The organism is Marinilactibacillus sp. GCM10026970 (genome assembly GCF_042660675.1).
Lineage (GTDB): Bacteria > Bacillota > Bacilli > Lactobacillales > Carnobacteriaceae_A > Marinilactibacillus.
In genome coordinates, this window is the sequence record NZ_JBHSUL010000026.1 from 1 (window position 1) to 43,787 (window position 43,787).

35 protein-coding genes, 20 tRNA genes, 1 rRNA gene and 1 riboswitch are annotated in these 43,787 nt (G+C 37.3%); of the genes, 3 read left to right on the plus strand and 53 right to left on the minus strand.

Translation table 11 applies throughout. The annotated features are described in order from the left end of the window. Positions 1-129: 129 nt before the first annotated feature. From trmB to ACFP65_RS07085, 5 genes are all read right to left on the minus strand, one after another. Positions 130-777 carry a tRNA (guanosine(46)-N7)-methyltransferase TrmB gene (gene trmB, locus ACFP65_RS07065; protein ID WP_379917185.1) on the minus strand — a complete coding sequence of 216 codons (648 nt, stop codon included), beginning with the start codon at positions 775-777 and terminating at the stop codon, positions 130-132. A 118-nt stretch (positions 778-895) separates the two neighbouring features. Then, complete coding sequence (locus ACFP65_RS07070; RefSeq protein ID WP_379917187.1) at positions 896-1,672, minus strand: phosphotransferase; 777 nt, start codon at positions 1,670-1,672, stop codon at positions 896-898. Between the two features lie 210 nt (positions 1,673-1,882). Beyond that, positions 1,883-2,740 (minus strand): D-amino-acid transaminase, encoded by an 858-nt coding sequence (gene dat, locus ACFP65_RS07075; protein ID WP_379917189.1) that lies wholly within the window; start codon positions 2,738-2,740, stop codon positions 1,883-1,885. 22 nt (positions 2,741-2,762) lie between these two features. Continuing rightward, entirely contained in the window at positions 2,763-3,986 is a 1,224-nt protein-coding gene (locus ACFP65_RS07080; RefSeq protein ID WP_379917191.1) for an ABC transporter permease, read from the minus strand. Further along, positions 3,983-4,723 carry an ABC transporter ATP-binding protein gene (locus ACFP65_RS07085; protein ID WP_379917193.1) on the minus strand — a complete coding sequence of 247 codons (741 nt, stop codon included), beginning with the start codon at positions 4,721-4,723 and terminating at the stop codon, positions 3,983-3,985. The genes ACFP65_RS07080 and ACFP65_RS07085 overlap by 4 nt, the downstream gene beginning before the upstream one ends. 163 nt (positions 4,724-4,886) lie before the next feature. Between ACFP65_RS07085 and ACFP65_RS07090 the strand changes: the two genes are divergently transcribed. Both ACFP65_RS07090 and ACFP65_RS07095 read left to right on the plus strand, forming a co-directional pair. Beyond that, positions 4,887-5,324, plus strand: coding sequence for an HIT family protein (locus ACFP65_RS07090; RefSeq protein ID WP_379917195.1), 438 nt, complete (start codon positions 4,887-4,889; stop codon positions 5,322-5,324). Next, complete coding sequence (locus tag ACFP65_RS07095) at positions 5,321-5,680, plus strand: YtxH domain-containing protein (protein WP_379917197.1); 360 nt, start codon at positions 5,321-5,323, stop codon at positions 5,678-5,680. The genes ACFP65_RS07090 and ACFP65_RS07095 overlap by 4 nt, the downstream gene beginning before the upstream one ends. Positions 5,681-5,744: 64 nt before the next feature. Here the strand turns inward: ACFP65_RS07095 and ACFP65_RS07100 are convergent, their stop codons facing one another. From ACFP65_RS07100 to metK, 27 genes are all read right to left on the minus strand, one after another. After that, positions 5,745-6,770 (minus strand): peptidylprolyl isomerase, encoded by a 1,026-nt coding sequence (locus ACFP65_RS07100; protein ID WP_379917199.1) that lies wholly within the window; start codon positions 6,768-6,770, stop codon positions 5,745-5,747. Positions 6,771-7,016: 246 nt separating this feature from the next. Further along, positions 7,017-7,982: a 3'-5' exoribonuclease YhaM family protein gene (locus ACFP65_RS07105; protein WP_379917201.1), complete on the minus strand. Its 966-nt coding sequence runs from the start codon at positions 7,980-7,982 to the stop codon at positions 7,017-7,019. A 29-nt stretch (positions 7,983-8,011) separates the two neighbouring features. After that, the gene (locus ACFP65_RS07110) at positions 8,012-10,813 is read right to left on the minus strand and encodes an ATP-binding protein (protein ID WP_379917203.1); all 2,802 of its coding nucleotides are present in this window, start codon (positions 10,811-10,813) and stop codon (positions 8,012-8,014) included. A 15-nt stretch (positions 10,814-10,828) separates the two neighbouring features. Beyond that, on the minus strand, positions 10,829-12,049 hold the full coding sequence (locus ACFP65_RS07115) for a metallophosphoesterase family protein (protein WP_379917205.1): 1,221 nt from the start codon (positions 12,047-12,049) through the stop codon (positions 10,829-10,831). 108 nt (positions 12,050-12,157) lie between these two features. Further along, positions 12,158-12,499: a YlbF family regulator gene (locus ACFP65_RS07120; protein ID WP_379917207.1), complete on the minus strand. Its 342-nt coding sequence runs from the start codon at positions 12,497-12,499 to the stop codon at positions 12,158-12,160. A 117-nt stretch (positions 12,500-12,616) separates the two neighbouring features. Beyond that, positions 12,617-14,731, minus strand: coding sequence for a PBP1A family penicillin-binding protein (locus ACFP65_RS07125; RefSeq protein ID WP_379917209.1), 2,115 nt, complete (start codon positions 14,729-14,731; stop codon positions 12,617-12,619). A gap of 170 nt (positions 14,732-14,901) precedes the next feature. Next, on the minus strand, positions 14,902-15,891 hold the full coding sequence (locus ACFP65_RS07130; RefSeq protein ID WP_379917211.1) for a DHH family phosphoesterase: 990 nt from the start codon (positions 15,889-15,891) through the stop codon (positions 14,902-14,904). A gap of 23 nt (positions 15,892-15,914) precedes the next feature. After that, positions 15,915-17,222, minus strand: coding sequence for a DRTGG domain-containing protein (locus tag ACFP65_RS07135; protein WP_379917213.1), 1,308 nt, complete (start codon positions 17,220-17,222; stop codon positions 15,915-15,917). Next, positions 17,206-18,372 (minus strand): DNA polymerase IV, encoded by a 1,167-nt coding sequence (dinB, locus tag ACFP65_RS07140; RefSeq protein WP_379917215.1) that lies wholly within the window; start codon positions 18,370-18,372, stop codon positions 17,206-17,208. The genes ACFP65_RS07135 and dinB overlap by 17 nt, the downstream gene beginning before the upstream one ends. Before the next feature lie 215 nt (positions 18,373-18,587). Then, entirely contained in the window at positions 18,588-18,872 is a 285-nt protein-coding gene (locus tag ACFP65_RS07145; RefSeq protein ID WP_379917217.1) for a post-transcriptional regulator, read from the minus strand. Between the two features lie 31 nt (positions 18,873-18,903). Next, entirely contained in the window at positions 18,904-19,245 is a 342-nt protein-coding gene (gene yajC, locus ACFP65_RS07150; protein ID WP_379917219.1) for a preprotein translocase subunit YajC, read from the minus strand. Positions 19,246-19,437: 192 nt separating this feature from the next. Further along, a complete protein-coding gene (gene tgt, locus ACFP65_RS07155) occupies positions 19,438-20,583 on the minus strand; it encodes a tRNA guanosine(34) transglycosylase Tgt (RefSeq protein WP_379917221.1) in 1,146 nt (381 codons plus the stop codon). A gap of 32 nt (positions 20,584-20,615) precedes the next feature. After that, positions 20,616-21,650: a tRNA preQ1(34) S-adenosylmethionine ribosyltransferase-isomerase QueA gene (gene queA, locus ACFP65_RS07160; protein WP_379917249.1), complete on the minus strand. Its 1,035-nt coding sequence runs from the start codon at positions 21,648-21,650 to the stop codon at positions 20,616-20,618. 33 nt (positions 21,651-21,683) lie between these two features. Further along, on the minus strand, positions 21,684-22,676 hold the full coding sequence (gene ruvB, locus ACFP65_RS07165; RefSeq protein ID WP_379917251.1) for a Holliday junction branch migration DNA helicase RuvB: 993 nt from the start codon (positions 22,674-22,676) through the stop codon (positions 21,684-21,686). Between the two features lie 41 nt (positions 22,677-22,717). After that, positions 22,718-23,329: a Holliday junction branch migration protein RuvA gene (gene ruvA, locus ACFP65_RS07170; protein ID WP_379917223.1), complete on the minus strand. Its 612-nt coding sequence runs from the start codon at positions 23,327-23,329 to the stop codon at positions 22,718-22,720. A 90-nt stretch (positions 23,330-23,419) separates the two neighbouring features. After that, positions 23,420-23,863 (minus strand): peptide-methionine (R)-S-oxide reductase MsrB, encoded by a 444-nt coding sequence (gene msrB, locus ACFP65_RS07175; protein WP_379917224.1) that lies wholly within the window; start codon positions 23,861-23,863, stop codon positions 23,420-23,422. Between the two features lie 75 nt (positions 23,864-23,938). Further along, a complete protein-coding gene (gene mutL, locus ACFP65_RS07180) occupies positions 23,939-25,894 on the minus strand; it encodes a DNA mismatch repair endonuclease MutL (protein WP_379917226.1) in 1,956 nt (651 codons plus the stop codon). A gap of 33 nt (positions 25,895-25,927) precedes the next feature. Then, positions 25,928-28,552: a DNA mismatch repair protein MutS gene (mutS, locus tag ACFP65_RS07185; protein ID WP_379917228.1), complete on the minus strand. Its 2,625-nt coding sequence runs from the start codon at positions 28,550-28,552 to the stop codon at positions 25,928-25,930. Between the two features lie 52 nt (positions 28,553-28,604). Then, positions 28,605-29,408 (minus strand): TIGR00282 family metallophosphoesterase, encoded by an 804-nt coding sequence (locus ACFP65_RS07190; protein ID WP_379917230.1) that lies wholly within the window; start codon positions 29,406-29,408, stop codon positions 28,605-28,607. A gap of 211 nt (positions 29,409-29,619) precedes the next feature. Beyond that, complete coding sequence (gene rny / locus ACFP65_RS07195; RefSeq protein WP_379917232.1) at positions 29,620-31,185, minus strand: ribonuclease Y; 1,566 nt, start codon at positions 31,183-31,185, stop codon at positions 29,620-29,622. 371 nt (positions 31,186-31,556) lie between these two features. Further along, entirely contained in the window at positions 31,557-32,687 is a 1,131-nt protein-coding gene (gene recA / locus ACFP65_RS07200) for a recombinase RecA (RefSeq protein ID WP_379917234.1), read from the minus strand. Between the two features lie 226 nt (positions 32,688-32,913). Beyond that, positions 32,914-34,203 carry a competence/damage-inducible protein A gene (locus tag ACFP65_RS07205; protein WP_379917236.1) on the minus strand — a complete coding sequence of 430 codons (1,290 nt, stop codon included), beginning with the start codon at positions 34,201-34,203 and terminating at the stop codon, positions 32,914-32,916. A 165-nt stretch (positions 34,204-34,368) separates the two neighbouring features. Next, positions 34,369-34,956: a CDP-diacylglycerol--glycerol-3-phosphate 3-phosphatidyltransferase gene (pgsA, locus tag ACFP65_RS07210; RefSeq protein WP_379917238.1), complete on the minus strand. Its 588-nt coding sequence runs from the start codon at positions 34,954-34,956 to the stop codon at positions 34,369-34,371. An 80-nt stretch (positions 34,957-35,036) separates the two neighbouring features. Further along, a complete protein-coding gene (locus ACFP65_RS07215) occupies positions 35,037-35,933 on the minus strand; it encodes a helix-turn-helix domain-containing protein (RefSeq protein WP_379917240.1) in 897 nt (298 codons plus the stop codon). 311 nt (positions 35,934-36,244) lie between these two features. Then, positions 36,245-37,534, minus strand: a complete 1,290-nt coding sequence (gene yfmH / locus ACFP65_RS07220) for an EF-P 5-aminopentanol modification-associated protein YfmH (protein WP_379917242.1) — start codon at positions 37,532-37,534, stop codon at positions 36,245-36,247. A gap of 7 nt (positions 37,535-37,541) precedes the next feature. Continuing rightward, positions 37,542-38,795 carry an EF-P 5-aminopentanol modification-associated protein YfmF gene (gene yfmF, locus ACFP65_RS07225; protein WP_379917243.1) on the minus strand — a complete coding sequence of 418 codons (1,254 nt, stop codon included), beginning with the start codon at positions 38,793-38,795 and terminating at the stop codon, positions 37,542-37,544. Positions 38,796-38,907: 112 nt separating this feature from the next. Then, positions 38,908-40,098 carry a methionine adenosyltransferase gene (gene metK, locus ACFP65_RS07230; protein WP_379917245.1) on the minus strand — a complete coding sequence of 397 codons (1,191 nt, stop codon included), beginning with the start codon at positions 40,096-40,098 and terminating at the stop codon, positions 38,908-38,910. Further along, a riboswitch (SMK box riboswitch) is annotated at positions 40,096-40,183 on the minus strand. Its footprint overlaps the gene before it by 3 nt. Positions 40,184-41,070: 887 nt before the next feature. On the opposite strand from metK, the gene aac(6') reads away from it, so the two are divergent. Then, positions 41,071-41,511: an aminoglycoside 6'-N-acetyltransferase gene (gene aac(6') / locus ACFP65_RS07235; protein ID WP_379917247.1), complete on the plus strand. Its 441-nt coding sequence runs from the start codon at positions 41,071-41,073 to the stop codon at positions 41,509-41,511. Between the two features lie 80 nt (positions 41,512-41,591). Here aac(6') and ACFP65_RS07240 read toward each other — a convergent pair. The 21 genes from ACFP65_RS07240 to rrf all read right to left on the minus strand — a co-directional run bounded on the left by ACFP65_RS07240 (position 41,592) and on the right by rrf (position 43,650). Continuing rightward, positions 41,592-41,662, minus strand: a tRNA-Gly gene (locus ACFP65_RS07240). Positions 41,663-41,677: 15 nt separating this feature from the next. Further along, positions 41,678-41,750: transfer RNA gene (locus ACFP65_RS07245), tRNA-Phe, on the minus strand. Between the two features lie 11 nt (positions 41,751-41,761). Beyond that, positions 41,762-41,834: transfer RNA gene (locus ACFP65_RS07250), tRNA-Asp, on the minus strand. 20 nt (positions 41,835-41,854) lie between these two features. Beyond that, positions 41,855-41,944 (minus strand) — tRNA-Ser (locus ACFP65_RS07255). 30 nt (positions 41,945-41,974) lie between these two features. Further along, a tRNA-Glu gene (locus tag ACFP65_RS07260) sits at positions 41,975-42,046 on the minus strand. Positions 42,047-42,067: 21 nt separating this feature from the next. Further along, positions 42,068-42,155: transfer RNA gene (locus ACFP65_RS07265), tRNA-Ser, on the minus strand. 21 nt (positions 42,156-42,176) lie between these two features. Beyond that, positions 42,177-42,250, minus strand: a tRNA-Ile gene (locus tag ACFP65_RS07270). Between the two features lie 9 nt (positions 42,251-42,259). Then, positions 42,260-42,330 (minus strand) — tRNA-Gly (locus ACFP65_RS07275). An 11-nt stretch (positions 42,331-42,341) separates the two neighbouring features. Then, a tRNA-Asp gene (locus ACFP65_RS07280) sits at positions 42,342-42,414 on the minus strand. 16 nt (positions 42,415-42,430) lie between these two features. Continuing rightward, positions 42,431-42,503 (minus strand) — tRNA-Met (locus tag ACFP65_RS07285). An 18-nt stretch (positions 42,504-42,521) separates the two neighbouring features. Continuing rightward, positions 42,522-42,595: transfer RNA gene (locus ACFP65_RS07290), tRNA-Ile, on the minus strand. Positions 42,596-42,613: 18 nt separating this feature from the next. After that, a tRNA-Met gene (locus ACFP65_RS07295) sits at positions 42,614-42,687 on the minus strand. A gap of 45 nt (positions 42,688-42,732) precedes the next feature. Next, positions 42,733-42,806 (minus strand) — tRNA-Pro (locus ACFP65_RS07300). Positions 42,807-42,819: 13 nt separating this feature from the next. Then, positions 42,820-42,893, minus strand: a tRNA-Arg gene (locus ACFP65_RS07305). Between the two features lie 12 nt (positions 42,894-42,905). Further along, positions 42,906-42,991: transfer RNA gene (locus tag ACFP65_RS07310), tRNA-Leu, on the minus strand. A gap of 77 nt (positions 42,992-43,068) precedes the next feature. After that, a tRNA-Gly gene (locus tag ACFP65_RS07315) sits at positions 43,069-43,140 on the minus strand. Positions 43,141-43,147: 7 nt separating this feature from the next. Then, positions 43,148-43,220 (minus strand) — tRNA-Thr (locus ACFP65_RS07320). A 21-nt stretch (positions 43,221-43,241) separates the two neighbouring features. After that, positions 43,242-43,323, minus strand: a tRNA-Leu gene (locus ACFP65_RS07325). 36 nt (positions 43,324-43,359) lie between these two features. Beyond that, positions 43,360-43,432 (minus strand) — tRNA-Lys (locus tag ACFP65_RS07330). Between the two features lie 7 nt (positions 43,433-43,439). Next, a tRNA-Val gene (locus ACFP65_RS07335) sits at positions 43,440-43,512 on the minus strand. Between the two features lie 22 nt (positions 43,513-43,534). Beyond that, a 5S ribosomal RNA gene (rrf, locus tag ACFP65_RS07340) occupies positions 43,535-43,650 on the minus strand. Positions 43,651-43,787 lie beyond the last annotated feature (137 nt).

Sequence of the window (43,787 nt, forward strand, 5' to 3'; positions counted from 1 at the left end):
AATCGAGTATCGACGAACTCATACAAACGAGTGTAAAATAGCATAAAAAAACAGAGCAGAATATCTGCTCTGAAAAAAGTCTAACTTTTTGGGGTCACTATATCGCATTCGTTACGCTTTTTTCTTTAATTAGCCTTGTTCTGGAAAGTAAGCCACTGTCTTATAAATGCGATTGCCTTTTTTCGAAAATTTCTCTTCATATTCTGTCATAATATTACCTTCGACATCACTATTATGAAGATCCAGATATAACTCTTTTAAAATCATCCCTTTTTCTGAAAAACTAATCAGTGAATACTCAAACAATCCTTGATTATCTGTTTTAAAATGTAGTTCTCCCTGGTCATCTAGTACCGTTTCATAGCTGTTCAAAAAGTCTTTGTAAGTCAGACGTCTTTTTTCATGTCTATTTTTTGGCCATGGATCAGAAAACGTTAGGTAAATTCTTTGAACTTCACCTTTTTCAAAATAGGTTTTAAGGTCTTGTGCATTCACCTGAAGTAATTGAACATTTGGCAAGTCTTCTTCTATTTGTTTTTCAAGCGCAGATACGATTACACTAGTCTGTAATTCGATACCTAAATAGTTGATGTGAGGATTTTGTTTAGCCATTTCAATTAAAAATCGACCTTTGCCCATCCCTATTTCCATGTGAAGTGGCTGTTTCTTTTCAAATCGATCTTGCCACTTCCCTTTCCATTCATCAGGTTTAGCTACAACATATTGGTCATACTCCAATAATTTCTCTTCAGCTCCTGGTTTATTTCTTAAACGCATAACTCTATTCTCTCCTTAACGTAAAAATAGGGACAGATTCAATCAAGATTGTCTGATCCCCATTTTCCTATAAATTTAATTTCACTAGTTTCGAATAATACCTAAATCAGTTCTTCAATCAAAGTAATTGATCAATCTTAATAATAGAATTGTTCATTTTAATAAATTGACCTTTTCGGTGAGCATTCTTGACATCAATCAACAATGTCATGATGACATACCATTGAATCCGCATCATAAAAGATTCTGTTAATTCGTGTTCATATTCAACCAACCAGCTATTCCATTGCTCTTTATCGATATAGCGACTAAATAGTTGTCCTATATCATATGCAAGGTCCGCTAGTACAGCTGAATCCCAGTCAACGAGATACAATTCATCTTCTTCAGACAGCAACCAGTTTTTTCTGGATACATCTCCGTGACAAACGGTCACTTCAGAATCTTTGATGATATCTAGTTTAGTATCTTGCACCCATTCCAACGCTTTTTTCAATTGCGGGTGTTCTGCCAGTTCTTCTGGAATGTTTTCTTGATACTCTGCTAGAAGATCCTGCGGTGTGATGGATTGACCTCCCATACGCTGGAGCATTCTTTTCAAACTCTGAGAACGATGGACTTTCTTAAGTATTTTGGCAACTCTAGAAGATAACATTTCGTCTTTAAAAAGATTTCGACCGTTGCACCACTCTTGTGCCGTTAAAACGTCTCCGTTTCCAATTCTCTTGGTCCATATCAATCTAGGAGAAATTCCTTCTAGTGAAAGTGCTGCTAAAAAAGGTGATGAATTTCGCTTTAGAAAAAGCTTTTCTTCATTTTTTGTCCCCATATAAGCCTGACCGGTGTCTCCACCTATAGGATGTAATTTCCACCCCGTTTCTCTCTCTAACTCCATATCCACTCAATCCTTTTATTATCCATATTCGCCCGTTCACTTTCCTGATAGCATTGTCTCCTCTATTGTAGAAAGAAATGACCTACTCGTCAAGCGGATAGACGTTCTTTTTCTAGATTACTGACTACTTGAGTCTAAGAACAGTTCTATAAGCTGTTTGAGCAGGTTCATTTTAATTGTTCGTTTTGTCTTCATCATTCATTTTCGATCTTACAGTAGTTCTCCGCAAGCTTCTTCTATCTTCAGTTTAAATGCTTCTGCTAATTGTTCTGTGATTTTTCCACGTTGACCGCCATTCACTTTTTTTCCATCGATCGTATGGATGGGCATTACTTCAATAGTCGTACTTGAACAAAAGACTTCATCGGCTTCTTTAAGTTGCTCTAACGTAAAAGGTTCTTCTTTAACTTCTATTCCTAATTCTTCTGCACATTTGAGCCAAACGATTTTTGTCACACCCGGTAAAATCAAGTTTCCATCGGGATGCGTATAAATAGTACCATCTTTAACAATTGCAACATTTGAGGCAGAACACTCTGTAACAATACCATCACGATGCAAGATCGCTTCATCAGCATTTTTTTTATGTGCTTCGTGTTTGACCATGATATTTCCCAGAAGGCTAATCGACTTGATATCACATTTTAACCATCTAATGTCCGGTTCTGTAATTGTAGTAATACCATTTTCGATCTTTTGGGCATTTCTGGGTACTGCTGTTACATTTCCAGTTATCGTTGGTAAAACGCTCATGTCAGGATATACATGATTTCTTGGAGAAGCTACGCCTCTGGTTGCTTGTAGATAAAGATTTCCAGTTTGTACGTCGCTCTCATTCAATAATTTAACCATCAAATTTTTCATTTCTTCCTTTGATTGAGGAATGACCATTTCAATCTTATCCGCACTAGAATACAGGCGGTCGACATGCTCATCTAAGCCAAAAAAATGACCGTTATAAGCTCTTACTACTTCATATATACCATCACCGAACTGGTATCCTCTGTCTTCTGGGTCTATCTTAACTTCTTCTCGATCAACAATTTGGCTATTCCAGATTACTTTCATGTCTTTTTCCTCGTTTCTCTAATTAAAATTGCTCCATCCGTTTTAAACGCTTAGGCAAATACAGTCTTGTAAACATCAAGATAAAGATCGCACCACCTAAAAATAAGCTTGCACCGCTATAAATATCTTTGGTTAATCCGGTAAGTGTAAAAATAACCAAAACGACTGCAAGAACTTCCGTTATTAAACGCTGGATGGATTTTATTTTACCAGTCTCTTGAATCGGGTACAATTGAAAATAAAAATTTTGTTTGAACTGTTGGTAAATCGGCATCAATTGGAAACCAATGAGGTACAGAAAAAGTACCGCTAACATGAGATTCAAGACAATCAGTGTACTGAATGAAATCATCAAAACACTAATTAAAACCAATCTACTGACAAGTCCACTGTAGGAAGGATTTCTGTAGAAAGATCTTAAAATATAAAAGTAATGTGGTTGCGAAAATTTTCCGGACTGAAAGTTTATGACTTTGTCTAACCATTTCAACCGTCTTGGATGAGATTCAATAAAAGAAACCTCAGTGAATAAGTTAATGAATCGATAAAGTTTCTGCTGTCTATTTTCTTCTTTTGCGATAACATCATTCCATTGTAATCTATTAGATGCTCGGTCCATTTTTTTATTATATATAAACTGTATTAAGACGATGATTATGGAAAAAAACAGCCCCAGAGATACCCCTACAAATATGCTCAATGTAAATCCAAATAAACTAATCATCTTTCCTGCATGAGTATATAGACTTCTCTTTAAAACTTCACTTTGAAAAAAACTCATAAATTGAAAATTCAAATCAATGTATTTAAAAAGAACTGACGTAGCTAAAAAAAGTGGCCAGACATTGAATTTTATACCTTGTGTTGCGACTAGCAAGGGCATAGCTGCCGCAGACACGAAGGCCACTGGAAAAGCTAATACTAGCAAACTCTTCAATACACTCTTTTTCAAGACAGGGATAACCTCTGATTCTAATGGCAATAAAAAGACGACATCTGCTTGTTGCATCAATGTAGTGATTGTTCCGCCAGTTACAACACCTACCATAAGAATCAACAAAATGAAACGAGGTAGTATAGCGCCTTGTTCAATTGTCTGGACGTAATTCGAGTATCCAAATCCAGCAGCTCCAAGTACCAGCAACAACGCCAGCACAAAATGATCATTCAAGACATATTTCATATACCTTGAAAGTTGCTTGAAATGAATAGAGGATCGTTGTTTGAACAATGATTGAATCGTCATACTGCAAAACCCTCTTCGTCAGCCAGACGTCCATATATTTCATCCAAACTCGCTCCAGGCATCTGAAATTCTAATTGAAGTTCCTCTAAATTACCTTTCGCAAAAACTTTTCCATCATGAAGAATAACAAAAGAATCGCAGATTTTTTCTGCGTTCGTTAAAACGTGAGTAGACATCAATATAGATGCGCCCGCTTGTTTTCTTTGTTCCATCAATTTAAGTAAATCTCTTATCGCTAGAGGGTCTAATCCTAAGAATGGTTCATCTATCACATAAAGGCTAGGTTCTATCAGAAATGCACAAACAATCATGACCTTTTGTTTCATTCCTTTAGAAAAATCAGATGGAAACCATTCCAGTCGGTCTTTTAATCTAAACAGAGAAAGTAATGGCTCCGCTCTTTTAAAAGCCACTTCTTTTTCAATACCGTAAGCCATAGCCGTTATTTCTATATGTTCTTTTAACGTCATTTCGTCGTATAAAACAGGTGTTTCTGGGACAAATCCAATATTTTTTTTATACTCTATATTATCTTCATTAATGGTTTTCCCATTTAACGTAATTTTGCCTTCGAAAGGTTCCAATAGACCCATAATATGCTTAATCGTTGTACTCTTCCCCGCACCATTAAGCCCTATTAATCCTACCAATTCCCCATCTGAGACATCAAAGGAGACTTTTTTTAGAATAGGTCTTCTTGTATAGCCTCCTGTGACATTTTGTATCTGTAAGCTCATATATAAACTTCCTCCTATTCGAGTTCTCTATATTTTACCATAAGTTCAAATAAAGCTGAGGAAGAAAATAGGCTTCTTTTTATTAAAATGCTAGATTCTATGCTAAACTAGAATAAATCATGAGATCATGTGGATGATCGTTAAAACGAAATGAGGAATGAAAATGACAGACAGTATCTTTACAAAAATAATAAAAGAAGAAATTCCTGCTCGTAAAATTTTTGAGAATGAACATGTGATGGCTATAATGGATTTGTCACAAGTTACTAGAGGCCACACATTGATTATTACAAAAAAACCAGTTCGAAATATTTTTGAATACGATGAGGATTTAGCAGCAAATGTATTTTCAAGTCTTCCTATAGTGGCAAAAGCTGTCAAAGAACACAATCCTGACGTTAAAGGGTTAAATATTTTAATGAACAATGAAGCAGTCGCTTCCCAGACTGTTTTCCATAGTCATATTCATTTATTACCAAGATATAGTGAAGATGATGATTTTGGTCTGAAGTGGTCAGATAATTCTGATCAATATACTGACGCAGAATTAGATAACATACAATCAGAACTCATAAAGGCATTGGAGGGAATGACAAAATGAAACATTTTATTTTAGGTAGTTTAAGCGGAATCATTCTAGGAGGTACGTACGGATTATTGACGACACCGAGATCCGGTAAAGAAAATCAGGAAAAACTGAAAAAATATATTGATGATACTACCGATCACGTAAAGGATGTAAATGATAAAGTCAGCGACTTGAAAGCAGCGATGCAAAATTTAACTGACGAAGGAATGAAATTACAAACTGAATTCATCACTGATATTCAAGCTCTTTCAAATGAGTATATGTATGAAGCACAACCAAGAATAGAGAGAATTCAAAGAAAAACGGACAAGATTAATAAAGATATTGAAGTAGCCACTGTGAACATTAAAAGTACAACTGCAAAATAATGACACATAAAAAGAAGGCATTGCCACTTGGCAAGCCTTCTTTTTATTACAAACTGAGAGAAATTTACTCTGAGTCTTCTGTATTTTCTTCTGTATCTGTCTCTGTGTTCTCATCTGTATTTTCATCAGAATTTTCTTCTGTGTTTTCTTCCGTATCCGTTGCATCATCAGCAGGTGTTTCTTCTTCAACTGGCTGTTCTTCCGTCGCCGGTTGCATGTAGGCACTCATTGCATTGCTTAAATCATCATCAGCAATTTGGACATTAGCGTCTGCTACTAAAGAAGAGATCACTTCTTGGACGTAAGCTTGATCTGCTAATTTCTCAGCGATCATATTTTCTTCAATCGTTTCTCTTTCTTCATCAAGCGTGCCTTTTTCTCCGACTTTCACTAGTTTGATCACATGGTAACCAAACTGTGATTGAACAGGTTCTTGAGTAACATCTCCTTCATTCTCTAAAGCATTTGCAGCTTCTTCAAACTCAGGTACAAATTGACCTTCAACCAGTTCCATTTCACCGTTATTAGCTACTGAAGCGGTATCTGTAGAGTATTCTTGAACAAGTTCACTGAAATCTGCTCCATCGTTCAATTGTTCAATAATATCATTCGCAGTATCTTCATCTTCAACTAAGATATGAGAAATTGTGTTGTTCACTGAGTAGTTATCATACGCTTCTTGAATATCTTCATCAGAGAAATCTGCATATTCAGAAATCGCTTTTTCAACTAATAAAGATGTACGCATTGTTTGTTTTAAGTCATCAACGTCTAAACCTTGGTTCGCAATCAGTTCCTCGAACTGGTCAACACCACCATATTGTTCAGCTTCTGATTCAAATTCTGCATCAACATCTTCTTCTGACACTTGATCGCCATGGGCATTTTCTAAAATATCTTCAAGTAACATTTGTTGAAGCATTTGTTCACCGTATTTTTGACCAGATTGTGTTACTTCATTTTTCATACGTTCATATAGAGCATCTTCTCTAATTCTTCCGTTTTCAGTAGAAGCCACTTCTGGGCTATTAGAACAACTTGCAAGTAATATTCCTGAACAAGCCATTGTAGCGATTAACCATTTTTTCATATTTTACTTTACACATCCTACTTCTATAAGTTTTAAAATCAAAACATTTAGCAAATCTATACAAGCTAATTTATGACAGCTTTTCATTGATTTACTTTGTTTTACTCTTCTATACTTTGATTAATATACCACAGCATTGATTACTTTTAAACCTATGTCGCGATAAAAACCTGCTTTTTACTAAAATGCTAAGAATGTTTACACATTATTCATGAGTTTGAATAATATTTGAAGCTATACTGATTTTTACAGTTTATCTGAAAGGTTTGAACGATAAAAAGATCGATTTTCCATAGCCCATAGTCGTTCTGAAAATGCCCCTTTTTCTGTTTTGTTGATTGCTGACTGAAGCATATTCATCCTAGCATCAATCTGATCAATATAGTGAAGGGCTTCTGCTTCAGGAACTTGCGGTCTGACAGGAGATCCATATTCCAGCTGACCGTGATGAGACAATACCATATGTTTTAATAAAACAACATCTTCGTTTGATTCATTAATTTTCAGTTGCTGGCAAGCTTTAGAAATTTCTTCATGTACAATCACAATATGTCCAATCAACTTTCCTTCAAGCGTATACTCTGTGGCAGTTGGTCCGGATAATTCCACCACTTTCCCAACATCATGAAGGATTAGACCAGAAAATAGTAAGGACTGATCCAAAAAGTCATATTGCTCCACAATCGAACGAGCAATTCCTAGCATGGAAATTGTGTGATAGGCCAAACCACCTAAAAAAGCATGATGATTAGTCTTAGCAGCTGGACTCTGGAAAAAGTCTTTCTGGTACTTATTCATGATATGTCGAACAATTCGATTCATGTTCGCATTCGTAATGTCAAAAATCGCCTTATTGAATTGTTCAATCATTTTTTCTTTCTTGATAGGTGCTCTTTCAACGTAAAGTTCAGGATTCGCTGGTTCACCTTCTGTAGCTACTCGAATCGCATTGATTTTTAATTGCGGGCTCCCTTTATACTCTTCTCTTTTTCCATTTACTTTAACAACAGCCCCAGAACGAAAAGTTTCAACATCTTCTTCAGAAGCATCCCAGTAATTAGCCGACATCTCACCACTTGTATCCTGAAAAGTAAAGGCTAGATAAGGCTTTCCGTTTCTAGTCGTCTTTTCTTCTGATGACTTAATTAACAAGAACAAGTTCACTTGCTCATCCATGCGATATTCATATAATTTTTTCTCCACTATACTCATTCCCTTTCAGGTTTTTATCCATAGTTCGTTTATACTTTAGTTAAAATCGTTTTCTGACCATCTTCTAGAGATTCAAGAGATTGTTCATCAAATGAGAAGTAGATGATTTGTGTTGTCTGACTGATTTCTTTCAACAATTCGTACATTCGTGTTCTTCGAGTCCAATCCAAGTTTACAAAGCCGTCATCTACCAGTAAAGGCATACGAATAGTATCTTTGATATTATTGATAAAGGCTAATCTTAATGCAACATATAAAGGTTCGGCGGTTCCTCTTGAAAGTTCATCTGCTCTAAAATACTGACCTTCATTATCTAATATAAAGACCGTTTCATCATCAATAACGATTTTAGTATACTTTCCTTGCGTTAAATAACTGAAATAATTTTCAGCATCTAGTATTGTTTGCGGGAACCGATCTTTTCTAGCGTATTTGAGGGTTTTTTCGATTATATTAGAAGCCAATTTACTGGTTACCCAGCTATTCACTAATTCTTGTAAATGGCTCTTTTCATTTTCAAATTCCTGTAGTAGTGTTGTATATTCTCCACCCTCTTCCAGTCTTTTGATATGAACTTCGATTTCTATTTTTTCTTGAGTATCGTTTTTTATACCCGTAGTTATATTCAATACATCTTGTTGTAATTGTTTTTCTTGAGATCGAATGTCTTCTATCGAATCGGCTTTTATCTCAGAATGGTTTTCAGGCAGTTGTTCTTTAAGCACCTTTAATCTTTCTTCTTTTTCGTTCTTTTGTTTTAATATACCATATAAATGCCTAAATACCTCTTCGGAATCTGCCCCCGCCTCTTGCAACAGTTGCTGTTTTTTTCTAAGAATCGCTTTCTCAGATTCAATCGAGCGATTCAGTGACCTTCTCGCTTTTTGACTCTCGATCATATATTGCTGTAAATGATTTCTTTCTTCTTTAACTTGTTGATAAAACACTTTGAATTTTGTTACTTTCTCAGTAGGTGTGTCTTCTTCGGAAAATAATTCAGAGACTTGATCAAACTGTTCTGTTTTGAGAAATAATACTGTTTTCAATTCTTCCAAGTGATCACGCACTGTATCCCGAGCGCGTTCACTAGTACGAAGTTCACTAAGCATTTCTTCAAATTGCAATACAGTTGATAGTACAGTGTGATATCCTGACAATCTATCTTCCTTGAACTTAGCCCAGCTACTTTGAATGTTTCCAATTTCTGTTTCTAGAATTGCGATTTCTGAATGTAAGGATTGTTTTTCACTTTCAAGTTTGTCGCTATTAAATAAATAGTCTCGCCACTGTCTGCGGATCTCTTTTTGATGAATATAATCTTCATAGGATATCTGTCCGGAATCTTGATCTTTTTTGTGCATTTTTTTCCATATGCTGATAATACTACCCATTATGAGACTACCAGCTAGTAAAATCCACAAGAGCATAAAAGGTAAATCCAATAAAAGTGTACTTATAATCAATACTATCGAAACGAATAGAATACTCATTTCTTTTGTTAACTGAATAGCCTGCGAATGGGTCACTGGTTTTGCTTCAAAGTGATCTTCTTCTTTTCTAAATTGTTCATTAGACCAGAGATTTTGTTCTAACTCATCAATGGACTCTTCAAGAGAACTGATCTTGAATCCGATAGTCGCCAATTTCTCTTTAAGTAGATTCATTCCACTCTCTTTATGATTTATTTTGCGCTGCCATTCTTCTAGAGTTTCTTTTTCAGCTTTCGTTAGGGCAGTTGAAATCTGTTCATCATTAGATAAACCTAGCTGTATCCGTTTTTTAGTGATTTCTTGTTCCGCTTTTTCTAACTCTTTGTAAACATACTGTTGCTCTCTGATCAAGTCATCGATCGAACCAATTTGAACAGCTAAGGCATCTATGCTTTGCTCATGTTCTTGATATAAGATTAATTGACTAGACGGTTCATATTCCTCTTCGAATCCTTTAAGTAATGCTTGCTGAGTTCTGATTTCTTTTTGAATATCTTCTATTTGTTTATTTATCGTATTCATTTCATAAAGACTATTTTCATTAAGTTTAGAAGTATTTAACTGCTCAATTTCTTTTTCGAGTTGTTTGATTGTTTCAACTACTTCGAAGTTCTGTTCAAGTTGCTTAAGTTTTTGGATTCTTATATTTATATCTTTTTGTGTGCGTTCCTGTTCTTCGATCTTTTGTTTTAACCCTTCTACTTTTTGCAGTAGATCCAGGTATTCTATGTTTTTACTTTTTGCTAACTCCATAGCAGCTTGCTTTTCTTCTAGCCCTTTTAGTGCTTGATTGATTTTTGGTACACGTCCGGTGGGCTTATATAATCCATTTGCTTTTTGCTTGAACTGGTCAGCTTTTTGTAGAAATTGTTCTGTTCCTAAAGCTCCGGCACTTAGAAAATAACGGTTCATCTGATCTTTTGTCATATCTTCAACACGTTCGATTCCTTTTAGATGAAAAGAAAATACTGACTGATATAAGGTACGATCTATACCATATAAAATTTTGTGCAGTAAGGCCTCACTTCCCGTTGCCCCGTCTTCCATGAGGACTGTCACATCTCCAGTTGACTTTCCTTGCACACGTTCAATGCTGACAACTCCAAATCGTTCATCCTCTATTATGATTTTCCCACCGTACCGACTACTATCTTTAGGTTCATACCTGAGCAGTGCACTATGTCTAGTTGGAAAGCCAAATAAAATACTATGAATAAATGACATAATAGTAGATTTTCCGGCTTCGTTTTGTCCATAGACGACATGAAAATCTCTAGAGAAATCAAAGGTCTGATCAATCCATTTCCCGTATCCATAAATTATTAGACTTTTAATCTTCAACTTTTCTTACTCCTTTTAAATCGACTGATTGCGCAACTCTGATAAAGCGTCTCTGATCATTTCTTCTCTATAAGTTATCGATCTTTCCTCTAATATCCTAGAAAACTTAGACTGATCAAAGAAATCTGTCGTTAACTCGTTGAATGCTTCTTCTTTTGAAAGCTCTGATAGAACTTCTTGAAAGGCCTCTGGAAACAGTGATTGCAGATCAGAATTATTGTGATTTGATTTGATTTGAGAAACTTTATAATTTGCGATCCAGATAAATTGAGCATCATCGAAAAAATGATGTGCTTCAATAAATTGATCTTGGCTAATTTTTTTCAGTAATGTGTCTTTAATGTCTTCAGAGACTTGTAACTCTAGTGAGATAAGATAATGAACTGGTTCAGATTCAACTGTCGGCAAAGATTCTTGGATCAACTTATAAATCGCATCCATATCATTTAGACCTGTGGCATCTACCATCACTTTTTTCCATATAATAGACGCACTAGCATGAAATTCAATTTGAGCAGAAGCATTCTTTTTAAGCTCAACCATCAAGTAACCTTTTTCCCCAGTTTCTTTTTTATTGCGTCCTTGAATGTTTCCGGGATAGTAAGCTAGTGGAAAATCCGACACTTTACTTCGGACATGAATATGTCCTAAAGCCCAGTAATCATAATCTTTTTCCTTTAACTCATTCAGCGTGAAAGGAGCATAGTGTGCATGTTCACTACTGATCCCTTCTTGAAATCCATGCAATAAGCCAATATGATAATCTACTTGTGTGTGTCTTTTAGGGTAGTCTGTAATCATGCGTTCCGTGATCCATCTTTCACCATAACTGAATCCTGAGACCGCAACGCTTTCTCCACTTTTAGTTGTCATACGGACGGTTTCTACACTGGTATCAAAAACTTTAACATTCTCAGGTAAAGATAAATGGAGCTTTTCATCTCCAATAAAATCATGATTACCATGAATGATATAAACCGGTATGTTGGCTTTGTTTAAGCGTTCCATCTCTTTTTTAAATTGCACTTGAGCTTTTACACTACGATCTTCTAAATCATAAATATCTCCGGAAAAGACAACAAAGTCTACCTGCTTATGTATTGCGGAATACACGATCTTCGCTAAAGACTGAAAGGTGGATTGCTGAATCATCTCCACAATTTTTTTAGGCAGACTTTTCAGTCCAGAGAACGGACTATCCAGATGCAGGTCTGCTGCATGAATAAATTTGATCATACTTTCTTCAATCCTCTCAAATCTTCTGGGTACGTATGTTCTTTTTAAATCTAAATGAAAAGAGCTCACCTTTCAGCAAGCTCTTTTCACTTAAAGTTCTTTTAATTTTTACTGATATAGTTCGCGAACAGGTTTCAAAACAACTTGGTTAATATCGTCTATCATTTGTCCAACTTGTTTTTCCGCTTCAAGTAGACCAGAGATGATTTCGTTCTCTCCGATTTTACCTGAAATTTCTTGAGCTTGTTGTGCTTCTTCTTCAGTAATTTCTTGCCCAGTCATTTGTTTTTGTTGTAGTACTTGTTGTACATTTCTGAATTCATTGAAAATTGCACTAGCTTCTTCATCGTTTTGTACTGCTTTGAAAGATTCCTGCAATGTTACAAATTGTTCTGTTTCTCTTATTTCTCTTTCTAACTGGTTAGCTGTGTCATAAATATTGACCGCCATACTCTCATCCCTTCGTTTATAACCAGATAATTAACTGATTATTTTCTAATTTTAGTTTATCATGAATCCGAATACCATTCTAGTATTAATCACTTTTCTCTTAGAATAAGAACTAGATTATCTTACAGAATTTTTGAAAAACTCAATTACTTTTCCAGCACCTTCTTTGATATAAGAAGATCCTTTGCGAATGATATCTTTTGTATCTTCTATTCCTTTGTTCACTTGCTCCATGAGTTCTTGATTATTATCGGCTTTTGCTTCTTCTATGTTTGCATCTTCTACAGCATATGCCGTTTGGCTTGTATAGGGTAAAATTCGCTCTAATTCAGACTTCATGACCATTCCGATCCCTTGTGAGCTACTATCTGTCAAATAGTGATCTTCTGTCGTCTGATCGAATCCCATCCAACTTGTTACCACGATATCCGGTGTCATCCCGACAATCCATTGATCAGTCGAGCCTGTTCCACTAGATGTTTGAGTTGTACCGGTCTTCCCTGCAACTTTATATCCGTTTGGTTGGTTATTACGTGCTGTACCAGAAGAATATACATTCAGCAGCATTCTATTCATCTCTTCCGCTACACTTTCCGACATGACGCGCTTCTCTTTTGGTCTCGTATGGTCTACGACAATCGCTCCTGTAGCATCCACAATTTTTGTAATAAAGTAAGGGTCAATACGCCTTCCTCCATTAGCGAAAGCTGCATAGGCACTCCCAATCTGCATCGGAGAAACGCCTTGATCCATTCCACCAAGTGCAATAGCCCCTAGGTGCATATCTTTATCACTGACAGGTAAACCAAATTCTTTTAATTTATTTACACCTTTGTTCAAGCCAATCTCGTTTAGTAACCAGACTGCTGGAGCATTCAAACTATTTGACAGTGCATTGTACATGGTCACTTCGCCAGCATATGTTCCTGATAGATTAGTAGGTTGATAATTGGTTTCTCCATATGATGTCAATTCATCTTGTAACATTGAATCAATTTCATAGCCATTCTCAAGGGCTGGAACGTAAACACCTAACGGCTTGATCACTGACCCGGGTTGGCGTTTCATTTGAGTTGCTCTGTTAAGTCCCCGGAAAGTATATTCTCCTCTTCCACCGACAACTGCATTGACGCCTCCTGTTAAAGGATCAATCGCTATTGAAGCACTTTGGACGACTGTTCCGTCTGTTGCATCCGTAAATAATGCACTATTCTGGTAAGTTGTATCCATCTGTTGCTGATAGGTCTGGTTCAACGAAGTATAAATCGTATATCCATTATTTAGTAGATCTTCTTCTGCTATACCGTAGCGATAAACAGCTTCATTTGTCACAGCATCAAAGTAGTAAGGATAACGGTATCCATCTTCGTCTGCAAAGCCATCAGAGAGTGTTAATCCTGACTGACTAATCGTCTGAGCTTCTTGTTCTGTGAGCTTTTCCGTATCAACCATTAAGCTTAAAACAACATTTCTTCTATCAATCGCTCGATCATAATGATCAATCGGATTATAATTTGATGGAGCTTTTAACATTCCTGCAATAGTAGCCGCTTCTGCTACATCTAGTTGAGCAGCTGATTTATTGAAATACTTGTAAGAAGCATCTTCAACACCCCAGACCCCATTACCAAAATAAGCATTGTTCAAATACATTTCCAATATATTTTCTTTACTATAGTGTTTCTCAATCTCTATAGCTAAAAATAATTCTCTCAGTTTTCTGATAAGCGTTTGATCTGCAGATAAATACGCATTTTTAGCCAACTGCTGTGTAATGGTGCTTCCGCCGCCAGAAATTCTACCACTTGTTAAAAATTTAATACCGGCTCTTCCGATCCCTCTAATATCATATCCACGGTGCTCATAAAATCTTTGGTCTTCAGTAGATGTAACGGCATTTTGTATATTTGGTGAAATCTGTTCCAATTCTACGAATGTTCCTTTTTGATCATACAACGTACCTGCTGCTTCTCCTTGAACATCAACGATTGTCGTCGTCTGTTCTAGTCCTGCACGAAGTGCGTTTACATTAGCTGTTTTAGCCAAATAAGCTAGATAGATACTGAAAACCAATGAAACCGTCAGTCCAAATAGAATCAGACTTTTGGTTAAATGGTATTTTTTCCAAGTCCGACGCAGTCGAATCATTAAACGAGATAGAATTGGCTTCAACCAGATCCAAAAAGAACGTGACTTGTTTTTGAGTTGCTGCTTGAACTTCTGATTTTTCATGATTTTTCCCTCAATATCTTTTGTTACCACATTGATACCCATTTATTCGTTGAATATTCACTGTGGTTATATCAGACGATTTCCTTTTATCTTTTGATCATCTTAGGTAAAGAATGTTTCATCTTATCGTACCTGCATACTGATTTAGAATCATCCGTCTAAAGACTGATTTATAAAGCTTCTGGTGTCCACTGTTCAGCTGCTTCCGTCATTTGTCCTAAAATCTGTTCAATTTCACTTTTATCTTTTGCATTAGCTCCACTTGCAAGCGGGTGTCCTCCGCCGTCATGTTGTTTTGCAATCTCATTGATAACAGGCCCTTTTGAACGCAATCTACAACGGTAGTGACCTTCCACTTGCTGAACAAATATCCCCCAAGCCTTCACGCCCTCAATGGATCCTGGAAGAGAAACGATACCATTTGTATCCTTATCTCCAATATCCATATTCTCCAAAGTCTCTTGAGTCAGTATGATATGCCCTACGCCTTGATCATTGACTGAAAAGTTTTCCAATACATACCCCATCAATTTAGCAACTGGTGGTTTGATGACATTCATTTTATTATTTAATGCTGTGTGTGAAAATGGAAAGTTCATGAGTTCTGCGCTGATTTGCATTGTATAACTTGACGTTCCACTGTATAAGAATCGATTCGTATCTCCAACAATCCCAGCATACAATAATCTCGCTGCTTCTGTCGTCATGACCAGTTCATCTCTAAATGTCAGCCAAAAGTCAGCAATCATTTCGCTACAACTACTTGCTTTTGTATTAACCCACTCAATATCCCCATAAGAATCATCTAATGGATGATGATCAATTTTGATCCAGTTCTCAGATAAATCATATGCCTTACCGTCTATTCTTTTGACATTAGCAGTATCCGTTACAATCACTAATGCATCAGCGTAGTCTTCTTTTTTTGGTGGATCCATTTTTTGTAAAAAAGCTAGATTGTCATTATCAAAACCAGCTGTATAGACTTTTTTATCTGGGTAGGTGCCTTTAATGAGTTCAGCTAGTCCACACTGCGATCCAAGTGCATCTGGATCAGGTCTTTCGTGACGATGAATGATAATCGTCTCCCACTTTTTAATAGTATTCAATATTTCTAATTTCGTGTCGTAGTCCGCTGTATTCATTGATATTAAAGTCATTTAAATTCCCTTCCAATCCTGTACTATTTAATTTTCTGTAAGAGTTGACAAACAACGATCGCTTTGGCGGACAATCCGCTCTCCGAATAGATTTCGATATCTAGTCTAGCCGATCTTCTACTTTTGTCGAAAACAGTTGGTCTGATTGTTAATGTGCTACCGATTTGTATCAAGTTCAGATAATGTAGCTGAACTTGTTCCACCACGATATTTCTTTTGTTCTGCCGAGAAAGTTTTAAATAAGCTGTTTCAGTAACAATCTCACTTAACACCCCAAAAGAGATTGTTCCCATACCATTTGTCATCTGTGGCGTTACGCTAAAAGCATACTCTTCAGAGTTCTTCTCCTTGATCAGTTGATTGATCTGATCTGCTATCGTTTCACCAGTCTGTGGTTGTCGCTGTTGGGACTGCATTGCTTTCATAATATCTTGGCGAGATACAATCCCTAATAATTTCTTTTCTTCTGAGACGACAGGCATAACTTCTAGCCCATCCCAGATCATCGTATGTGCCACACTCGCCACACTCATATGATTTGTTGTAAATGCCGGATTTTTTGTCATGACATTTTTGATTAAGACGGTATCTTTTTTGCCAATAATATCTTTAGCCGTCACGATTCCAACTAATCGGTCATTGAGTCCGATGACCGGGTACCTTGTATGCTGACTACTTTGGTTGGCAATACGGTAATCGTATACCGTATCATCCGTTGTTAAGTAATGAGTATGCTCTAAACGTGTATAGATGGATTCAATCAGCATGATTTCTTTTTTGATTAACTGATCTCTCATCGCACGGTTGATCATCGCACCTACTGTAAAGGTATCGTAAGAAGTCGTCATGACTGGAAGAGACAATTTGTTCGATAAATCAATAATTTCTTGATCTGCTCTGAATCCACCAGTTATTAAAACAGCAGCGCCGTTTTGAAGAGATAATCTTTGAGCGGACTCTCTGTTTCCGATAATCATGAGTGATTCTTCCGTGATATAACGGAGCATCGCACTCTCTGTCATCGCACCAATGATAAATTTATTTAAGGTTTTATTTAATCCCTTTTTACCACCTAATAATTCTCCATCAATGATTTTTAAAATCTCTTCAAAAGTCAGATTTTCAATATTTCCTTCTGTTTTTGATTCGGTTCTTATCGTTCCAACACGTGGTATGGTTGTAACTAGGCCACTATTCTCGGCTTCTTTAATTGCCCGGTAAGCTGTTCCTTCGCTGACTTTCAGTTCTTTCGCAATCAACCTGACCGATAGCTTTTCTCCTATTGAGATTGACTCGATAAAATTTAAAATTTGTTCATGCTTCGTCGCCATCTGCAGTTTCCTTTTCATTTTTAGTCTTTTGTCTATCCCAAAGTTTTAACGGAATATTTTCAAACAGTAAAGAATCTAAACTAGTGACCGTGATTCCTAGAAGTCTAATCCCTTTTGATACTGAACCTTCTTCCTCAAAAATCCTTAGCGCACTTACAAAAAGTTCGTCTGCATCTTGAATATATTCAGGAAATGTCTTGCGTCTTGTAAGCGTGCTGAAGTCATTGTATCTAATTTTGAGTACAACTGTTTTACCGTGCTTTTGACTCTTTTTCAAAGATGCAAAAGTAAGATTGGCGATTTGGCGAAGAGACCGGGTTACTTCTTCCTCTGATTTCAGATCATCTAAAAATGTTTTTTCTTTACCGACCGATTTACGCGTTCGATCAGCGACTACCGCACTGTCGTCAATCCCTCTAACTTTACGGTAAAGAGAATGGCCCATTTTACCAAAATGAGAAACAAGTTCCATCTCATCCTGATCAAACAGGTCTTGTCCGTTAAAAATTCCTAGTGCATGCATTTTTTCTACTGATTTTTTTCCTACACCATAATATTTTTCAATGGGCAAACTCGTTAGAAACCCATGAGCATCATCTGGTGGAATAACGGTTATGCCTGAAGGCTTTTTAAAGTCAGAGGCTAGTTTTGCGAGAAATTTATTGTAGGATACGCCTGCTGAACAAGTCAAGCCTAGTTCGTAATAAATTTCTTTTTGAATTCTTTGTGCAATTAACGTCGCACTATTTAAATTAATCTTATTTTCAGTTATATCAAGATAAGCCTCATCAAGAGATAGCGGTTGAATTAAATCCGTGTACCGCTTGAATATTGCTCGAATCTCTTCTGATATAGAACGATAAAGTTCAAAGTTCCCAGAAACAAATATCCCATCTGGACATAGTTCGTAAGCCTTTTGAGCACTCATAGCTGAGTGAATTCCGAATTTTCTAGCTTCGTAGCTAGCCGTAGCCACGACCCCTCTACCACCATTTTCTTTTGGATGCCTAGCAATAATAACTGGCTTACCTCGTAAAGAAGGATTTTCTCTAACTTCTACAGAAGCATAGAATGCATCCATATCAATATGAATGATTTTTCTAGATGTATCCCTCTCAGGTTCATCAAAAGTTAGAATACCATATTTCATCGGTTCACCTCTTTAGTTCATTTACCCGAGTTCGAAATTTGCACATTTATTACTTTATACCCTTTAATCTTACCTTTAAAATTTAAAGTATCTACTAAAATGATTATACTAGAAATTCCCTTCAAGTAGCATTGTGTTTTAGACTATATTGTTACATCTAGTAAAACGACAAACAAAAAGACAGAGAATGAGCGCACCCACCTCTGTCTTTTTCTTTATGATCTCAGTATATCTCCAAAATCCATCTCATCAAGAGAGGAGACATTATAAACTTGAGCTTCAAGCGAAGCGTAGTTGAAGTAATCATTCAGTCCGATACCCATAATGGCTTTTACTTCTTCATGGTACCTCTCGGGACGAATGTGTTTCCACAGAAAAGTATTGCAATATTTCCAAAGATCTTCGATCGTGACTTGATCATAGCCATTCTTTGAAAATTCCTCCTGCTTCATTTTCAGCCAAACCTCATAATTCATAAAAGTCTGCGTTTGAAAGTCCAAAAGGTACCTCCTTTATTACTGAGTTATCGGTTTATAATTCTTCTTCATCAGTTGAATCGGGTGTATTCGTACCTAATTCTTCTGGTGCAGTCGTTTGGACACTATCAACTTTTGTTACGATACGAGAAATCGCACGACGTTCAAATGTTAAATAAATGCCTTCACAGTCTAAAACAACTGTCTTTCCTTCTGAATCAACTTCATCAATTACGCCGTGAAGTCCACCGATTGTTACGATAGAGTCACCTTTTTGTAATGAATTCAGCATGTTTTGAGCTTCTTTTGCTCGTTTTTGTTGCGGTCTTACCATCAAGAAGTATGCAATTGCGATAATAAAAACAAAAGGTAAAACTGATCCAAATATTGCTTCCATGTTATTTCCTCCATTATTCATTTCTTTATCATAGACTGTGAGTCGCTTAAAGCCCTGATAATTTAAATGTTTTTTATTTCTTTAGCCTAGTTCGTTTAGGCAGTGATTAGATGTTTAAATAAATTTAAACATTAACGACACCTATTACCTTATCAGATTTTGTAAGCGAATGCTACATAAGTTTGAATCGAATTAAAAGTTTTTAGCATCCGGTTTGTTGTATCCATACTCTTCAAAAAAGGCTTCTTTGAATTCAAGAAGATTGTCTTCTCTGATCGCCTGGCGCACCTTTTTCATTAAATCTAATAAAAAGTACAAGTTATGATAGCTTGTCAGTCGAAGGCCAAACGTTTCATCCGATTTAATCAAATGACGAATATACGCTCTAGAATAATTGCGACAAGTATAGCAATTACACTTATCATCAAGTGGTCCAAAATCTCTGGCATATTGAGCATTTTTGATCACAACTCTACCCTTACTCGTCATTGTTGTGCCATTTCGTGCAATTCGAGTAGGTAATACACAGTCAAACATGTCAACGCCTCTCATTACACCTTCTATTAAGGCATCTGGTGTGCCAACCCCCATGAGATAACGTGGCTTGTCTTCAGGTAATAATGGTGTTGTGAAGTCCAAAACACGATACATTTCTTTTTTAGGCTCGCCTACCGAAAGTCCACCGATTGAATAACCGGAAAAGTCCATACTAACTAGGTCTTTTGCCGACTGCTTTCTCAAGTCTTCAAAACCTGCACCTTGAACAATCCCAAATAATCCTTGTCTGTCATAATTTTTATGCGCCTCAAGGCCTCTTTCTGCCCATCTTGATGTACGTTCCACAGATTTTTTTACATAGTCATAGCTTTCATCAAATGGTGGACATTCGTCAAAACTCATCATAATATCAGATCCAAGACTATTTTGAATTTGAATAGCCTTCTCTGGAGACAAAAATAATTTTGAACCATCAAGGTGACTTCTGAAATGAACCCCTTCTTCTTTGATATCTCTCATATCAGATAAGGAAAACACTTGAAAACCGCCTGAATCCGTTAGAATGCCTTTGTCCCATTGCATGAATTCATGCAATCCACCTGCTTCTTCTACAATATCTTCTCCTGGTCTTAGCCAGAGATGATACGTATTACTCAATATAATACCTGCACCCATTTCTTCTAGCTCTTCAGGCGCAATCGTTTTGACACTTGCAAGTGTTCCAACAGGCATGAACATAGGGGTTTCAAAAGTTCCATGTGGCGTCTCGATTTTCCCAAGTCTTGCTCCTGTATGTTTTTCTTTTTTCTCTAAATGATACTTTATCGGATGATCTATCATTGTAACCCTCAATTTCTTTTAATTTAATTTCTTTACTTTTTTAAAAACATAGCATCCCCAAAACTGAAGAAGCGGTACTGTTCTTCAACAGCGTGATTATATGCTTTCAAGACAAATTCTCTTCCAGCAAACGCACTGACTAGCATAATCAATGTAGATTTTGGCAAATGGAAGTTTGTCAAAAAGGCGTCCACCACTTTGAACTGGTAACCAGGTGCGATAAAGATGTCCGTCCATCCACTATCGGCTTCAAGCTTTCCATTGAATTTCGTTCCAATGGTCTCAAGCGTTCTAATAGAAGTGGTTCCTACTGCAACGATTTTACCACCGTTTTCTCTAATATCATTCAATGTCTGAGCGGATTCAGCAGATAACTGGTAAAATTCTTCATGCATCTTATGTTCATCTAAGTTTTCTACATTAACTGGACGGAATGTTCCAAGCCCAACATGTAAGGTTAAGAAAACAATCTTTACACCTTTCGCTTCAACTTTTTCGATGATTTCTTTTGTGAAGTGTAGACCAGCAGTTGGTGCTGCAGCAGATCCATTTTCTTTTGCATAAACGGTTTGATATCTGTCTTGATCTTCTAATCTTTCCTTGATATAAGGTGGTAGAGGCATTTCACCAAGAGATTCTAGGGTCTCTAAGAAAATCCCTTCGTAAGAAAACTCCACGATTCTTCCGCCATGTTCTAACTCTTCTTGAACAATTCCGACTAATCGACCGTCTCCGAAAAGAATTTTTGTCCCTACTTTAGCTTTTTTAGCTGGCTTGGCAAGCGTTTCCCACTTATCCCCTGTTGTATTTTTCAAAAGTAGTAGTTCAATGTGAGCGCCAGTTTCTTCTTTCTCTCCATGTAACCGGGCAGGTAGTACGCGCGTATTATTCATAACTAAGGCGTCTCCAGCTTGCAGTTCGTCTATAATATCTTCAAACTTCTGATCTTTAATAGTTTGATCTGAAGTAGAAAGGACCATCATTTTTGAGGAAGATCTATCTTCAAGCGGGGTTTGTGCAATCAAGCTTTCTGGCAAATTAAAGTCAAAGTCTTCTGTAGTTAACATCACAATTTTCTCTCCTTTTTATTCTATGATGCTTTAAAGATGTTTTTCAGGTAAGTCAAAATGTTGGTAGGCTTTAGCTGTTGCTATTCGACCTCTAGGTGTTCGCTGAATGAATCCCTCTTTCAAGAGATAAGGTTCCACCATGTCTTCAATCGTCTCCATCTCTTCACCAATGTTTGCAGACAATGTATTTAATCCAACTGGTCCACCATTATATAGAGTAATCATTGTCATCAGTAGTTTCTGATCAACAGTATCTAGACCATGGCTATCGACTCTCAATAAATCCAAAGCTTTAGAAGCAATGTCTTCATTAACGATGCCTTCACCGACGACTTCAGCATAATCGCGTACCCTCTTCAACAATCGATTTGCAATACGTGGTGTTCCTCTTGATCTTCTAGCAAGTTCGATTGCACCTGTTTCATCTGTTTGTGTATTCAATACGTCTGCCGTACGCTCCACAATTTCTTTTAAGTCTTGTTCATCATAATATTCCATATGCGATAGGATTCCAAAGCGATCTCTTAAAGGTGCAGATAGTGTTCCGGCACGCGTTGTTGCACCTATTAGAGTGAATGGGGGCAAGGGGAAATGCACTGGATGGGCTGTTTCTCCTTGGCCAATAATAATATCGATATAATAATCTTCCATTGCCGAGTAAAGCATCTCTTCAACGACTCTTGGTAGCCGATGAATCTCATCTATAAACAAAATTCCACCTGGCTCTAAATCGTTCAATAGCGCAACTAGATCTCCCGGTTTCTCTATAGCCGGTCCACTCGTTGTTCTGATTGTTGACTTCATTTCGTTTGCTATAACCATTGCCATTGTTGTCTTTCCGAGTCCCGGCGGTCCATAAAGAAGAACATGGTCTAAAGCTTCTTCACGATTCTTTGCTGCTTCGATATAAATCAAAAGCTCTTGTTTGATTTTATCTTGGCCAATATACTGATCGAAATATTGCGGACGCAAGGACTTTTCCAAAGAGCCTTCTGATGCACTCAATAACTCTTCCGACGTCAATCTATCTTCACTCTCCACTACTGCACCTCCTTTTTATCGTATTATTTCATTAATAATTTCAAGCCTTCTCTAATGTAGGCATCTGTAGTTGTTTGTCCCATAGCTTCTAAAGACTTTTTAACTCTTACGACATCTCTCTTAGAATACCCTAGAGCTATTAAGGCTTCTGTAGCTTCCTGTAAAGAAAGGTTTCCATTATCTTCTTCAAATGACAACTCCTCTGAAAGTTGCCCAGTAAACTGATCGATACTTAATTCAGATAACTTTCCTTTCAAGTCCAGTACGATCTGAGAAGCTGTTTTCTTGCCAACACCTGGAAATTTCTGCAAGAATTTCACATCTTCTTGTTCGATTGCCTGAATAAGCCCTCTATGATTTTCATTAGCTAAGATAGCCAGTGCACTTTTCGGTCCGATTCCTGAAACGTTGATCAGCTTCAAGAAAAGACCTTTCTCCTCGTGCGTTTTAAATCCGAAAAGATTGATATCATCTTGACTAACATTTTGATATAAATACAATTGGACTTCTTGATTATGGTAATCGGTATACCGAAAAGGATTCGCCATTAAAACGTGATATCCGATCCCATTCGTTTCGATTACAAGATAACTTGGATAAATGTGTGTAATGATCCCTTTTATGTATTCGTACACATAAGTTCCCCTTTTCAGCTAATTTCTTATCTATTGTAACATAGAAATACCCAGCCCATAAAATCTTCCTAGGGGCTGGGAATCGTTTCTTTATGCGTTAAATTCAGACAGATACTCTTCGTATCCTTCTTCTTTTAGTTTAGTTTTAGGAATAAATTTCATCGCTGCAGAGTTGATACAGTAACGCAAACCACCTTGTTCTGGTATACCGTCTGTAAATACGTGTCCTAAGTGAGAATCTGCTTCACTACTTCTAACTTCTATTCTTTCCATGCCATGAGTAGAATCTCTTAATTCTTTAACGCCTCGTTTTTGGATTGGTTTTGAAAATGAAGGCCAACCGCAACCAGCATCATATTTATCGTTAGAAGAAAATAGTGGTTCACCACTTACAACATCTACAAAAATTCCATCTTCATAAAAATCATCGTATTCACCAGTAAACGCTCGTTCAGTTGCACTGTTTTGAGTGACCTCGTATTGTTCTCTAGTTAAACGCTGTTTTAACTCTTCATCTGAAAATTGTTTTGCCATGATACTATCCCTCCTGTTAACCTACATTGTACCAATATATCGTGCAAAATTAAAGGTAATCCGCTCGTTTTTTTACTAATGCGGGTCTTGAATTCTTTTAAACATTTTTTCCATGTCATTATTTGTCATTTGTACCAGAACCGGACGCCCATGGGGACAGTTGTAGGGGTTTTCTGTTTCTTTCAAGTCTTGTATCAGAACTCTTGCTTCGTTAGGATTTAAATAATGATTCGCTTTAATTGATCGTTTACAACTCATCATAATAGCTGTAGCTTCTCTGAATTTAGCAACAGATAAATCGTTCTTCTCAAGTAGAAAATCAATCATTTCCTGCACGATTGCTTCTTCTTGTCCTGCTTTGAACCACGCTGGATGACGACGAATCAGAAAACTATTCTGACCAAATTCCTCTAATTCAAGCCCCGCTTTCAACAGTTTATCTGTATGCTCTCGAATGGTAATGGCATCATTTGAAGGATATTCAAGCACGATCGGAACGAGTAATTCCTGCTGAACCGTTCCATCTTTTTCGATCTCTTTTCTGTAGTACTCATACTTAATTCTTTCTTGAGCCGCATGCTGATCGATAATATAGAGTCCGTCTTCATTTTGAGCAAATAAATAGGTCCCATGCATTTGACCAACATACTCTAGATGTGGAAATTCACGCATTGATTTTGCTTCTTTGAGCACTCTATCTGCTGTCTTGAGTGGAGATTCAAGAACATGGTTCTCTTCTGGTATCACAGACTCCTCTGCAGATAAATCTACTGCTGTGTACTTCGGATCGTACTGGTTATCCTCACGAATATCCTGACGGCTTTGATATCGGTAATGACCTTCAACAGGGTAAGCAGTCGGTTCATTTTTTTCGGCAAATGGGGCTTCTACTTCTTTGACAGGTTCTCTGAAAAGAGCTTTCTTACTTTCAGTCGGTTTTTTTGAGTCCATACTTTCTTGCCAATTGAACGTCGTCTGTTCTATCTTATTCTGGTTATTTTCTTTTTTACTGGAATGAATATTGCCTAACGCATTAGGTATTCTTTGTTGAGACTGCATCAGTCCCCCAACGGCCTCCTTGATCAGTTGACTGAGTTCTTTTTCACTACTGATCCTGACTTGTTGTTTCGTTGGATGTACATTAACGTCTAACAGCAATGGATCCATCTCTATATTGACCAAAGCTAGAGGATATCTGCCTACCATCAATTTGGAAGAATATCCATCTACGATTGCTTGGGACAACGCATAGTTCTTGATGTGTCTACCATTGACGACAAGTGTCAAGTAAGATTTACTTGCTCTGGTCAGTTCAGGTAATGAAACATAACCTGAAATAGTGAAGTCAAAGTTTGACGCTTCAATGGCTTTCATCTTTTTAGCAGCATCTACACCGTATACACCAGCAATGGCTTGTCTCGCATCTCCATTACCTACTGTTTTCAGCAACTGATTTTGGTCACTGAACAATCTGAAACTAATTTCGGGATGAGATAACGCAATTCGGTTGATTGTATCACTGATGTGCGCTAGTTCAGTTTTAAGTGTTTTGACGTACTTGAGTCGAGCAGGTGTATTGAAAAACAGTTCTTCAACTCTAATCATTGTTCCTCTTCTAGAAGAAGAAGGCTGGTTCTCAATGATTTCTCCTGCTTTCAACACGACTTTTCTACCTGGGAGATTTTGCTGAGAAGTCTCAATGGTGACCATAGAGACTGAAGCAATACTGGGTAAAGCTTCTCCTCTGAATCCAAGTGTTCTGATACGAAAAAGGTCTTCATTTGAAATCAGTTTGCTGGTTGCATGACGTTCAAATGCTTTTTGAACCTCATCTGACTGGATGCCTTCTCCATCATCTGTCACTTGAATAGATTTAAGCCCAGCTTCTTCTACGTAGATATCGATTTTTGTACTCTTTGCATCAATTGAGTTTTCCACCAGTTCCTTTACAACTGATGCCGGTCTTTCAATGACCTCACCGGCTGCTATTTGGTTGGCTAAAATAGAAGACATGATTTTGATCTGGGACATTTATCTGGCTCCTTTCTCCATTCAGATGGGTATTTATTTCAGTTTTTCTTGTAAGTCATTCAGTAATGTCATTGCTTGCAGCGGTGTCAAGTTCATAATATTGGTAGCTTTAATCTTCTCTATGGTAGCTATTTCTTTCTCAGTCGATTCGGATACAAATAAAGACAATTGCTCATCAAGTGTTTCCTGAACTTTTTGGTTATTTTCTTGTTTCTGAGAAGGCGTTCCGGCAGTTTCTTTTTCCGTAGTTTGGTCGAATAGTCCTGCTTGTTTTTGTTCCAGTTCAGTCAATATCCCTGAAGCACGGTCAATCAAAGTGTCCGGTAGTCCTGCTAGTTTCGCAACTTGAACACCGTAACTTTTATCAGCCGGGCCCTCAAGCATTTTATGAAGGAACACAAGTTGTCCATTTTCTTCTACAGCGCCTACATGAATATTCTTCAAATGATCCAATCGGTCTTCTAAAACGGTCAACTCATGGTAATGGGTAGAAAATAACGTCTTAGCCCCAATTTTATCATGAACATATTCTATGATGGCTTCTGCGAGAGCCATTCCGTCATAGGTTGCGGTTCCGCGTCCAATTTCATCGAACAGTAGTAAACTTTTATCTGTGGCAAACTCTATCGCATGATTTGTTTCCATCATCTCGACCATAAATGTACTTTGTCCACCAATCAAATCGTCCATTGCTCCGATACGTGTAAAGATACGATCAAATATCGGCAGTTTAGCGTACTCTCCTGGGACGTAACAGCCTATTTGAGCCATAATTACCGTCAAAGCCAATTGTCTCATATAGGTACTTTTACCTGACATATTCGGTCCTGTAATCAGAAGAATGTCTGTGTCTCCTTCTAATTCAATATCATTAGGCACATAGACTTGTTCTTTCATTACTTTTTCTACAACAGGATGGCGCCCTTCTTTGATCAAAATATCTTGAGACGTTGTGTTGAATTCTGGACGAACGTAATCATAAGTTTCACTGATACAAGCGAATGACTGAAGACAATCAATTTCAGCAACAATACTAGCTAGTTTCTGTAGTCTTTTAATTTGTTTTTTTACTTGTTCACGAATTTCAATAAACAACTCATATTCAAGCGCTTTGGATTTTTCTTCTGCTTCTAAAATCAACGCTTCTTTTTCTTTTAAGTCCGGTGTGCTATAACGTTCCGCGTTCGTTAAGGTCTGCTTTCTTTGATATCTCTGTTCATCAATTTTATCAATATTGGATCGAGTCACTTCGATATAATAACCAAAAACTTTATTGAAGCCGATTTTCAGATTTTTGATACCAGTCAGTGTTCGCTCTTCTGCTTCCATATTCGCGATCCACTTCTTACCATTGATCATAGCATCTTTATATTCATCAAGCTGATCTTGATATCCCAATTTAATGATTTCACCATCTGTAATAGACAAAGGCGGCTCTTCCTCGACTGCTGTTTCAATCAGTTCCGCAATTTCTTCTACAGGATCAAGTTGCTTAAGTAAATTATCCCATTCATGATTCGCGTTCATTCCTTCTATAATTTGAATCAATTTCGGAATTTGATTCAAAGAATTTTTTAACTGAATCAGATCACGTGCGTTTACTGTTCCAAAGGCAACTCTTCCAGCTAGTCGTTCAAGGTCGTAAATACTCGTCAGCGTATCTGTTAAATCTGTTCTTTCAAAGAAATGATTGATCAAAACGCTCACGATATTTAACCGATTTTCTATCGCTTTTCTAGAAATTAATGGCTTTTCCAGCCATTGTCTCAGCTTTCTCCCACCCATAGCTGTTTTGGTTTCATCGAGTAACCAAAGTAACGTACCTTTCTTTGATCCGTCTCTTAAAGAAGTTGATAATTCTAAATTGCGGCGGGCTTCTTGACCATAAATCATATAATGAGACGTTTCATATTGCTGCGCTGGTTGTAAATGATCCAGACTGCGCATTTGAGTTTTGATCAAATAAGTCAGTAGAAGGTCGATTACCGGATGAATTTGTTTGTCCGTGCACTCTTTTTTCAATTCTTCTAGTGCCGTTATCTCAAAGCTTTCGATTGATATCAAGGACACAAGAATATCTAGTTCTGTCTCTAATTTTTCAACGAGAACCGGATCTTGATTTTTTTCAAATAAAACTTCCTTGATTTTCAATGACTGCAGCTCTGTTTTGATTTCCTCTTGAGAATGTAACTTAGTTGCTTTTAATTCTCCAGTGGTTAAATCCGTATAAGCCAGCGTATAAGACTCATCCACTTTCAATACTGCTGCAATGTAATTATTTTCTTTAGCTTGAACAGATGATGCGTTCATTACTGTTCCAGGAGTGATCACTTGTACGACTTCTCGCTTGACCATTCCCTTTGCCAACTTGGCATCTTCAACTTGCTCACAGATGGCTACTTTATACCCTTTTTCTATTAATGCATCAATATACCTTTGCGCAGAATGATGGGGTACACCACACATTGGAATTTGTTCTTCTGCGTTTTTATTTCTACTGGTCAATGTCAATTCCAACATTTGTGCTACTTCTACGGCGTCATTAAAAAACAATTCGTAAAAATCGCCAAGTCTGTAAAACAAGTAAGCGTCAGGATATTGTTCCTTGATCTTTAAGTATTGTTCCATCATTGGTGTGTGTTTTGTCTTTTGAGGCATTTACCTCACCTCTCTATATCTAAAATAAAGGATTTGTTTCATCTATATCTGCTTAATCAAAAAATGGTGTATCCTCATCGATACGAATAGGTATAATAGATTTTGCTTTCCCTGTTGTATCGTTTAATTCTATAAAACATCCATTTAATTTTTTTCGACCAGTTTCTGGCACTTCAAAGCGAGCTGGCAACTGTGTAAGAAACTTTTCAATAATCGCTTCTTTTTTCATTCCAAGTACACCATCGTAAAAGCCTGTCATCCCAGCATCAGACATATAGCCTGTTCCCCCGGGTAAGATTCTATGGTCATTGGTCTGGACATGCGTGTGTGTCCCTACAATTGCTGATACTTTACCATCCATATACCAGCCCATCGCCTCTTTTTCGCTTGTTACTTCGGCATGAAAATCAATAAAGATATGAGGCGTTCTTTTTCTGGCTTCTTCTACCAGTTCCATTCCTACTCTGAAAGGATCTTCAAGATCTGCCATAAACACTCTACCATGTAGATTGATCACCGCTAATTCTTGTTGATTGATTTTGATATAAGTAATACCTTCCCCAGGGATTCTGGATAGATTTGGATAGTTCGCAGGACGAATCAATTTCTTGGAGTCATCTATAAAATCGACAATCTCTCTTTTGTCCCATGTATGGTTTCCCATTGTTACAGCATCAACACCGCATTGAAGAAATTCTTTGTAAATCTTTTCTGTGATCCCTCTGCCACCAGCTGCATTTTCTCCATTTAAAATTGTTGCCTGTGGCTTGTATTTTGCTTTTAGCTTGGGTAGATACTCTTGGACCATTTCTCGTCCCATAGAGCCGACTACATCCCCAATAAATAGTATTTTCATTTAGCTTCCTCTTCTCCATTCGGTAACTATTATTTTACCAGTATTGACAGGATAAAATCAAAGTGAATTGATAAAGATCTTTTCCCTTATATAAGCTTTGGTAACAGCACTTGTTCAATCTTATACTCATTGATTATTTTAAACTAAACCTTCACATTAAAAAAAGAAGAACAGCCTTTGCTGTTCTTCTTGAATGAAACGGTTCATTTAATTATTTTGCATATTCAACGGCTCTAGTTTCGCGAATGACCGTTACTTTAATGTGTCCAGGATAATCCATATCTTCCTCGATTTGTTTACGAACACTTCGTGCCAATTTAGCCGACATACTATCATCTAGCTGATCCGGTTTAACGATAATACGAACTTCTCTACCTGCTTGAATTGCATAACTTTCTTTGACACCTTCAAATCCATTAGAAATTCTTTCAAGATTTTCAAGTCTCTGTAGATAGTTTTCAAGAGATTCGCTTCTAGCGCCTGGTCTCGCTGCAGAAATTGAATCTGCCGCTTCCACCAATACTGCAATGATCGAGCTTGCTTCAACATCTCCATGATGGGAAGCAATTGCATTGATGACCGTTTCGCTTTCTTGATATTTCATCGCTATTTGAGCACCAATCTCAACGTGAGATCCTTCTACTTCGCTATCCAATGCTTTACCAATGTCGTGCAATAATCCAGCTCTCTTAGCTAACTGAATATCTTCTCCAAGTTCTGCTGCCATTACACCAGCAATTTTGGCCACTTCAATTGAATGATTCAAAACATTTTGACCATAGCTTGTTCTAAAGTGTAAGCGCCCGATTATTTTAATGAAATCAGGATGTATTGAGTGAATACCTAAATCAAAAATAGCTTCTTCACCAATTTCTCGGATACGTTCATCCATTTCTTTTCGAGATTTTTCTACTGCTTCCTCGATTCGTCCTGGATGGATTCGTCCATCTGAAATCAATTTTTCAAGTGCCATTTTAGCTGTCTCACGACGTATAGGATCAAATCCACTTAATACGACTGCTTCTGGTGTATCATCGATTATTAGATCCATACCTGTCAAGCTCTCAAGCGTACGTATATTACGTCCTTCTCGTCCAATGATACGACCTTTCATATCATCATTCGGTAAGTTTACTACGCTGACAGTTGTTTCGGTAACTTTGTCTGCTGCAGAGCGTTGTATGGCTTGAGTAATTAAGTTTTTGGCTCTACGATCAGCTTCTGATTTCGCTTTGTCTTCATATTGTTTGACCATAATTGCTAATTCACGAGATAATTCTTTTTCTGTTTGAGATAAAACGATTGATTTCGCTTCTTCTTGAGATAAAGCAGCAACAGCTAGTAATTTCTCTTGCTGTTCTGTAATTAAATCCTCAGCTACTTGCTCCAAGTCTTCAATTGCTTTTTGTCTACTTGTCAAACGATCTTCTCTACTTTGTAAAGAACTTTCTCTCTTGTCAATCGTGTTAGCTTTTCGTTCAAGATTGTCTTCTCTCTGGTCCAAACGATTTTCTTGACGTGCAACTTCAGAGCGTCTTTCTTTTAACTCCCATTCTACTTCTGTTCGATAAGAATGAATTTCCTCTTTGGCCTCTAACAACGCTTCTTTTTTCAAGGTTTCAGCTTCTTTATTAGCATCTTCTACTATGTTATCCGCTGTTTTTCTTGAATCAGCAAGTCTTTTTTCAAAGCTTTTTTTATTTAAATAAGCTCCTACGAAGATTCCGATGATTAAAGTAACGATAGCGAAGGCTACTGAGTATAAAAGAGTAGTCATTTGGTCACCTCCGTATCATTATTTAGTTTACATTTAATTCATGTATAGAAAAAGTCAGGTACTATTTATGTTAAGCAACGACCGCTTTCAATTATCGAGAACGTGCGTCAGTTATAATAATGTATTTATGATTAACATAATTGTGTAACAGACAATCTAATTTTAAAGGTCTTATGTCTATGTGTCAATACAGTTTGTAGAAAGAGAAGGATTTTAGGCCTTTTTGTTGAAAAATCGTTTAAAAGAAATTCATTCATGTATACTTCAATTAGCTTTAATGTTCTTTTTTGGCACAATACAACTACAATATAACTAAAAAGCACCACACAAATAAAGAATTTGTGTGGTGCTTCACTTCATTTTAAAAAGAATTAAACATCTAAAGTTTCAGAGTCAGATTCTGTTTCGTTTTCATTCCCTGTTTCTTCTGATCCAATAACATCAGGACTTTCTTCAAGTTTAATGACGCCAGCGTCGCCACTCAACTTGTTAACAAACTCAATATCTTCTTCACTACCAATATCATACGCAACACGAACTCTTTTTTCAATTTCGAGGCGCATTTCAGGGTGATCTAAAAGATATTGTTTTGAGTTCTCACGACCTTGTCCAATTCTTTCTTCACCGTATGAATACCACGCACCAGCTTTATCAATAATCTCAGCATCAGAGCCCATATCTACTAGTTCTCCAACTTGAGAAATACCTTCACCGTACATAATATCTACTAATGCTACCTTAAATGGCGGTGCAACTTTGTTTTTAACTACTTTGATTTTAGTTTTGTTACCAGTCATATCTTTACCAGACTTGATGGCTTCACTACGACGTACTTCTAATCTGACTGTCGCGTAGAACTTCAACGCACGTCCTCCAGGAGTCGTTTCAGGGCTACCAAACATAACACCGACTTTTTCACGAATCTGATTGATAAACAACGCAATTGTTTTTGTTTTGTTAATTGATCCAGATAGTTTACGAAGAGCTTGTGACATTAAACGTGCTTGAAGACCAACGTGAGAAGCACCCATTTCTCCATCAATTTCAGCTCGGGGTACTAGGGCAGCCACAGAGTCAATAACAACCATATCCACTGCACCACTTGAAACAAGTGCATCTGCAATCTCTAACGCTTGTTCACCTGTATCTGGCTGAGAAAGTAATAACTCATCTATATCTACACCCAAGGCACGTGCATATTTAGGATCTAGTGCATGCTCAGCATCTATAAATGCCGCAATACCACCATTAGCTTGTATAGAAGCAATTGCATGTAAAGCAACTGTTGTTTTACCAGAACTCTCTGGTCCGTAAACTTCGATAATACGTCCACGAGGATATCCGCCTATACCTAATGCAACATCTAACGCAAGAGAGCCACTTGGTACGGTTTTAACTTGAGTATCGATTTTTTCGCCCATTTTCATAATAGACCCTTTACCGAAATTTTTCTCAATTTTGCTTAGTGCTACATCTAGTGCTTTTTTACGATCATCTGTCATTAATATATTCTCCTCCTATTGATTCAGGACTTAATTTTGATATACTTTTATACTTACTGCTACTATTCAACCTGCACATCTCATGCTTTTTTATAGATCAATGATCTTATGGATTTGATCTATTTATAGCAAACATGCATTCTCTACTACTCTATTATTTTACTGTTTTTCTGAACAAAAAGCAAGCTTAAATCGAACATTTATTCGCAATAAATCTACTTTTACCTTATACTCTTTTATCGTTATGATTCATATAGAATACTTTTTCTTTTATGTTAAGACCCAGCAATGATCGACGAACAAGATTTAAAGCATTCAATACGGAAAGATTTCTGTTATTGTCTCGGTCTCTCTTGAAGTGAAAGTATTTTGCAAAAGTTGTTTGTCCTTTATGCGCAATTCCTATCCAGACAATTCCCGCTTCTTTACCTTCTAAGGGATGAGGACCAGCTACGCCGGTTAATGATACTGCAATATCTGCATCAAATTTTTCTAGAGCTTTCTCAGCCATCTCTACTGCACACTCAGCACTCACCATACCATATGTGTTGAGTGTTTCATTGGATACGCCAAGAGCCTGATGTTTCTTTTCAGAACTGTAAACGACGATTCCTCCATCAAGTACTGAGCTGGCACCTTGTTCGCTCGCAATACAACTCAAAAAGGCACCTCCGGTCAAACTTTCAGCAGCAGTTATCTTTTTACTTTGTTCAAATAAAAGCGATTGAACAACGTAGGAAAGAGTATGATCTCCATATCCGTAAATGTAATCACCAACTTTAGCTTTTATTTCTTCTTCTATTTCTGTAATCATTGTTTCGCACTCTTCTTCAGTTTTCCCTTTAGCAGTTATCCTAACTTTAGATTCTCCGTTAGAAGCATAAATAGCAATCGTAGGATTAGATTGTTCCTTAATGATACTGTCTAATTGCTCTGCTACTTGAGCTTCTGTTAGACCAAATAGTCTAATCATTCTAGAAACCAATTTCTGATTTTCATTTTCCAGTTCAATCAGTCTATTTTTAAGATAGTTTTCGACCATCGGTTTCAGTTCACTTGGTGGTCCGGGAAGCATAACATAAACTCGGTTATCTTTTTCTAAAAATACGCCAACTGCTAATCCATCATCATTTAGTAATGGCTCTGAACCTTCTAGTATGAGCGCTTGCAGGCGATTGTTTTCCGGCATTTTAAAATCACTATGTCTGTGGCGTTCAATAATTTTCTCTTCTGTTTCTTCGTGTATGACCATATCTACGCCCAGATGATTTGATACTACTGATTTTGTTATATCATCTTCAGTAGGTCCTAATCCTCCCGTAAGTATGATGGCATCTGCTCTAGATTCCGCTACTTTAATTGCTTCCGTGAGTCTCTCAGCATTGTCTCCAACAGTTACCTGATGATATATTTCAATACCCAGAGAAGATAATTCTTTAGATAGGTAGGCAGCATTCGAGTTCACAACCTGTCCCATTAGTAATTCTGTTCCAACCGTAATAATTTCGGCCTTCATACTATTCCTCCTACATATAAATACTATTCAATTAAACTTATTCTGATTTTTTTCAGATATTCTGTTCTGATTCTATCATATTAATTAGTAGAATACCGCCTCAAAGATTAGAAAAAAGGCGTGAGCAATCCTCTTGAGATCACACACGCCTTATTCGAAAATTTATCAACTACTGAATGTCCCTTTGAAAAAATATCTCGCATTATAAAAATAGTCAAATCCAGAATATAAAGTGAAAATTAAACAAATATATAATAGAATCGTCGCAACAGGAATGCCTGTCCAATTGAAAGGGAAATTATTCAACAAGAGGAAAATAATAGCAAGCATCTGCGTATTAGTTTTCACTTTACCTGGCCAAGATGCAGCCAATACGGTTCCACCTTGTTCAACTAATAGTAGTCTTAAACCTGTAACCGCCAGTTCTCTACAGACGATAACTGCTACAACCCACGCAGGAGCCAAATTTAATTGAACCAGTAAAATCAGTGCCGTCATAACCAGCATTTTATCTGCCAGTGGATCTGCAAATTTCCCAAAGTTTGATACGATATTCATTTTTCTTGCAAGATAACCGTCCAACCAATCAGTGAAACTGGCAACAGCGAAAACAATCGTCGCAATCAATAGCTTAACTTCAATAGAAGAATTTAAAATTTCTACTGTTCCTAAATCTATAGGCATAACGATCAGCACGATAAATATCGGAATCATAAAGATTCTAAGCATCGTTAATTTATTCGGTAAATTCATAGTTTCCTCCCTAGACATTCAAATGAAAGACCGGGGTTAATGGAATTAACTCGGTCTTTATCTGAAAAAGCATTCTATTATTATTGCTCGAAGTTAAAAATCAAATCTTGTTTTACAGCGTTCGCCGATTCCGGTGCATATTCTACGGATTCTCCACTTAATTGAACAGTTGTAACAGATGCATTACCAATCACAACAGCTACAGTCTCTACCTCTTCCGTTAACTCTGTAGAGATAGATTCGCCGCCAGAAAGAAGCGCTTGATTATCTGTTGTACCATCTACAGTGATACTAACCCAAGATTCTCCACCTTCAGCATTCAAAGTCAAACTCTTATCATCCGGTAAAGGACCTGACACAATATAAGTGGTCGTACCACCAGTACTAGACTCCTGAGTGATAGCGAACGGTTCTTCCTCTTCTTGCGTCGGTTCTTCATCTGCAGGTTCTTCTTCAGTATCCTCATCATCAGTTTCATCTGAAATCTCTGGTTGAGTATTTTCCGCATTTTCATTGCTTTCGACATTTACATTATTTTGAGCACTTTCGTCCTGATTCCCAGATGAGTCATTATTTCCGGAATTGCTACTAACGGCTATATAAAAAGCCAATGCAATACCTAGCACTAATAATATAATCAAAATTGTCGGTAAACTATCTTGAATGGTACTCATCATGCCATTTTCTTTGGGCTTTGTTCTAGTCTGTGTTGTTCTAACTTGCTCAGTAATTTCTTCACTTTTAGGTGCTGGAATGTCAGAATGGTCCTTTAACAGTTGTTCTCCATCTAAGCCGACAGTATCTGCATACTGCTTAATAAAGGCTCTAGCATAGAAGTTACCTGGTAAAACATCTAATTTCCCTTCCTCAACAGCGATCAAATATCTTTTTTGGATTTTAGTCATTTGTTGCAAGTCATCTAATGTGTATCCTTTGGCTTTTCTAGCTTCTTTAAGCTTTTCGCCTACTTCATTCAATCTTGTCACCTACCCTAATGTCATTCTTATAACCTGTATTATACTTCTATAGAAAACAATCATTCTAGTCATTTATATTCTTTGGACCTATTTTCTATACCTACAGGGATCAGTCTCTCTTTACAACTGTTTTTATTAACACTCATTATATAACTGTTTATATTCAATTCAAACAAGGGACATTGCCCTATTTCTAAAAGTATACCACACGAAAAACTTTGAGTATAGGGTGATTATTGCATCTATACTGGATCCTAATAAAGATTTACTAATGATTAAAATTTATTGATTTTAAAGCTCTTATTCAAGCTCTAAATTCTTTTAAGAACATGAAATACAGACATATTTTTTTCTTGCAAAAAGCTTGAAGCTAATTGTTTAACGTCCTCCAATTTAATTTGCTCCATCAATGGTACAATATCAAAAACGGATACTTCCATATCTGAAAGGTCAACGAATTGTTGAGCAATATACTCCAAAGAGTTCAGTGATTGTAATTCTTGTCCGATACTTCTTTTTTTGACCAAATCGAAATGCGCTTCATTTAAATCTGGACTCTCAGGTGCCGTTAATAGGAGTGTCTTAAGGACCCTTGTTAATTCGTGAGGGTCTTTTGCATCTCCCCCAATACTCAGATAATCAATTTGCCTTTCAACTGTATGTTCATAATTAAAACTATCATCTATTAAATGTTCATTGTATAACTTTAAATAGGTCGTGGAGGTCTCTCCAAACAGCAACTTCAATAAAAACTCCATCTTGATTGAATACTTTAGAGCATCGACGCCTTTAAGCTCATCGTTATCACCTTTTATACCAATTAACACTTTGGCTTTAACCACATCAGCTTCGATTGATCTGTAAGGAATGATTTCTTGTTGTTGCACAACTGGGAATTGTCTTTTAATTTCTTTTTCATTCTCGAAATTTCTATCTAACTGATTTTTTTTGACCCACTCTATGATCTCTTTTTCATCAATATTCCCTGCCACAAATAATTGCATGTTACTTGGGTGATAAAACGTACGATGATTACGATATAGATCGTCCGCTGTTATCTTTTGGATACTGTTCAATGTCCCTGCAATGTCGTTGCTGACTGGATGATTGGGATACAAATTTTCAAGTAACCCTAGAGCGACCGTCCACTCTGGTTGATCTTCATACATTTGAATCTCTTGACCAATGATTTCTTTTTCTCTTTCAACAGATTCGTCTGTGAAATAAGGTTCTTGTACAAAATTCAAAAGGGTTTCTATATTCTCTTTTATATAACTTGTGCTAGAGAAAAGATAAGCTGTTTTAGTCAACCCTGTAAAAGCGTTTGCTGAAGCTCCATGATGGGCAAACTGATCAAATACATCACCTGATTCAGTTTCAAAAAGTTTATGTTCAAGAAAATGGGCAATACCAGGTGGAAACTGTATAAACCTATTTTCTCCGTAAGGAATAAATTGTTGATCAATCGCCCCAAATTCCGTACTAAGCAAAGCAAAGGTAGTATGATAGTCTTTTTTCGGTAACAAGGTTATCGTTAACCCATTATCCAGTTTCTCTTTATAGAGGGTTTCTCTTATATTCTTGTATTCAATTTTTTTCAACTTAGACTCACTCTCCCGATAATAAAAATATGGCTTTTAACTCTACAGTTTTCGCTATATTTATAATATCTTGTTTTGAAACAGCATCGATTCTATCAGCCCATTCTTCAAGACTTATCATCGGTTTACCAATCAAATTAAAACTGTAATACTTTTCTATGAGACTTTCTGCATGGTCTTCGGATTGAACTAGAGCATTCTTTAATAACGCCTTAGTCTGAATTATAGCCTCTTCGGAAAAAGTGCCTTCTTGAATAGAGTTTAATTGTTCTGCTACTAATTTTTCAACCTTTATAGCTTCCGAAGGTTCAATTCCTGATTGAACATATAGTACCCCATTAAAACTATCGATTCCGCTCGCAATGTCATAAGCTAGTCCCTCTTGTTCTCTTAAAATTGTAAATAAATTAGAATGTGGGAAGCCACCGAATAATCCATTAAATACTTGTCCAGCATAATAATGGTCTTGATGATAATAAATAGTCGTTTTATAAGCCAAGTTAAGTTTTGCTTGCGTGATTGGTTGAATTTCTTTTTTTCTGGTTAGATCTTTAACTTCACCAATGCTATAAAACAACGATTCATTGTTTACCGTTCGAGCTTCGAAATTGAAATCAGCGAAAGCTTTTTTAACTCTCTCTTCTTCAAGATCACCTAAAACTACAATATCGATTTTGTCATTTAAAATCATATCTTGATAAACAACATATAAATCTCTTGGAGACAATCCAGTTAAATCTTCTGGCCTACCCCAAGAAGGAATTTGTTGTTCCAAAGTATCGAAATAGAGACGGCTAGTTTCTATTCCTGCATATTCTTGTTTATCTTCGTAAACCGCTTCGTATTCGTCTCTTAAGTTTTCAAGTTCTCTTTGAAACGTTTCTTTATGAAAGGCCCCATCATATACATTTGGATAAAAAAGAATACTTTTTAGAAATTCTGTTGCTTTTTCGAACAATCCTTTTTCATTTAAATACATTTCATCTACTATATCCAAATCCAACGTTAATACATGATACTTACCTACTTTGGAAACATCTGATGATAACTGAGCGCCATAAAGTTTTGAGAGAGCTGTTCTATAATCTGTTTGTGTTGGATAATGCTGACTATTCGTACTTAATAAGTTTGCTAACAAGGCTCTTTTCGTAATTTCATTGGCATCTATTAAAGTTTTGAAATTGATTCTAATGGACACTGTTTTAAATTTTTTAGTGGATAATACTTTCAAATCAACGCCTTTTACTAGTTCTATTTGCATATGTCCTCCTGAATCAATTTTCGTTTAGCTTATTTGGGTTATTAACAATCTATATAAATAACAAAAAGACTAGAACAACAAGGCTCTAGTCTTAGAGTATAAACCTATCGATTTATAGTAGAAATGTTTTAAGATTATCTACTTTATCTACATTTTCCCACGGTAGCTCGATATCTGTACGGCCAAAATGACCATAAGCAGCTGTCTGCTTATATATCGGGCGTTGTAGGTCAAGCATTTTAATAATACCGGCCGGTCTAAGGTCAAACGTCTGACGAATGGCTTCAATAATTTTCGAATCAACCACTTTTCCGGTTTCAAAAGTATCTACTGCTATTGAAACGGGCTGAGCTACACCTATAGCATAAGCTAGTTGCACTTCAACTTTATCTGCAATACCTGCAGCAACAAGGTTCTTAGCGATATAACGAGCCGCATAGCTGGCTGATCGATCTACTTTAGTAGCATCTTTCCCAGAAAACGCTCCTCCACCGTGTCTTGCATATCCACCGTAGGTATCAACGATAATTTTTCTACCTGTTAATCCGGCATCCCCTTGAGGTCCACCAACTACAAATCTACCAGTAGGATTAATATAATATTTCGTATCTTCATCTAACCATTTTGCTGGAATCACTTCTTTAACGACATGTTCAATCACATCATTTTTCAAAGTTTCATAATCTATCTCAGGAGAATGTTGTGTGCTCACCACGATTGCATCTATACGTTTAGGTTGATCATGCTCATCGTATTCAACTGTGACCTGAGCTTTAGCATCCGGTCTTAGATAATCTAATATCTCTTCTTTTCTAACTTGAGCAATCCTTCTCGTTAAACGATGACTTAAAGAAATCGGTAAAGGCATCAACTCTGGCGTTTCGTTTGAAGCAAATCCAAACATAAGCCCTTGGTCTCCAGCTCCTATTTTATCAAGTGCATCATTTTCATTTGAAGCTTTTGACTCAGCTGAATCATCTACTCCAATTGAAATATCTGGTGACTGATCATCAATTGAAACGAGTACCGCACACGTATCCGCATCGAAACCATATTTAGCACGCGTATAACCAATCTCTCGGATAGTATCTCTAGCAATTTTCTGCATATCGACATACGTATTCGTTCTGATTTCACCTGCTATCAAGACTAAACCTGTTGTTACCATAGTCTCACAGGCTACACGAGCATCTGGATCCTTTTCAAGAATCGCGTCTAGTACAGCATCACTGATTTGATCAGCAATCTTATCCGGATGTCCTTCTGAAACAGATTCTGACGTAAATAATTTTCTTTCTTCCATTGTAGTATTCCCCCTACTGTATTATCGGTTACAAGGCTTCCGACCTGGTCTGTGGTCGTCCTATCGGGAATTCATTGTAAACCTATATTATTCTACCACATTAAGGATGAACAATCATTCTGAATTCAAAATTATTTCAGGTAATCTTATATAAATGTGATATGATAAAGTTAAACACTACTATACTAAAAGGATGATAAGATTGAAATTTAAAATATCCGAGACAATGAATAATCCATTATTTTCATACGTTTTACTACCTATATTTTACATATTAATAGGGACGATCCTTTCCTTACCCTATTCAAACCTTAACATCCTTTCTTTCTTACTTTTGACTACCTTTATTTTAATTAATCAAGTCATTGAAATGAACCTTAAGATTTCCTTGAACAAGAAAAAAACTCTTAAAAAGACACTTCTCCTTATATTAGAGGCTCTGCTATTATTAAACTTAATATATTTCTTAATGGCTCATTCAGTTGCTACTTTTCTTTTACTATTATGTTATGGGGTACTGACTCAGACAGTTTATTTTTTTAAACTCTATGAACTCGATGTGTTTTCTATTTCTGTTTCAACAATATTAAAAGCTTTATTACTCAATACAATAGGCTTTTATATCCACACTGGCTTTATATCTTTAATTCTTTTACGATTCTTTATCCCTTTACTTATTCCTATATTTTTAACTGAAACGTCAGAGAGAAATAGGCCAGTAAAAGGCTCCATCGAAATCCAACTTATGAGTATTGCTTATCTATTGGCTATTTCCATGCTGTGGACAAACAATTCCTGGTTAAGTTTAGGGATGTTGCTCACTACTCCAGCATTAATGCTAAGCCCTGTCAAACTCACTAATTTAAATAAAATAATCTTATTTTTCTCTAACTACGCGGTAATCTTAATGATCACTTACTTTATTTACTAATGCTATTTCATAATTTCAAGATTGAGAAAGGAAGTCATACAGTGATTACTAAAGTAACACTAAACCACAAAATTGACACTCACGCATTATTGAAATCTCTATGGCCTGATATAACTGATGAAGAACTATCTAAGTTGTTTCAGACTTTGATAACTTGTTCTAATCATACTGCTTACCTTTACTACATGAATAATAAAGCTGTCGGTTATGCGCAGACTTCTTTAAGACATGACTACGTGGAAGGCACAAAAACTTCTCCTGTAGGATATTTAGAAGGTATTTATGTAGAACCGTGCTACAGAAGACATAAGATAGCTCAAGTATTGCTAGCGCAATGTGAACAGTGGGCCTTGCAAAAAGGATGCACTGAATTTGCAAGTGATTGTGCCTTTGAGAACATTGAAAGTGCTTTTTTTCATACGAATTCAGGATTCAAAGAAGCCGCTAGAATTATCTGTTACGTAAAACCTTTAACAAAGTAAAAGAATTCCGTTCACTAAAGTAGTGAGTAATGAATAAAAAAAAACGATTCATCGTTTAAGATGAATCGTTTTTTATATGAAGCGGGTGACGAGAATCGAACTCGCGACGACAGCTTGGAAGGCTGTGGTTTTACCACTAAACTACACCCGCAACGCAAAAAAAAAATGGCGCAGGACAGAGTCGAACTGCCGACACACGGAGCTTCAATCCGTTGCTCTACCAACTGAGCTACTGCGCCAAAACAACAAACGGTCCCGACGGGATTCGAACCCGCGATCTCCTGCGTGACAGGCAGGCGTGATAACCGCTACACTACGGGACCAGATCGTTCTTAATTTGGTAAGGAGGATGTGGGATTCGAACCCACGCGCGTTTTTACACACCTGACGGTTTTCAAGACCGTTCCCTTAAGCCGGACTTGGGTAATCCTCCAGTAATTCTATGATAGCAGTCTCCTGCTAATGACCCCTACGGGATTCGAACCCGTGTTACCGCCGTGAAAGGGCGGTGTCTTAACCGCTTGACCAAGGGGCCTTGCAATAAAAAAATAAAAAACGGAGAAGGAGGGATTTGAACCCTCGCGCCGCGTAAACGACCTACACCCTTAGCAGGGGCGCCTCTTCAGCCACTTGAGTACTTCCCCATATCAATAAAATGATACGAATGGGCCTAAGTGGACTCGAACCACCGACCTCACGCTTATCAGGCGTGCGCTCTAACCAGCTGAGCTATAGGCCCCAAACAAAAAGCGGGTGACGAGAATCGAACTCGCGACGACAGCTTGGAAGGCTGTGGTTTTACCACTAAACTACACCCGCATAATGTTGAACGGTCCCGACGGGATTCGAACCCGCGATCTCCTGCGTGACAGGCAGGCGTGATAACCGCTACACTACGGGACCATGCTCTTTGTTTCAATTGCGGGGACAGGACTCGAACCTGTGACCTCCGGGTTATGAGCCCGACGAGCTGCCAACTGCTCTACCCCGCGATAATAAAAATATATTAATGGACCTTGCAGGACTCGAACCTGCGACCGGACGGTTATGAGCCGTCTGCTCTAACCAACTGAGCTAAAGGTCCGCTTACTATAATTAGATATAGCGGCGGAGGGAGTCGAACCCACGACCTCACGGGTATGAACCGTACGCTCTAGCCAGCTGAGCTACACCGCCATCGTCCTATGTAAGAAAGCAATACGGCGTTTTCTTCATAAGAAATCGGGAAGACAGGATTCGAACCTGCGACCCCTTGGTCCCAAACCAAGTGCTCTACCAAGCTGAGCTACTTCCCGTATGCTTTAAAAATGCACCCTAGAGGAGTCGAACCTCTAACCGCCTGATTCGTAGTCAGGTACTCTATCCAATTGAGCTAAGGGTGCTATTAAGTTAAGTGCCGAGGGCCGGAGTCGAACCGGCACGGTGAATACTCACCGCAGGATTTTAAGTCCTGTGCGTCTACCAATTCCGCCACCCCGGCTAATGATAGGGCATAAAAAGCTTTGTAGAAGACAAATTTGTCTATTAAATTATCAGCTTTAGATTGAAAGTCAATCAAGCGAAAGACGGGATTCGAACCCGCGACCCCCACCTTGGCAAGGTGATGTTCTACCACTGAACTACTTTCGCTGAATAATGCCGGCTAAAGGATTTGAACCCTCGACCTACTGATTACAAATCAGTTGCTCTACCAACTGAGCTAAGCCGGCACAATAATATAAATATAAACATGCGGATGGAGGGACTTGAACCCCCACGCCGTGAAGCGCTAGATCCTAAATCTAGTGCGTCTGCCAATTCCGCCACATCCGCGCTTGAAATATTTATACATTACACATCACTGTGTAATGAGCCGTGCAGGGTTCGAACCTGCGACCCTCTGATTAAAAGTCAGATGCTCTACCGACTGAGCTAACGGCTCAAAAAAATGGAGGTTAACGGGCTCGAACCGCTGACCCTCTGCTTGTAAGGCAGATGCTCTCCCAACTGAGCTAAACCTCCAAAAATAAAAAGTTAAGAGCTTGCACGGCAACGTCCTGCTTTCACAAGGGGAAACCCCTCACTATCCTCGGCGCTGGGAAGCTTAACGGCTGTGTTCGGAATGGGAACAGGTGGGTCCTTCCCGCCATCATTACCGCACAATGACTCTTTTTCTTTTTATAAGAGAACTCTGTTCTCTGAAAACTAGATAGTTGACTGTTCACGCACATGTTTTGATCCAACACCTTCATACTCTTAACCCCGTTTTGTGGTTAAGTCCTCGATCGATTAGTACT

Coding starts and splice junctions, on each gene's coding strand:
- mutL (WP_379917226.1), bottom strand. CDS start 25,894: ATGTCCCAGATCAAAATCATGTCTTCTATTTTAGCCAACCAAATAGCA.
- ACFP65_RS07095 (WP_379917197.1), top strand. CDS start 5,321: ATGAAACATTTTATTTTAGGTAGTTTAAGCGGAATCATTCTAGGAGGT.
- pgsA (WP_379917238.1), bottom strand. CDS start 34,956: ATGAATTTACCGAATAAATTAACGATGCTTAGAATCTTTATGATTCCG.
- metK (WP_379917245.1), bottom strand. CDS start 40,098: ATGGAAGAAAGAAAATTATTTACGTCAGAATCTGTTTCAGAAGGACAT.
- ACFP65_RS07190 (WP_379917230.1), bottom strand. CDS start 29,408: ATGAAAATACTATTTATTGGGGATGTAGTCGGCTCTATGGGACGAGAA.
- rny (WP_379917232.1), bottom strand. CDS start 31,185: ATGACTACTCTTTTATACTCAGTAGCCTTCGCTATCGTTACTTTAATC.
- ACFP65_RS07080 (WP_379917191.1), bottom strand. CDS start 3,986: ATGACGATTCAATCATTGTTCAAACAACGATCCTCTATTCATTTCAAG.
- ACFP65_RS07100 (WP_379917199.1), bottom strand. CDS start 6,770: ATGAAAAAATGGTTAATCGCTACAATGGCTTGTTCAGGAATATTACTT.
- recA (WP_379917234.1), bottom strand. CDS start 32,687: ATGACAGATGATCGTAAAAAAGCACTAGATGTAGCACTAAGCAAAATT.
- msrB (WP_379917224.1), bottom strand. CDS start 23,863: ATGGCAAAACAATTTTCAGATGAAGAGTTAAAACAGCGTTTAACTAGA.
- ACFP65_RS07085 (WP_379917193.1), bottom strand. CDS start 4,723: ATGAGCTTACAGATACAAAATGTCACAGGAGGCTATACAAGAAGACCT.
- ACFP65_RS07205 (WP_379917236.1), bottom strand. CDS start 34,203: ATGAAGGCCGAAATTATTACGGTTGGAACAGAATTACTAATGGGACAG.
- dinB (WP_379917215.1), bottom strand. CDS start 18,372: ATGAAATATGGTATTCTAACTTTTGATGAACCTGAGAGGGATACATCT.
- ACFP65_RS07135 (WP_379917213.1), bottom strand. CDS start 17,222: ATGGCGACGAAGCATGAACAAATTTTAAATTTTATCGAGTCAATCTCA.
- tgt (WP_379917221.1), bottom strand. CDS start 20,583: ATGATAGATCATCCGATAAAGTATCATTTAGAGAAAAAAGAAAAACAT.
- ACFP65_RS07105 (WP_379917201.1), bottom strand. CDS start 7,982: ATGAGTATAGTGGAGAAAAAATTATATGAATATCGCATGGATGAGCAA.
- ACFP65_RS07120 (WP_379917207.1), bottom strand. CDS start 12,499: ATGGCGGTCAATATTTATGACACAGCTAACCAGTTAGAAAGAGAAATA.
- yfmF (WP_379917243.1), bottom strand. CDS start 38,795: ATGCAAATAGAACTAGTAAAAGGCGTTGATTTGAAAGTATTATCCACT.
- yajC (WP_379917219.1), bottom strand. CDS start 19,245: ATGGAAGCAATATTTGGATCAGTTTTACCTTTTGTTTTTATTATCGCA.
- ACFP65_RS07115 (WP_379917205.1), bottom strand. CDS start 12,049: ATGATCAAATTTATTCATGCAGCAGACCTGCATCTGGATAGTCCGTTC.
- dat (WP_379917189.1), bottom strand. CDS start 2,740: ATGAAAGTAATCTGGAATAGCCAAATTGTTGATCGAGAAGAAGTTAAG.
- trmB (WP_379917185.1), bottom strand. CDS start 777: ATGCGTTTAAGAAATAAACCAGGAGCTGAAGAGAAATTATTGGAGTAT.
- ACFP65_RS07125 (WP_379917209.1), bottom strand. CDS start 14,731: ATGAAAAATCAGAAGTTCAAGCAGCAACTCAAAAACAAGTCACGTTCT.
- queA (WP_379917249.1), bottom strand. CDS start 21,650: ATGTTAACTACAGAAGACTTTGACTTTAATTTGCCAGAAAGCTTGATT.
- ACFP65_RS07090 (WP_379917195.1), top strand. CDS start 4,887: ATGACAGACAGTATCTTTACAAAAATAATAAAAGAAGAAATTCCTGCT.
- ACFP65_RS07070 (WP_379917187.1), bottom strand. CDS start 1,672: ATGGAGTTAGAGAGAGAAACGGGGTGGAAATTACATCCTATAGGTGGA.
- mutS (WP_379917228.1), bottom strand. CDS start 28,552: ATGCCTCAAAAGACAAAACACACACCAATGATGGAACAATACTTAAAG.
- ACFP65_RS07130 (WP_379917211.1), bottom strand. CDS start 15,891: ATGACTTTAATATCAATGAATACAGCGGACTACGACACGAAATTAGAA.